Raw genomic sequence first — 52539 nt, 5'->3', positions numbered from 1 at the left:
GGATATCCCCTAAGTTGAAAGCCGGTGAGGCAAAAACAGCCGCCATTGTAGCGGCGAGCGGCCCACTTATCCACATGTAGGTTGCTCACAGGCCGCCAAGAATCAATGCCTTAACCGTAAAAAAGGCGACAAATGGTCTGTGCATAAGCTCTGTGGATAAGCGCCCCTAAGCTCGTTGTACAAGTGGGGTCGAAAGTCTGTGGGTAACTGGCCTGTGGATAAGTACCCATTCCACACACAGCTTATCCGATAGCGCAGCACAGGCAGAGCACCGTTTCTCCCCCGTGTTGTCATTCTCTGTACAGCACGTGGAATATGGCCTCAAGGTAGTTATCCACAGAAGATCGCGTGCCTAGCTTTTATAAGCTTTACAGAAAAGCTTTAAATAACTTCCTTCTTTATTTTTATATCTATGGCATTGCCCGTCAAAGTCGAACCGCCCGGAATCGGTCTCGATGCCCTCAGATATCTAATTGAAGGAATAGCTGGTTGGAAATTGACCTAGAGGCTTGCTTTCTCTAGAATCCCCGGTCTCTTAAAACGGGGGCCATTCCGGCCCGTTGTGGACGAACCAGGTAACACGCCATGAAACGTACTTTCCAACCAAGCACCATCAAACGCGCCCGTACCCACGGTTTCCGTGCTCGCATGGCTACCAAGAACGGCCGTGCTGTCCTGTCGCGTCGCCGCGCCAAAGGTCGTGCGCGTCTGGCAGTTTGATAATCCGGTACTGGTGGTGAGTCAGGACTTCAGTCGGGAAAAGCGTCTGCTAACCCCCCGGCACTTCAAGGCAGTCTTTGACTCCCCCACCGGCAAGGTTCCGGGGAAAAATCTCCTGCTCCTTGCGCGTAACAACGATCTGGATCACCCCCGTCTCGGGTTGGTGATCGGCAAGAAGAGCGTAAAGCTCTCCGTTGAGCGCAATCGCCTCAAGCGTCTGATGCGCGAATCGTTTCGCCTCCACCAGGAGACTCTGGTTGGTTGGGATATTGTTATCGTCGCGCGCAAAGGCTTGGGGGACGTAGAAAACCCCGAATTGATTCAGCATTTCGGCAAGCTCTGGAAACGTTTGGCTCGCACCAGCAAGCCGACCCCAGCAGTCAGCCCCGAAACTGTAGGGGTAGACAGCACTGATGCGTAAACTGGCCCTCGTTCCGATCCAGTTTTACCGTTATGCCATTAGTCCGCTGATGGCCAGCCACTGTCGTTTCTACCCCAGTTGTTCCTGCTACGCGTATGAAGCCATAGAAAATCATGGCCTTCTGCGCGGTGGCTGGCTGACCTTTCGTCGTTTAGGTCGCTGTCATCCGTGGAATCCCGGTGGTTATGACCCGGTTCCGCCTATCCCTACCTCCCGTTCTTCTTCGATGGCCGAGTAATCATGGATATTAAACGCACGATCCTGATCGTCGCCCTGGCAATCGTGTCCTACGTTATGGTTCTGAAATGGAACCAGGACTATGGCCAGGCTGCCCTGCCGACTCAGAATGTTGCTACCAATCAGTCTGCTCCTGCTATTGCAGATGCACCGTTGGGTAACAATGCTTCCGCCAGTGCCGATGTACCCAGCGCGAATGCCGATACCAGCACCCCTGTAGATAACGCGGTCATCACCAATAAAGACCTCATCCACGTCAAGACGGATGTGTTGGACCTGGCGATCGATCCACAGGGCGGCGATATCGCCCAGCTGAAATTGCCACTGTACCCACGTCGCCAAGACCATCCGGATGTTCCATTCCAGTTGTTCGATAACGGTGGCGAGCGTGTTTATCTGGCACAAAGCGGCCTGACTGGCACTGATGGCCCTGATGCTCGTGCTACCGGTCGTCCGGTTTATTCGACCGAACAGAAGACTTATCAACTGGCTGATGGCCAAAACCAGTTGAACGTCGACCTGAAATTCAGTCACGACGGCGTCAATTACATCAAGCGCTTCAGCTTCACGCGCGGTTTGTACGATCTGAAAGTCACCTACCTGATCGATAACACCAGCGAAAAGGCCTGGACTGGCAACCTGTTTGCCCAGCTCAAGCGTGATGGCAGTTCCGATCCATCTTCCAGCACTGCCACCGGCACCGCGACTTACCTGGGCGCCGCCCTGTGGACAAGTAACGAGCCGTACAAAAAAGTGTCGATGAAAGACATCGACAAGGGCGCGCTGAAAGAAACGGTCCAAGGTGGTTGGGTAGCCTGGCTGCAACACTACTTTGTAACCGCGTGGATCCCGAATAAGGGCGAAGCCAACCTGGTCCAGACCCGCAAGGACAACCAGGGTAACTACATCATTGGTTTCACTGGCCCGGCGTTGACCGTTGCACCAGGTGCCAAGGCTGAAACCAGCGCCACCCTGTATGCCGGCCCGAAAAGCCAGGCGGTACTCAAGGAGTTATCCCCAGGTCTGGAACTGACTGTGGATTACGGCATCCTGTGGTTCATTGCCCAGCCAATCTTCTGGTTGCTGCAACATATCCACAGCATCGTCGGTAACTGGGGCTGGTCGATCATCTTCCTGACCATGCTGATCAAAGGGATTTTCTTCCCTCTGTCGGCCGCCAGCTACAAGTCGATGGCCCGTATGCGCGCCGTTGCGCCGAAACTGGCTGCACTCAAAGAGCAACATGGCGACGACCGGCAGAAAATGTCGCAAGCCATGATGGAGCTGTACAAGAAAGAGAAGATCAACCCGCTGGGTGGATGCTTGCCGATTCTGGTACAGATGCCGGTGTTCCTGTCGCTGTACTGGGTACTCCTGGAAAGCGTGGAAATGCGCCAGGCGCCGTTCATGCTGTGGATAACTGACCTGTCGATCAAAGACCCGTTCTTTATCCTGCCGATCATCATGGGCGCAACCATGTTCATCCAGCAGCGTCTGAACCCGACGCCTCCGGATCCGATGCAGGCCAAGGTAATGAAAATGATGCCAATCATCTTCACCTTCTTCTTCCTGTGGTTCCCAGCTGGTCTGGTTCTGTACTGGGTGGTCAACAACGTGTTGTCGATCTCTCAACAGTGGTACATCACACGTAAGATCGAAGCGGCTGCCAAAAAAGCCGAGGCGTAACTTACTCTGTGGATAACCACTCAAGACGCCCCCTCGTGGGGCGTTTTGCATTCTGTCACTTTTGTCTGGGAAACCGCTGATGAGCGCTCCTCGTGAAACCATCGCTGCCGTCGCCACCGCTCAAGGCCGGGGCGGTGTCGGCATCGTTCGTATTTCCGGGCCACTTGCCGGCATTGCCGCCCAAGCGATCAGCGGCCGCGAGCTCAAGCCCCGGTATGCGCATTACGGGCCATTTTTCGGCGAGGATCTTGAGGTACTGGATGAGGGCCTGGCCCTGTATTTCCCGGGCCCAAACTCTTTCACCGGTGAGGATGTGCTGGAACTGCAAGGCCATGGCGGGCCTATCGTCCTCGACATGCTGCTACAGCGCTGCCTGCAGTTGGGCTGCCGTCTGGCGCGGCCTGGTGAGTTCAGCGAGCGCGCGTTTCTCAACGACAAGCTCGACCTGGCCCAGGCCGAGGCGATTGCCGACCTGATCGAGGCCAGTTCTGCACAGGCGGCGCGCAATGCCTTGCGCTCGTTGCAGGGGGCATTTTCCCTGCGTGTGCATAACCTCACCGAGCAATTGATCAGTTTGCGCATCTATGTCGAGGCGGCAATCGATTTTCCGGAAGAAGAAATCGACTTTCTTGCCGATGGCCATGTCCTGGCCATGCTCGATAAGGTGCGAGACGAGTTATCCACAGTTTTGAAGGAAGCCGGGCAGGGCGCATTGCTGCGCGATGGCATGACGGTGGTGATTGCCGGCCGGCCCAACGCCGGCAAGTCCAGCTTGCTCAACGCCCTGGCGGGGCGTGAAGCGGCGATTGTCACCGAAATTGCCGGCACCACCCGGGATATCCTGCGCGAACATATCCACATTGATGGCATGCCGCTGCACGTGGTCGATACCGCCGGTTTGCGTGACACCGATGACCAGGTGGAAAAAATCGGCGTGCAACGGGCGCTCAAGGCCATCGGGGAAGCCGATCGGGTGTTGCTGGTGGTGGATGCCACCGCGCCAGAGGCCGTGGATCCTTTTGCCCTGTGGCCGGAGTTCCTTGAGCAACGGCCGGACCCGGCCAAGGTCACGCTGATTCGCAACAAGGCAGACCTCACGGGTGAGGCGATTGCCCTGGAGGTCAGCGACGATGGCCATGTCACCATCAGCCTCAGCGCCAAGTCTACCGGCGATGGCCTGGAACTGCTGCGCGATCATCTCAAGGCCTGCATGGGCTATGAACAGACTTCGGAAAGCAGCTTCAGTGCGCGTCGCCGCCACCTTGAGGCGTTGCGCCATGCCAGTGCCGCCCTTGAGCATGGCCGGGCGCAGCTGACCCTGGCAGGTGCTGGTGAGCTTCTGGCTGAGGATTTGCGCCAGGCACAGCAGCTTCTGGGGGAGATTACCGGGGCATTCAGTTCCGATGACCTGCTCGGCAGGATCTTTTCCAGTTTCTGCATCGGTAAATAACCCTTCGTAGTTCACAGACAGGCCATTGGTGCCTGTCTGTTTTGTCCGTATCAGGACACTCCTGCGTATTTTCTGACAATAACCTCGCCCCGAGGTGGCCTTGCCGTGGGCGAAATTTGCCGCGGCTGATGCTTTTCTGTGGATTAAGCCCTGTGAATAACCGCCCCTGTGCCCAGTTGATAACAGGGCTTGAAACCTGAGTAAAAACCCCTCTGTGGATAACCACCTGTTTAATCCACAGGCTTAAAGCACTTATCCAAGGGCCTCACTGGCACCTAACCACAGACTTTTGAATCTCTGTACAGTACGTAAATAAAGGGCTATAGAGATCTATCCACAGAAAGTAGGCTCAGTAGAAATAAACATAAAAACAAAGATTTAATAAATTTCTCTCTTTTAATTTCTATTGTCTGTGATTCATCCACAGCTGGTTAAATTTTGTGCAAAGGGTTCTTTAGGAACGGCTAAGTCCCTATACTTGCCGCCATAGCTCTAAAACTCTTTCAACAAACAATTCCTGATTACCTACATAAGCAGGCACGAGGTGCGTGGTGGATTTCCCTTCCCGTTTTGAAGTGATCGTCATCGGCGGCGGTCATGCCGGTACCGAGGCAGCACTGGCGTCAGCCCGCATGGGGGTCAAAACCCTGTTGCTGACGCACAACGTGGAAACCCTCGGTGCCATGAGTTGCAACCCCGCCATTGGTGGGATCGGCAAAAGCCATCTGGTCAAGGAAATCGACGCCCTTGGCGGTGTGATGGCCATGGCTACCGACAAGGGTGGTATTCAATTTCGCGTGCTCAACAGCCGCAAAGGCCCGGCGGTGCGTGCTACTCGGGCACAAGCCGATCGCATCCTGTACAAGGCCGCGGTGCGCGAAACCCTGGAAAACCAGGCCAACCTGTGGATATTTCAACAGGCCGCAGATGACCTGATCGTCGAACAGGACCAGGTGCGCGGTGTTGTTACGCAAATGGGCCTGCGTTTCTTCGCAGAATCCGTGGTGTTGACCACTGGTACCTTCCTCGGTGGACTTATCCACATCGGGATGCAGAACTATTCCGGCGGCCGCGCCGGCGATCCGCCGTCCATCGCCCTGGCTCATCGCCTGCGCGAACTGCCACTGCGTGTCGGCCGCCTGAAAACCGGGACCCCACCACGTATCGACGGGCGTTCTGTGGATTTCTCGGTGATGACCGAACAGGCCGGGGATACGCCGATTCCGGTGATGTCGTTCATGGGTTCCAAGGAGCAGCACCCCAAGCAGGTGAGCTGCTGGATTACCCACACCAACGCGCGCACTCACGAAATCATCGCTGCCAACCTTGATCGTTCGCCGATGTACTCGGGCGTGATCGAAGGCATTGGCCCGCGTTATTGCCCATCGATCGAGGACAAGATCCACCGCTTTGCCGACAAGGAAAGCCACCAGGTCTTCATCGAGCCGGAGGGTTTGACTACCCACGAGCTGTACCCGAACGGAATTTCCACTTCCCTGCCGTTCGACGTGCAGATCCAGATCGTGCAGTCGATTCGCGGCATGGAAAACGCCCACATCGTGCGCCCCGGCTACGCCATCGAGTACGACTACTTCGATCCGCGGGACTTGAAATACAGTCTGGAAACCAAAGTGATCGGCGGTCTGTTCTTCGCTGGGCAAATCAACGGCACCACCGGTTACGAAGAGGCCGGCGCCCAGGGTTTGCTGGCCGGGACCAACGCTGCATTGCGCGCCCAGGGCAAAGACAGCTGGTGCCCGCGTCGCGATGAAGCGTACATCGGGGTGTTGGTCGACGACCTGATTACCCTGGGTACCCAGGAACCGTACCGGATGTTCACTTCCCGGGCCGAATATCGCCTGATCCTGCGCGAAGACAACGCCGACCTGCGCCTGACCGAAAAAGGTCGCGAGCTGGGCCTGGTCGATGACGCGCGTTGGGCAGCGTTCTGCAAAAAACGCGAAAGCATCGAACTGGAAGAGCAGCGCCTGAAAAGTACCTGGGTCCGCCCGGGCACCGAGCAGGGCGATGCCATTGCCGAAAAATTCGGCACGCCGCTGACCCACGAATACAACCTGTTGAACCTGCTGTCCCGCCCGGAAATCGATTACGCTGGTCTAGTCTCGGTAACCGGCGGCGGCGCAGAAGATCCACAGGTGGCCGAGCAGGTCGAAATCAAGACCAAATACGCCGGTTACATTGACCGCCAGCAGGATGAGATCGCCCGGCTGCGCGCCAGTGAAGACACCAAGCTGCCTGTGGATATCGATTACACCGGGATTTCCGGGTTGTCCAAAGAGATTCAAAGCAAGCTGGGGATAACTCGTCCCGAGACGTTGGGCCAGGCTTCCCGTATCCCGGGCGTCACCCCGGCAGCCATTTCGCTGTTGATGATTCATTTGAAAAAACGCGGCGCGGGCCGTCAGTTGGAGCAAAGCGCTTGAGTTCGTTGGTCACCTCGCAACACGCCGAAGAGTTATCCACAGGTGCACGCCAGTTGGGCGTGGACCTGACCGCAGCCCAGCACGAGTTGCTGTTGGGCTACCTGGCCCTGTTGATCAAGTGGAACAAGGCCTACAACCTCACTGCGGTGCGCAATCCGGACGAAATGGTTTCGCGGCATCTGCTCGACAGCTTGAGCGTGATGCCCTTCATCGAAAACGGCCGCTGGCTGGACGTTGGCAGTGGCGGTGGCATGCCTGGCATCCCGCTGGCGATCCTGTTTCCCGAGTCGCAAGTGACTTGCCTGGACAGCAACGGCAAGAAAACCCGCTTCCTGACCCAGGTCAAACTCGAACTCAAGCTGGACAACCTGCAAGTTATCCACAGCCGCGTCGAAGCCTTCACGCCTGAACTGCCTTTCAATGGAATTGTTTCCAGGGCCTTCAGCAGCATGGAGAACTTCAGCAACTGGACCCGCCACCTGGGCGACCTGAACACCCGTTGGCTGGCAATGAAGGGCGTTCATCCAAGCGACGAGCTGTTAGCATTGCCGGCAGACTTCCACCTCGATAGCGAACACGCCTTGGCCGTACCCGGTTGCCAAGGCCAACGCCATCTGCTGATACTGCGCCGCACGGCATGATTGGGAACACAAGCAAGAATGGCTAAGGTATTCGCGATAGCGAACCAGAAAGGTGGCGTGGGCAAAACCACCACCTGCATCAACCTCGCAGCATCCCTGGTCGCTACCAAGCGTCGGGTGCTGTTGATCGATCTCGATCCACAGGGCAACGCCACCATGGGTAGCGGTGTGGATAAACACGGCCTGGAAAACTCGGTCTACGACTTGCTGATAGGCGAGTGCGACCTGGCCCAGGCTATGCACTACTCCGAACACGGCGGTTATCAACTGCTGCCGGCCAACCGCGACCTGACCGCGGCGGAAGTGGTGCTGCTGGAAATGCAGATGAAAGAAAGCCGTCTGCGCAGCGCCCTGGCGCCGATCCGCGAGAATTACGACTACATTTTGATCGACTGCCCGCCGTCGCTGTCGATGCTGACGCTCAACGCGTTGGTCGCCGCCGATGGGGTGATCATCCCCATGCAGTGCGAGTACTTCGCCCTCGAGGGCTTGAGCGACCTTGTGGATAACATCAAGCGTATCGCCGAGTTGCTCAACCCGAACCTGAAGGTCGAAGGCCTGCTGCGGACCATGTATGACCCGCGCCTGAGCCTGATGAACGATGTGTCGGCGCAGCTCAAGGAACACTTCGGCGACCAGCTCTACGACACAGTGATCCCGCGTAACATCCGCCTGGCCGAAGCGCCAAGCTATGGCATGCCCGCGCTGGCGTACGACAAGTCATCGCGTGGTGCCATTGCCTACCTGGCGCTGGCCGGCGAGATGGTTCGTCGCCAACGTCGCAACTCACGCACCGCTGCAGCCCAGCCAACTTAAGGAATCCCCATGGCCGTCAAGAAACGAGGTCTCGGACGTGGACTGGATGCACTGCTGAGTGGTCCGACTGTTACTTCGCTGGAAGAGCAAGCGGTGCAGGCCGACTCCCGTGAACTGCAACACCTGCCCCTGGACCTGATCCAGCGTGGCAAGTACCAGCCGCGCCGGGACATGGACCCGCAGGCGCTGGAGGAGTTGGCGAACTCAATCAAGGCCCAGGGCGTGATGCAGCCGATTGTCGTGCGCCCCATTGGCGGCGGTCGGTTTGAAATCATCGCCGGTGAACGCCGCTGGCGCGCCAGCCAGCAGGCCGGCCAGGAAACCATCCCGGCGATGGTGCGTGATGTGCCGGATGAAACGGCCATTGCCATGGCGCTGATCGAGAATATCCAGCGTGAAGACCTCAATCCCATCGAGGAAGCCATTGCCCTGCAGCGTCTGCAGCAGGAATTCAAGCTGACCCAGCAGGAAGTGGCCGATGCGGTGGGCAAATCCCGTGTCACGGTTTCCAACCTGTTGCGCCTGATTGCGCTTCCGGAAGTGATCAAGACCATGCTGTCCCACGGCGACCTGGAAATGGGTCATGCCCGTGCTTTGCTCGGTTTGCCGGAAAATCAACAGGTTGAAGGGGCGCGACACGTTGTCGCACGAGGTCTCACCGTTCGTCAGACCGAGGCCCTGGTTCGCCAGTGGCTCAGTGGTAAACCTGCACCGGTCGAGACGGTCAAAACTGATCCGGATATTGCGCGCCTTGAGCAGCGCCTGGCCGAGCGGCTGGGCTCTGCGGTGCAAATTCGCCACGGTAAGAAGGGCAAAGGGCAATTGGTTATCGGATATAACTCCCTTGATGAGCTTCAGGGCGTTCTTTCCCACATCCGTTGAAACATTTGCTTATGTAGCGTGCAGTCGGAAATCACTACCCGGCAGTTGAATAGGGGCAGAACCGCCCCTATACTCTGCGCGCATTTTGTCGGCACAAATTATGCCAAGTTATTGATTTCCGGCAGCCGACCATTGAGGAGCAAGAGTGATGGAAACCCGCACGCCAAACACGTTGCCGTTCCATCGCTTGGCCGTTTTTCCGGTTTTATTGGCCCAATTTGTCATTTTGCTGATCGCCGCATTGGCGCTTTGGTATTGGCATGGGGTCGTAGCCGGATACTCAGGACTCTGCGGAGGCCTGATAGCCTTGCTGCCCAATATGTATTTTGCTCACAGGGCCTTTCGGTTTTCCGGCGCCCGGGCAGCCCAGGCTATCGTCCGGTCCTTTTATGCCGGCGAGGCAGGGAAACTGATTTTGACGGCAGTGCTGTTTGCACTGACCTTTGCAGGTGTGAAGCCATTGGCGCCGCTAGCTGTATTCGGCGTCTTCGTGTTGACCCAACTGGTCAGCTGGTTCGCTCCCCTGCTAATGAAAACAAGACTTTCGAAACCTTAGGGCGTTTGAGGCAACCATGGCAGAAACAACCGCTTCGGGCTATATCCAGCACCACTTGCAGAACCTGACCTTCGGTCAGCTTCCCAACGGCGGCTGGGGCTTTGCCCACTCCGCAGCAGAAGCCAAAGAAATGGGCTTCTGGGCTTTCCACCTGGATACTCTGGGCTGGTCGGTCGCATTGGGTCTGATCTTCGTCCTGATTTTCCGCATGGCGGCAAAGAAGGCGACTTCCGGTCAGCCAGGTGCTTTGCAGAATTTCGTTGAAGTATTGGTCGAATTCGTCGATGGCAGCGTGAAAGACAGCTTCCATGGCCGTAGCCCGGTGATTGCACCGCTGGCACTGACCATCTTCGTCTGGGTGTTCCTGATGAACGCCGTCGACCTGATCCCGGTGGACTGGATCCCGCAAGTGGCCATGTGGATCAGCGGCGACCCGCACATCCCATTCCGCGCGGTATCGACCACTGACCCGAACGCTACCTTGGGCATGGCCCTGTCGGTGTTCGCGTTGATCATTTTCTACAGCATCAAGATCAAGGGCATCGGCGGCTTCATCGGCGAACTGACCCTGCACCCGTTCGGCAGCAAGAACATCTTCGTTCAAGCCCTGCTGATCCCGGTGAACTTCCTGCTGGAATTCGTCACCCTGATCGCCAAGCCGATTTCCCTGGCCCTGCGACTGTTCGGCAACATGTATGCCGGCGAGCTGGTGTTCATCCTGATCGCTGTGATGTTCGGCAGCGGCCTGCTCTGGCTTAGCGGCCTGGGCATTGTTCTGCAGTGGGCGTGGGCTGTGTTCCACATCCTGATCATCACCCTGCAGGCGTTTATCTTCATGATGCTGACCATCGTCTACCTGTCGATGGCGCACGAAGAGAACCATTAAGACCAGTCTCGACTAGTCTGATGTCCTTCCCGGTGAAACGGGAAGGTGGCCCCAAAGGGCTATGAAACGATTTGTTTTACCGCTTTAAAATCTAAAAAACCTAAACCATACGACGTAAAAGTCGGGAGGAAAGATGGAAACTGTAGTTGGTCTAACCGCTATCGCTGTTGCACTGTTGATCGGCCTGGGCGCCCTGGGTACTGCCATTGGTTTCGGCCTGTTGGGCGGCAAGTTCCTGGAAGGCGCAGCGCGTCAGCCAGAAATGGTTCCAATGCTGCAAGTTAAAATGTTCATCGTTGCCGGCCTGCTCGACGCCGTGACCATGATCGGTGTTGGTATCGCTCTGTTCTTCACCTTCGCGAACCCCTTCGTTGGTCAACTCGCCGGTTAATCACTCGTTTTTTCGAGTGATTGGTGTGTTGTGCAACGAACGAGCGAGGTATTGGCGTGAACATTAATGCAACCATTATTGGTCAGTCCTTAGCGTTCTTGATTTTTGTTGTTTTCTGCATGAAGTTCGTATGGCCTCCGGTCATCGCGGCTTTGCACGAACGTCAGAAGAAGATCGCGGATGGACTGGACGCTGCCGCACGAGCAGCTCGCGACCTGGAGTTGGCCCAAGATAAAGCGGGTCAGCAACTGCGCGAAGCGAAGGCTCAGGCAGCTGAAATCATTGAGCAAGCCAAGAAACGCGGTAACCAGATTGTTGAAGAGGCTGTTGAAAAAGCCCGTATCGACGCTGACCGTGTGAAGGTTCAGGCTCAGGCCGAGATCGAACAGGAACTGAATGGTGTCAAAGATGCTCTGCGTGCCCAACTGGGTGCTCTGGCCGTCGGCGGTGCTGAGAAGATCCTGGGTGCCACAATCGATCAAAACGCGCACGCGGAGCTGGTAAACAAACTGGCTGCTGAAATTTAAGCGAGGGCGATCATGGCAGAATTGACCACGTTGGCCCGACCTTACGCTAAGGCAGCCTTCGAGCACGCCCAGGCCCACCAGCAGCTGGCCTCTTGGTCAGCCATGCTCGGCCTGGCTGCAGCAGTGTCGCAAGACGACACCATGCAGCGCGTGCTCAAGGCCCCGCGACTGACGAGCGCAGACAAGGCCGCCACGTTTATTGACGTGTGCGGCGACAAGTTTGATGTGAAAGTGCAGAACTTCATCCACGTCGTTGCCGAAAACGACCGTCTCCCGCTTTTGCCGGAGATTGCCGCTCTGTTCGACCTGTACAAGGCCGAGCAAGAGAAGTCGGTAGACGTTGAAGTGACCAGTGCTTTTGCATTGAACCAAGAACAGCAAGACAAACTCGCCAAGGTTCTCAGTGCACGACTCGACCGGGAAGTGCGCCTGCAAGTTGCGGAAGACCCATCCCTTATTGGGGGTGTTGTCATTCGCGCCGGCGACCTGGTTATCGATGGCTCGATTCGCGGCAAACTCGCGAATCTTGCCGAAGCATTGAAATCTTGAGTTTGAAGGGGCAGCAGAGCAATGCAGCAACTCAATCCTTCCGAAATAAGTGAAATTATCAAGGGCCGCATCGACAAGCTCGATGTGACCTCCCAAGCCCGTAACGAAGGCACTGTCGTCAGCGTATCTGACGGCATCGTGCGGATTCACGGTCTGGCCGACGTAATGTACGGCGAGATGATCGAGTTTCCGGGCGGCGTCTACGGTATGGCCCTCAACCTGGAGCAAGACTCCGTAGGTGCCGTTGTATTGGGCGCGTACACCAGTCTGGCTGAAGGCATGAGCGCCAAGTGCACAGGCCGCATCCTGGAAGTTCCGGTTGGTAAGGAACTGCTGGGTCGCGTTGTCGACGCACTGGGTAACCCTGTTGACGGTAAAGGTCCACTGGGCAACACCGAGACCGACGCGGTCGAGAAAGTTGCTCCAGGCGTGATCTGGCGTAAGTCGGTAGACCAGCCTGTACAGACTGGCTACAAGGCTGTCGATGCCATGATCCCAGTCGGCCGTGGCCAGCGTGAGCTGATCATCGGTGACCGTCAGATCGGTAAGACCGCTCTGGCGATCGACGCGATCATCAACCAGAAAGACAGCGGCATTTTCTGCGTCTACGTAGCGATCGGTCAGAAACAATCGACCATCGCCAACGTGGTTCGCAAGCTGGAAGAAAACGGCGCCCTGGCCAACACGATCATCGTGGCTGCCAGTGCTTCGGAATCTCCTGCGCTGCAATTCCTGGCACCGTACTCCGGTTGCACCATGGGTGAATTCTTCCGCGACCGCGGTGAAGACGCGCTGATCGTTTATGACGATCTGTCCAAGCAAGCAGTGGCTTACCGCCAGATTTCCCTGCTGCTGCGCCGTCCACCAGGCCGTGAAGCCTACCCAGGCGACGTGTTCTATCTCCACTCCCGTCTGCTGGAGCGCGCATCCCGCGTTTCCGAAGAGTACGTAGAGAAGTTCACCAACGGCGCAGTGACCGGCAAAACCGGTTCCCTGACCGCACTGCCGATCATCGAAACCCAGGCTGGCGACGTTTCCGCGTTCGTTCCGACCAACGTGATTTCCATCACCGACGGTCAGATCTTCCTGGAATCGGCCATGTTCAACTCCGGGATCCGTCCTGCTGTGAACGCCGGTGTTTCGGTATCCCGTGTGGGTGGTGCCGCTCAGACCAAGATCATCAAGAAGCTCTCCGGTGGTATCCGTACCGCTCTGGCTCAGTACCGTGAACTGGCGGCATTCGCCCAGTTCGCTTCTGACCTGGACGAAGCGACCCGTAAGCAACTTGAGCATGGTCAGCGCGTTACCGAGCTGATGAAGCAGAAGCAATACGCGCCAATGTCGATCGCTGACATGTCGCTGTCGCTGTATGCCGCTGAGCGTGGGTTCCTGACTGACGTCGAAATCGCCAAGGTCGGCAGCTTTGAACAAGCGCTGATTGCTTACTTCAACCGAGATCATGCCGATTTGATGGCCAAGATCAACGTGAAGGGTGACTTCAATGACGAAATCGACGCTGGCCTGAAGGCTGGTATCGAGAAGTTCAAGGCCACCCAAACCTGGTAAGCCGCAGCGGGAGCCGCAAGGCTCCCGCTTGCTAACCTGATAGGTGTTACATGGCAGGCGCAAAAGAGATTCGCAGTAAGATTGCGAGCATCAAAAGCACGCAAAAAATTACCAGCGCCATGGAGAAAGTGGCGGTCAGCAAAATGCGCAAGGCACAAATGCGTATGTCGGCTAGCCGTCCTTATGCGGAGCGTATCCGCCAGGTAATTGGGCATCTGGCCAACGCCAACCCGGAATACCGCCACCCGTTCATGATCGAGCGCGCCGTCAAGCGTGCAGGTTATGTGGTAGTGAGCAGTGACCGTGGTTTGTGCGGTGGTTTGAATACCAACCTGTTCAAGGCCCTGGTCAAGGACATGGCGGTAAACCGCGAAAACGGCGTCGAGATTGATCTGTGTGTTGTTGGTAGCAAGGGTGCGGCCTTTTTCCGCAACTTCGGCGGTAACGTCGTTGCAGCTATCAGCCACCTGGGTGAAGAGCCGTCGATCAATGACTTGATCGGCAGTGTGAAGGTGATGCTGGATGCGTACCTGGAAGGCCGGATTGACCGCCTGTCCGTGGTATCCAACAAGTTCATCAACACCATGACCCAGCAGCCGACCGTGGAGCAATTGATTCCACTGGTGGCGACCCCGGATCAGGAACTCAAGCACCACTGGGACTACCTCTACGAACCAGACGCCAAAGAGCTGCTTGACGGCTTGATGGTGCGCTACGTGGAGTCGCAGGTGTACCAGGCGGTGGTCGAGAACAACGCAGCTGAACAAGCGGCGCGGATGATCGCGATGAAAAACGCTACCGACAACGCCGGTGATCTGATCAGCGATTTGCAGCTGATCTACAACAAGGCGCGTCAGGCTGCGATCACCCAAGAGATCTCGGAAATCGTCGGCGGCGCTGCCGCGGTTTAACGGTTCAAATATTCAGAGGATCCAGCTATGAGTAGCGGACGTATCGTTCAAATCATCGGCGCCGTTATCGACGTGGAATTCCCACGCGACAGCGTACCGAGCATCTACAACGCGCTGAAAGTACAAGGCGCGGAAACTACTCTGGAAGTTCAGCAGCAGCTGGGCGACGGCGTAGTTCGTACCATTGCGATGGGTTCCACCGAAGGCTTGAAGCGCGGTCTGGACGTTGTCGACACTGGCGCTGCCATCTCCGTACCGGTCGGTAAAGCGACCCTGGGCCGGATCATGGACGTACTGGGCAACCCGATTGACGAAGCTGGCCCGATCGATACCGAAGAGCGTTGGGGCATTCACCGTCCAGCACCTTCGTTCGCCGAGCAAGCTGGCGGCAACGACCTGCTGGAAACCGGCATCAAGGTTATCGACCTGGTCTGCCCGTTCGCCAAAGGCGGTAAAGTGGGTCTGTTCGGTGGTGCCGGTGTAGGCAAGACCGTAAACATGATGGAACTGATCCGTAACATCGCCATCGAGCATAGCGGTTATTCCGTGTTCGCCGGTGTGGGTGAGCGTACTCGTGAGGGTAACGACTTCTACCACGAGATGAAGGACTCCAACGTTCTGGACAAAGTGGCACTGGTCTACGGTCAGATGAACGAGCCGCCGGGTAACCGTCTGCGCGTAGCACTGACTGGCCTGACCATGGCCGAGAAGTTCCGTGACGAAGGTAACGACGTTCTGCTGTTCGTCGACAACATCTACCGTTACACCCTGGCCGGTACCGAAGTATCCGCACTGCTGGGCCGTATGCCTTCGGCAGTAGGCTACCAGCCGACCCTGGCTGAAGAGATGGGCGTTCTGCAAGAACGTATCACTTCGACCAAGGAAGGTTCGATCACTTCGATCCAAGCGGTATACGTACCTGCGGATGACTTGACCGACCCGTCGCCTGCGACCACCTTCGCCCACTTGGACGCCACCGTCGTACTGTCCCGTGACATCGCTTCCCTGGGTATCTACCCAGCGGTCGATCCACTGGACTCGACTTCGCGCCAGCTGGACCCGAACGTGATCGGCCAGGAGCACTACGACACCGCTCGCGGCGTTCAGTACGTGCTGCAGCGCTACAAAGAGCTGAAGGACATCATTGCGATCCTGGGTATGGACGAGCTGTCGGAAACCGACAAGCAGTTGGTATCCCGCGCTCGTAAGATCCAGCGCTTCTTGTCGCAGCCGTTCTTCGTGGCTGAAGTCTTCACCGGTGCCTCGGGTAAATACGTTTCCCTGAAAGACACCATTGCTGGCTTCAAAGGCATCCTCAACGGTGACTACGACCACCTGCCAGAACAAGCGTTCTACATGGTCGGCGGCATCGAAGAAGCGATCGAGAAAGCCAAGAAACTGTAATCCAGGCGCCCGGCAACGGGCGCTCATCAGGTTGAGGCAATCAGATGGCTATGACAGTCCATTGCGATATCGTCAGCGCGGAAGGGGAAATCTTCTCCGGTCTGGTAGAGATGGTAATTGCACACGGCGAGTTGGGTGACCTGGGTATTGCCTTGGGCCACGCACCGCTGATCACCAGCTTGAAGCCCGGTCCGATTACTCTGACCAAGCAGGGCGGGGAAAAGGAGGTGTTCTACATCTCTGGCGGTTTCCTCGAAGTTCAGCCGAACATGGTCAAGGTTCTTGCCGACACCGTGCAACGTGCTGGCGACCTGGATGAAGCCTCTGCTCAGGAAGCCGTCAAGGCTGCCGAGAAGGCTCTGCACGAAAAAGGTGCAGACTTCGACTACAGCGCTGCTGCTGTACGTCTGGCCGAGGCTGCAGCCCAGCTGCGCACGCTCCAGCAGATCCGCAAGAAGTAAGCGGCCAAGCCGTCATGCTTCATGCGCGATTGATTAAAAAGGGTAGCCTCGGCTACCCTTTTTCTTTTTTTGCAAAACACTTCTTTGGTCTGAAGCCGGACCGCCCAGGATTGGTAGCCATTCATGTCTCTTGAAATCGTCATTCTCGCCGCTGGCCAGGGCACCCGCATGCGTTCAGCCCTGCCCAAGGTACTGCACCCGGTTGCGGGTAACTCCATGCTTGGCCATGTTATCCACAGCGCCCGGCAACTGGACCCACAACGTATCCACGTAGTGATTGGCCACGGTGCCGATGCGGTACGTGAGCGTCTGGCAGCCGATGACTTGAATTTCGTATTGCAGGACAAGCAACTGGGTACCGGTCATGCCACCGCGCAAGCCGTACCGTTCATCAAGGCCGACACCGTGCTGATCCTCTACGGTGATGTGCCGCTGATCGAAGTGGAAACCCTGCAGCGCCTGCTCAAGCACGTAGTGCCGGGCCAGATGGGCCTGCTGACGGTAGAGCTGGACGACCCGACAGGTTATGGCCGCATCGTGCGCGATGCCGGCGGCAAGGTAGCCGCCATCGTCGAGCATAAAGATGCCAGCGAGGCACAACGGGCGATAAGCGAAGGCAATACCGGGATTCTCGCGGTGCCGGCGGCTCACCTGGCAGACTGGATGAGTCGTTTGTCGAATAACAATGTCCAGGGCGAGTACTACCTCACCGACGTCATCGAGATGGCCGTCAGCGACGGCCTGCTGGTCGCCACCGAGCAGCCCCACGACCCAATGGAAGTGCAGGGTGCCAACGACCGCAAGCAACTGGCGGAACTGGAGCGTCACTACCAACTGCGCGAAGGCCGCCGCCTGATGGCGCAGGGCGTGACACTGCGTGACCCGGCGCGTTTCGATGTACGCGGTGAGGTGACCGTGGGCCGCGACGTGCTGATCGATATCAATGTGATCCTCGAAGGCCGCGTGATCATCGAAGACGATGTGGTGATTGGCCCCAATTGCGTGATCAAGGACAGCACCCTGCGCAAAGGCGTGGTGGTCAAGGCCAACAGCCACATCGACGGTGCCGTGATGGGTGAGGGCAGCGATGCGGGGCCGTTTGCGCGGTTGCGCCCGGGCAGCGTGCTGGGCGCCAGGGCCCATGTGGGTAACTTCGTTGAGCTGAAAAACGCACGGATGGGCGACGATGCGAAGGCGGGGCACCTGGCCTACCTCGGCGATGCAGTGATTGGGGCCCGCAGCAACATTGGCGCCGGCGCCATTACTTGCAATTACGATGGTGCCAACAAGTATCAGACGACGATCGGTGAAGACGTCTTTATTGGCTCCAACAATTCACTGATTGCGCCCGTCACCATTGGCGATGGTTCAAACACAGCGGCAGGCTCAACCATCAACCAGGATGTGGATAAGTCGCAATTGGCGGTGGCCCGCGCCCGCCAACGCAACATCGACGGCTGGAAACGCCCGGTCAAAATCAAAAAGACCTGAGTTATCCACAACCTTCAGCCACCACCCATCAATGTGGGAGCTGGCTTGCCTGCGATGGCGATATTTCAGTCACGTTTTCATCGACTGATACACCTCTATCGCAGGCAGCCAGCTCCTACATTTTTGATCTGGGCTTCAATAAAATTTCATTCTTCTGCTTGACGATCCTTCGTCAATAGGTTTTGATTGCCTTCGTTATCTTTCGAAACGAAACTTATCATCACCATGTCGAAACGAAATACACCACAACGACGCCACAACATCCTCACCTTGCTCAACGAGCAGGGCGAAGTGAGCGTGGATGAATTGGCTAAGCGTTTCGAAACCTCCGAAGTGACCATCCGCAAGGACCTCGCCGCGCTGGAAAGCAACGGCTTGCTGCTGCGGCGCTACGGTGGCGCCATCACCATGCCCCAGGAACTGGTGGGCGATCCTGCCCAACCGATTTCTGTGCATAAGCGCGCCATCGCCCGGGCGGCGGTCAAGCGCCTGCGTGAACATGCGCGGATCATCATCGACAGCGGCAGCACCACCGCCGCGATGATTCCCGAACTGGGCCATCAGCCCGGCCTGGTAGTGATGACCAACTCCCTGCATGTGGCCAGTGCCCTGAGTGAGCTTGAGCATGAACCGGTGCTGCTGATGACCGGCGGTACCTGGGACCCGCACTCGGACTCGTTCCAGGGACAGGTCGCCGAACAGGTGCTGCGTTCCTATGACTTCGACCAACTGTTTATAGGCGCTGATGGCATAGACCTGCAGCGCGGTACCACCACCTTCAATGAATTGTTGGGCTTGAGCCGAGTGATGGCCGAAGTCGCCCGCGAAGTGGTGGTGATGGTCGAATCCGACAAGATCGGCCGCAAGATTCCCAACCTGGAACTGCCCTGGAGCAGCGTCCATACCCTTATTACCGATGATCGCCTGCCGCTTGAGGCCCGCGACCAGATTCAAGCCCGCGGCATTACGCTGATTTGCGCGGCAGTCATCTAGGAGAGAAACCATGTGTGGAATTGTAGGCGCAGTCGCTGAACGAAACGTTACCGCCATTTTACTCGAAGGCCTCAAGCGCCTGGAATACCGCGGCTATGACAGTGCCGGCGTGGCGGTCTTCAGCAACGCGGGCAAGCTCGAGCGCATGCGTCGCCCAGGCAAAGTCAGCGAATTGGAACAGGCCCTGGCCGGTGAGCCCTTGGCGGGCCGCCTGGGCATCGCCCACACCCGCTGGGCGACCCACGGGGCACCGTGCGAGCGCAATGCGCACCCGCACTTCTCCGGTGATATCGCGGTGGTGCACAACGGCATCATCGAAAACCACGAAGTGCTGCGTGAACAACTCAAGGGCCTGGGCTACGTCTTTACCTCGGACACCGACACCGAAGTCATCGCCCACCTGCTCAACCACAAGCTCAAGGACCACAGCGACCTGACCACCGCCCTCAAGGCCACGGTCAAGGAACTGCATGGCGCCTACGGCCTGGCGGTGATCAGCGCCAGCCAACCGGACCGTGTGGTTGCCGCCCGCAGTGGCAGCCCACTGGTGATTGGCCTGGGCCTGGGGGAGAACTTCCTCGCTTCCGATCAGTTGGCCCTGCGTCAGGTCACCGACCGCTTCATGTACCTGGAAGAAGGCGATATCGCCGACATCCGCCGTGAAAGCGTGGCGATCTGGGATGTCGACGGCAACTCCGTCGAGCGCGAAGCGGTGCAGTACCGCGACGGCGCCGAAGCTGCCGACAAGGGCGAGTTCCGCCACTTCATGCTCAAGGAAATCCACGAGCAACCGGCCGTGGTGCAACGCACCCTGGAAGGTCGCCTTGGCGACAAGCAAGTACTGGTAAACGCGTTCGGCCCGCAAGCCGCCGAGCTGTTCGCCAAAGTGCGCAATGTGCAGATCGTCGCCTGTGGCACCAGTTATCACGCCGGCATGGTCGCGCGTTACTGGCTTGAAGAACTGGCCGGCATCCCGTGCCAGGTCGAAGTGGCCAGCGAGTTCCGCTACCGCAAGGTGGTGGTGCAGCCCGACACCCTGTTCGTGACCATCTCCCAGTCCGGCGAGACCGCTGACACCCTGGCCGCCCTGCGCAATGCCAAAGAGCTGGGCTATCTGGCGAGCCTGGCGATCTGCAACGTCAGCATCAGCTCCCTGGTACGTGAGTCGGACCTGACCCTGCTGACCCAGGCCGGTCGCGAAATCGGCGTAGCCTCCACCAAGGCCTTCACCACCCAGTTGGTGGGCTTGCTGCTGCTGACCCTGTCCCTGGGCCAGGTGCGCGGCACATTGGCTGCGGGCGTGGAAGCCACCCTGGTAGAAGAACTGCGCCGCCTGCCGACCCGCCTGGGCGAAGCCCTAGCCATGGACAGCACCGTAGAGAAAGTCGCCGAGCTGTTTGCCGACAAGAACCACACCCTGTTCCTCGGCCGTGGCGCGCAGTACCCAGTGGCGATGGAAGGCTCCCTGAAACTCAAGGAAATCTCCTATATCCACGCCGAAGCCTACCCGGCCGGTGAACTCAAGCACGGCCCATTGGCCTTGGTGGACGATGACATGCCGGTGGTCACCGTGGCGCCGAACAATGAACTGCTGGAGAAGCTCAAGTCCAACTTGCAGGAAGTTCGCGCCCGTGGCGGCCAACTGATCGTGTTCGCCGACGAAAAGGCCGGCATGACCAACGGCGAAGGCACCCACGTCATCAACATGCCGCACATCCACGACACCCTGTCGCCGATTCTCTACACCATCCCGCTGCAATTGCTGTCGTACTACGTGGCGGTGCTCAAGGGCACGGACGTTGACCAGCCGCGTAACTTGGCCAAGTCGGTGACGGTTGAGTAATGTTTAGCGGTAACGAGAAAGGGTGATCGTAAGCATTAGAGTCTGTCTCGCTTGGAGCCTCCGTGGGCTCCAAGCGACGATCTTCTCTCCCGCTCCTTTTGTGCCGAGTGCTCCACGTTGCGGCTCACCTTCCAGATTCAGATTTACAAAAAAATTCGCGGAGATTGGCAAGTCGTAAATTGCGGTTGATCGTGAATATCTTCATGTACAGCCTGGATATTATAGGCGTCATAGCAACTGCGCATGGGAGCTTCGCAGGTTTGCTAGATAGCCTGCGTAGAAAAGGTGGATTGGTCCGAAAAACAGATGATCTAAAACGTTGTTTAGTTTATGAGCCTCTGACTGTTTCGATAATTAAAACGGTAAATAACTTACTCAGTTTATTATGGCGTACGCACGTTCTTCATCTCGCAGTTATATTGAGGGCGGGCTGGTCTATTGCAGATCATGATGCCCACTATAATCAGCGCGCCCCCCATAAATGTGGGAGCGCTGAGCTGCTCATCCAACAAAATAGCACCCAGTAACACCGCGGTCAGCGGATTGAGCGCGATGAACACTCCGGCACGTGTTGCGCCGATCTGCTCGATTCCCTTGTAATACCAGATGTATGCCAGCGCTGAGCCTATGGCACCCAAGTACAGCAAGCTGGAAAAGTCGGCAAGCGTTAGAGCTCGCAGTGATGCCTGATTGAATTGACCAGTGACGATAGCGGTCGCCGTCAGCATCGCGGCCCCCGCGAAGATGGAGTAGGTCACCGTATGTAGGGCGCCGATTTCTTTGACTACCGACTTACCGAATACGCTGAATGCGACCCAACTGAGTACGCAACCAAAGATCAAAAGGTCTCCGCGCCAGTCGCTTTTATCAACGATTAATGTGCCTGACGACTTATTGAGAATCACGACAGCCGCCCCTATCAGGCAAAGAAAAATGCCTGCGGTTTTCATTGCAGACATTTTTTCTCGGAAAAACACATAAGAGAAAAGAGCCATGACGGCGGGATTCAGGGCTACGATCAATGACGCGCGGGAGGCTGCTGTGTAATGTAGGCCATAAAAAAAACAGAGGTTATAAGTATAAATTCCGCAAAATCCCAATCCTACGATCTTGACTAGTTGCGACCGATCAAGCCGGACAAAGCTCTTTTTTAAAAAGAAACCTAGGAACAGTCCGAGTGTGATTCCGGCGAATATAAATCTGACACTGGCGGCTAATAGCGCGGGTGTGTCTGCGGATAGATACCGACCAGCGACAAAGGTACCTCCCCAGATCATTGCTACCAGAGAAAGCTTAAGATAGGTAAGGCTGTCTGAAGTAAGGACCAGTGGATGAGAATGGCTGGTCATGCAGGTGCCCTCTCTTCAACGATCGGTCGGGTCTTGAGTTCTATGTATTCGAGAGTCAGATCAAGGACTTCGCGTTGGGCACGGCTCCCTCCTAACAACGGCCACTGGTCTCGGCTGGTACGCAAGAGCGCCAGGCTTTCGTGATAACGCTTCAAGGTGAACAGTAGAATGCCTTTGAGCACGTCTAAGCCTGCTCGGTGCGCTTCGGGCTCGATGCCGAAGCCGTCGCTTTCGGCGATTTGCTTCTCGATGAGGAGAGTTTGATTGGTCGCAGAAAAGGCAAGCGCAGCATGGATTTTGTGAAAGTAAGAGGTTGATCCAGAGACGCTGCCGGTCCACAAAAGAGCGAGACGTTCCCAGATAGCGGCGAACTTGCTGTCTGTGGCTTTCAAACGCAGGCGCCAGAGAAAACCCACCGCATCCAGATCCTGCTTCGCGAAGGGGCTGTCCTTTAATTCATACAGTTCCTCGAACGCTTGGAGTGCCTGATCGACCTCGTTGCATCGCTCGTGGGCTATAGCCATGTGCCAATAGACGTGCATGCGCATGCCGCTATTTTCGATCCAGTCAGGCTTGCAGTCGATCAGGAAACTCGAAAGTTCCTGCCAGCGGCCCATCTCATGCAATGCGTGCGCAGTAGCATGGATGCCGTAGATGTTATGGGGAATCAGCCTAACCGCCTCAAGGCCCAGTTCAAGGGCTTCTTGGAAGCGCTGGCCTTCACACAAAACAAAAGATTTTATTGCCAGGTAGTAGGAGTACAAGGCATGAGTGTGCGGTATGTGTGGTTCGCAAAACGAAAATTCTGCCGTTAATCTAGGCGTCTTACCAGTACAGAAGTCGAGCATGTGCACAAAAAAAATTGTGATGATGTCGGAGGGGTACGCTTTCAGGTGTTGCGTAAAGAGTGTACGTGCTCGCTCATATTCAAAGTTTACCCAAGCTATAAATGCCTTATGGATCAGTAACAACTCCGGGGGTAAGTTCGATCGTTGATGCATCCGATTGAGAAACAGTTTGAACTTGTAAAGTTCTTTCATCTCGCAACTCGTGATTGCATCGAACCCTAATAGAAGGTCTTTGTATAGTTCCTGAGTCTGGGTGACCGGCATCAGATGCTCGGGTATTCCTCGCAGGGACAGGAATGGGCCGTTGATTTCAGGCCACAGTGCCGAAATCCCATCAGTCTTCCATTGGGCGACCATAAAACAATCCTTGGATATAAGTTGGCGAAAAGGGCTGGCCTATCTCGTTATGCCTGTTTCATCTATGCTTACGCAAAATCATGGTCATATGAAAATGAGCGATTACTCATGGATGAAAAATGACGCTGACCCAATTGGAAATTTTTGTCGCTGTCGCAGAGCGGCGTGGCTTCACGCTCGCAGCCGCCCAACTGAAAATATCCCAATCTGCGGTTTCTCATGCAATAAGGGCTCTGGAGCAGGAGTGGGGTGTTGAACTGCTACTTCGGCATCAAGGCCAGATTGAACTGACAGACATAGGTGCGCGAATCCTTCTACGTGTGCAACCTATGCTTGGTCTGGCGGATGCAATTAGGCAGGATGCCAGCGATGCCCGCGGCATGAAACTTGGCACCCTGCGAATTGGTTCATTTGGCCCAACCTCATCCCAGCTTTTGTTGCCGCGGATTCTTAAAGACTACCGCCGCCTTTACCCCAATATTGAAGTTCATGTGAGTGAGGGGCCTGATCGCCAAGTGACGGAATGGTTGTTAGACAGAGAGGTGGACGTAGGGTTTGTCACCTTACCTGAAGCCCAGTTTGATACCTGGCCTTTACTTGAGGACCAAATGGTTGCCTTGCTACCGATTGCGCACCCTCTCGCTTCAAACGAAAGAGTGACATTGGAGGACTTATGTTCTGATCCGTTTGTACTAACCGAGGCTGGTTCAGCCGAACTGGTCTCGCAGCTCTTTGCTGCTGTCAAATTGAAGCCGCGTATTCGCTACAAGACCTCTCAGTTGATGAGTACCTTGGCCGCGGTGGCTCGCGGAGATGGGGTAACGATTGTGGCTGAGTCTTCGTTGCCCGAGGATAGCGAGAAGCTTTATGTGGTCAGGACACTCGATCCGGCAGTCAGGCGCCAAGTCGGAATCGCGGTGCTGGATTGCAGCGAGACTACTGCTGCAGCTCAAGCATTCATTGAGTTGGCAGAGAAGATTTACCGGAGTCGTAAGAGTGATTTGAAGGGAAATGGCTTGTAAAGAGAGAGCCCCTCCGGTCATTTCAATGCTGTCGAGCGGGTTGATTTGCTGCGCGATGCCGTGCTGTAGCCCAGCCTGCCTAGCTGCGCATTACCTTATTCCAATCAATTTCGTATCCAGCATCCTTGAGCGCCCGGCTGAAGGCTTGCTTCCAACCATCGTCGTTGATCGACGTCCAGACCAAGGGCACGGTCTTCAGGATTAAAAACGGTCCCGTTTGGGGCCCCTCGGGGCTCCAAACGACGTCCTTCTCTCCTTATCCCTCTTAGCAAAAGGCGCAATTACAGGTGGAAATCGCCCGCCGCCTCCGGCTGGTAAAGCACTTTCCTGATCTCAATGCGGCGGGTCCGGTCAGAAATTCGCCAGTCGATGGCGTCCCCCTCCTGATAGCCCAGGATGGCGGCGCCGATGTCGGAATACACGGAATGCTTCCCTGCGGTGCTGTCCGCGTCTTCAGGGTAAACCAGGGCCACTTCGATCTCTTCTTCGTCCAGTTGCAGCAAGGCCCTGGAGTTCATCGTGACGACATTGCACGCCACCTGCTGCGGTTTGACGACAATGGCTCGCTCAAGCTCATGTTCGAGTTCAACAACGGTCGGGCCTTGCTCGAGCGCGATCAGGCTCTCGAGCCTGGCCTTGTCGATTTCAGTAATGTAGATCCTGGTGGAGTCGCCAGCGGCACCTTCGCGCAAGAGCTGGAGATAGCGCCCCGCCGTCATGGAAAATGACTTCAATGCCGGCGTTTCGCTCTCAAGCACAAAGCCGCTGCGCAGAAAGGCTTTCAGCGAGCGCGCGTTGTCCGGGTGGATCTTGGCGATGAGCTTCTTGGCCCGCATGTCGAGGAAGGCCAGTTTCATGCCTTCGCGGATCGTGCGGGCACCAAGGTTTTGCCCCCACTTGTCGCTGTCTCCGATGACCAGGACTATCTCGCAATCTGAGCCGGTCTTGATTAGACGGACAAAGCCCACCGGGGCGTCATGCCGGTCATAGGCCATGAAGAATCGCCCGCCCTGGTTGAATAGATGGGTCAGGATCGGCGATTGAGTCCGATCGATGGCTTGCTCGATGGAGCGGGAGACATGACGCGAATCGCTCAGATAGCAGGTGACGCGCTCATCCTCCAACCAATCCATCAGCGTCAGCGCGTGCGCCCGAGTAATTTCAGGGCACAGCGAAATGAAAGGCTTGTTCATCTTCATCACACTTACTTGTAAAGGATGGAAGCCCGTCATGGCTTTGGCCATGACGGCTCTTTGGGCAACCGACCATGTTAAGACATAACGCAAGCAATGCCGAACAGCCTGGAGAGGTCGAGCAAATCATCTTTTGCCGAACCCTGTCCCTTGGTCCTACCCTGAGGCTCGCCGTAAGCGGCTCCATCAAGTCTTCCAGAAGTCTCGGTGAGTTGATCTTCCCCATACCCTGCGAGTGCCATATCTTTGCGGGATGTTTTATTTGCGCTGGTCATCCCGATAAGTCCTGGTGCTTGATCTGAGATTAACTACTTACAGCTATCCTGACGGAATACCGCCGACCGACTTGAACAATAGAAATGAATAAACTTTTTAATTAATTAACTGTTTTGAAACGATGGTTTAGTGGACGGCTCAAGATGTTCATTATCCCGGTTTCAAGGCTGGCATAACGCCAGTTCGGCGTCGTTGAGGCGCCTTTTTTTGTGTTATGATCCTGCGCAACTTTGGGCTGGCACCAGGTTCGATAGCGATTGTCTATTTTGCCGCGCCCCAGGTTTTCCTGGCTTGGCCGCTGTTTCGGGCGTGCTTTGAGCCAACTGCTTCAAGGAAGAGCGATTTGAACGTTTGGCAATGGCTACCCCTTCCCGGCAGTGATGATCCTGCGGCTCTGAAACTCTCGGTCAGTGGTGTGAGGTATTCCGGCTATCTATGGCGATCTCGGATAAACGACTCATCCAGTCTTTTAATTAATTTTTGCGAGAGTTGGTGATGGCTTATTTTCCCTGTTTTTTATCTGTCGTTTTTGTCGTTCGTAATCAGGGCGATAAAATAGAAAAAATACTGTCCGAAGCTGCCGAAGTCATTGCGAAAACAGTCAGCGACTATGAGCTGATCGTTGTTGATAACGCGTCCGATGATGACAGTGTCATGGTCTTGAAGGGCCTGACAAGTGAGAAGGGCCTGGCCAACTTGCAGGTTTATGCGCTGACCAAGGAAGTGGACACCGACACAGCGTCCTGGGTCGGCCTGGAAAACGCCTTGGGTGACTATGTCGCGGTCATCGATCCCCTGGTGGACGACATCAACTTCGTCCCCCAGATGCTTGATCAAGCCGTCAGCGGTGCCGATGTGGTCTTTGCCCACAACGAACAAAAGAGCACCCAGAGCCTGGCCTATCGTTGGGCCAACGCGGTGTTCCACAGCATGTACAACCGCTTCAACGGGGTTCATCTTGCCAAGGAAGCGCCTCAGTACCGCATTCTCAGCAAGCGCGTGATCAATTTCATCCTGCAACACCCCCAGCCTTCGATGACGTATCGGCATCTGCCGGCCACCGGTGGTTTTGCCCGGGCCTACCTCAAGTACAGCGCCGTGCCCCAGGCCTCCAGCCCCAAGCGGCTGGGCGACAGTATTGATCGTGGCGTGCGCTTGCTGGTTTCCACCACGCGCGCGCCTATGCGCCTGGTGACCTACCTTTCGCTGTTTGGCGCGGTTGCCAACCTGGTGTACTGCGCCTATGTGATTTCGGTGGGTATCTTCAAGGCTGATGTAGCGCCTGGCTGGATCAGTTTCTCGCTCCAGCAGTCGGGCATGTTTTTCCTGATCTCACTGGTGCTGCTGGTGCTGGGTGAATACATCCTCAACATGGCCAGCCTGTCGAATGAAGGGCCGCTTTACCATGTAGGCCAGGAGTTCACCAGCGCGCGCATGACCCGGCGCGAGAAGCTGAACATTGAAGAGGTAGCACCAGGTTCGGTCGCGCCCAAGGCTCAGCCCAGCGAACGAGTTTCCTGATGTCGAGCGCCCAAGCCAGCCAGCCTGAGCAGGATGCCGTCATCATCGGTGGGGGGTTTTACGGTGCAGCCATTGCGGTCTACCTGGCCAAGCAACGGGGCTTGAAACGGATCCTGTTGGTAGAGCGCGAGCCGGCACTGATGATGCGCGCCAGTTACAACAACCAGGCACGTGTGCATAACGGCTATCACTATCCGCGCAGCTTCACCACGGCCTATCGCAGCCGGGTCAACCTGCCCAAGTTTGTGCAGGACTGGCCGCAGGTGGTCAAGCAGGACTTTACCAAGCTGTACGCCATTGCCCGGCGCAACTCCAAGGTCACGGCCAAGCAGTTCGAGCGTTTTTGCCGGGACATCGGTGCGGACCTCAAACCCGCCGATCCAGCGCTGCGCGACTTGTTCGAACCACGTTTGATCGAAGAAGTATTCCTGGTCGAAGAATATGCGTTCGACACCACTCGCCTGGCAGCCTGGGCGGCTCGCGAGCTGGCAGAAAGCGCTGTGCAGATCCGTTACCAGACACGGGTCACTTCAATTTCCAGGGGCGCCGAGGCGCCTTTGCAGGTGGTCACCCAAACCTCCCAGGGCGAGGAAGCGCTGACGACTTGTCGCTACGTCTTCAACTGTACGTACAGTGGCCTCAATCAGTTTGCGGGTGATTTCGCGGGGGTCAGTACCGGCCTCAAGCAAGAGATCACGGAAATGGCCTTGATGCAGATGCCCGAATCCCTCGAGGGTTTGGGCGTCACGGTGATGGACGGCCCGTTCTTTTCACTGATGCCATTCCCGGCCCGTGGGCTGCATACCTTGTCCCATGTACGCTATACGCCGCACTTGCACTGGAACGATGAAAAAGGCCTCGACCCCTACGAAAAGCTACGGCTTTATGAGCGCGATACACGGGTCGATCGCATGGTCAGGGACGTCGGGCGGTATATCCCCGAAGTGCTCAAGGCCCAACACAAGGATTCGCTGTTCGAGGTCAAGACCATCCTGGTGAAGAACGAAGGGGATGATGGACGCCCGATTCTTTTCGAAAAGCACGCCGAGTTGCCAGGTTGCTTTTCCGTGCTGGGTGGCAAGATAGACAACATTTACGATGTGCTTGAAAAACTGGATACCGAGAGTTTTTCCCATCAAGGTCAATAAAACTTCAGGTTTGGAGCGGAAAAAGATGAATTCGCTTATTGGTTTCTCCGGGTTTGTCGGGGGCACGCTTCTTAAGCAGGCTTGCTTCGAGGACTTGTACCGGTCCACCAACATCGGTGAGATAGAAGGCAAATCCTTCGACCTCGTGGTCTGTGCCGGCGCCCCGGCGCAAAAATGGATTGCCAACCGCGAGCCTGAGGCGGACCGCCAGAAGATCGAAGCACTGATCGCCCATCTGAAAACCATCCAGTGCAAGACTTTCGTGCTGATCAGCACAGTGGATGTGTTCAAAAGCCCTATCGGCGTTGATGAAGACACCCCGGTCGATGAGTCCGGCCTGCATGCCTATGGCCTGCACCGTCGGCTGCTGGAAACCTTCGTTGAAAGTCATTTTCCGAATCACTTGATCGTTCGCCTGCCGGGGCTCGTCGGGCCTGGATTGCGTAAAAACGTGATTTTTGACTTCCTCAACGACAACAACCTGCAGGCGATCGATAGCCGGGGCGTGTTCCAGTTCTACCCGATGATCAACTTGTGGTACGACATCCAGACCGCACTCGAGGCGGGGCTCAAGCTGGTCCACCTGACTGCCCAGGCAGTGAGTGTCGCCGACATTTCGCAGAAGGGCTTCGGCAAGCCTTTCACCAATACCCTGGCCAATGCGGCTGCTACCTATGACATGCAGACCAAGCATGCGCAGCTGTTTGGCGGCACTGGGCGCTATCAGTACAGCGCTCGCGAAACCGTGCAGGCCGTACGGGCCTATGCGCAGTCGGAGCCGCTCAAGGCCGCATCGGGAGCACAGGCATGAAGCTGGCGATTTCCAATATCGCGTGGGAGACCACCGAGGACGAAGTCATCGCTGAACTGCTTGCGCGCTTTGCCGTGGATGCGATTGATATTGCACCGGGCAAATACTTCCCCGAGCCTGCCAAGGCCACGGACGCAGAGATTGCGCGGGTCAAGGACTGGTGGGCGCAACGTGGTATTGCATTGACCGGCATGCAGGCACTGTTGTTTGGCACGACGGGCCTGAATGTCTTCGGCTCCGTACAAAGCCAGGCGGCCTTGCTGCAACACCTGGCGGGCGTGTGCCGCATTGGCGCAGGCCTGGGTGCAACACGGATTGTATTTGGCTCGCCAAAGAACCGTGATCGCAGTGGTTTGACCGACCAGCAGGCGCAGGATGGCGCTGTGGCGTTCTTCCGGCAATTGGGCGATATCGCCCAGGCGAGCGGTGTGACGATCTGCCTGGAGCCCAACCCCACCTGCTACGGGGCGAACTTCATGACCAACAGTGCACAAACCGCAGTGGTGGTGCGGGCAATCGACCACCCGGCGATCCGCATGCAACTGGATACCGGGGCGCTTGCGATCAACGGTGAAGACCCATTCACCGTGCTTGAGGATTGTGCCGAGTTGATCGGGCATATCCACGCCAGTGAACCAGACCTGCTCCCGCTGGGTGACGGCGGTACTGACCATGAAAAAATGGCACGTGCCGTAGCCCGCTACTTGCCCGGGCATGTGGTCACCATTGAGATGGTGGCGACCAAGACCGAAGCCCATGCGCAATCGATCGAGCGTGCGCTGCAGGTTGCCCGCCAGCATTACCGCGCCTGCGACGAGGTGACGGCATGAGCATCAAATGGATCATCTTGATCCTCGGTATCTTGTCGAACGCCTCCGCCAGCGTCCTGGTGAAGATGGCGATGATGCCCCCGCGCAAATTCCCTTCCTTGAGCGACCCGATGGCGGCACTCAGCAACTGGCCGTTCTGGGTCGGGCTGGTCCTGTATGGTGCTGCGTTCCTGCTTTATGCCGCAGCATTGGCCCGTTTGCCGCTGAACGTGGCACACCCGGTCCTGACGGCCGGGGCTATCGCGACGGTCGCCCTGTTTTCCCTGCTGTTTTTCCGTGAGTCCTTCCACTGGACCACGGGAGTCGGCATCGCCCTGGTTATTGCTGGCGTAGGGCTGATCACAGCTCGCGTCGTTTGATGGAAATTAAAATGACTTCTTCTGATATTGCTCCCGATGTACGTGCCGGCTGGCAGGTACCGTCCTATGACACGCCACTCTGGCTAGGTCGCCAGCACCCCTGGTGCGTGGTCATTCCGGTCATCAACGAAGGCGACCGGATCAAGAACCTGCTCGCCCGTATGGCGGCGTTCAACATCGCAGACATGGCCGACATCATCATCGTCGATGGTGGCAGTTCTGATGGCTCGCTTGAGTTGCAATCACTGCAACAGGTGGGTGTGCGCGGCCTGCTGGTCAAGACTGCCCCGGGCAAGTTGAGCGCGCAGTTGCGCTGCGCCTACGCCTTCGCCCTGGACCAGGGCTACGAAGGTATCGTGACCATCGATGGCAACGACAAGGATGACCCAGAGGCCATCCCGCGCTTTATCGAAGCGCTGCAGCAGGGTGTGGATTTTGTCCAGGCTTCGCGTTTTGTCCAGGGCGGTGTTGCCGAGAACACCCCCAAGTCCCGCGATTTTGCTATCCGTTTTATCCATGCGCCGATGCTGAGCCTATTTTCCGGCTTCAAGTGGACAGATACCACCCAGGGCTTTCGTGCCTACAGCCGCAAGATGCTGATTGATCCGAAGATGGCGATCTTCCGTGATGTGTTCGATACCTACGAGCTGCTTGCCTACCTGTCGTATCGCGCGCCGAAACTGGGCTATCGCTGCGTAGAACTGGCGACCGTGCGCCGCTACCCCCAAGGTGAAGTGCCTACCAAGATCAGTAGCGTAAAAGGCAATCTTTCGGTGCTGGCGGTATTGTTCCGAGCCTGTTTTGGCAAGTACAACTAAAGATCTGGTAGTGAAATGTTCAAGCATCTGGAAATGAATGAAAGGGTTTCTTCGGTGCTTGCGTGTGTGGTTATCACGGCGTTTGCACTGTTGTTATGTCTGGGTATCTCGACCGCACCCAAGTATGCCGACTTCATCGTGGGCTACATCAGTTGGACCGCAGATACCAAGTTTCAGGACCAGGTGGTTGCTCCAGTATTCATCGCCGTTCTTTTCTGTGCGTTGCTGTTTTTTACCTCCTTGATGGGGCGCCAGAAGAAACAATTCGGTAGCGACAGCGCACTGGTTTTATCCAACCAATGGTTGTGGTGGTCGCTCCCTGCGATTACCGCTATTGCATGCATGGTGCTTGGCACGGATTTCGAGCCGAAAGTCCTCTACTGCTCGGTGTTTGGTGTCTCGTTTATCGCTTTGGCAGCCACGGTTGGCGCGGTCAAAAAAATCAATGTGGACCCTCGGATATTCGGCCTGGGGGCGCTCGGTATCCTGTTGCTGGCGCTGGTACAGCTGGAGGTGGTGTTGGCGCTGGGCCGCGCGCCAGCTGCCTGGAGCGATGGGGTTGAGTTGTCCAGATACGCCAAGCCCACCTATGGGATAGCCATCGTCGGATGGATCCTGGGTATGGCATACATCGTGTGGAGCCCCAAGGGTTTTGCGCGAATTGCCCCATGGCTGTTGATGGCTGGTCAATTGGGTCTGTCGACCTTTTACCTGGCGCTGTATCCCGCTCGCATACAAGAGCCAGATGGCAGTATTTCCAAATACGAGACCACGGTCTGGTTGAAGATACTGGTTATCGGAATGCTGGTTTGGGGCGTGGTGGATGTACTGCGGCGTTTGCGTCGGTATACATCAACCAGCGACATTGCCACGCTGCTTTCGCCTATCGCGTTTTTCGGCTTGCTGGTGGGCTTGAAAATGGGCACGACCATTTTCCCCAACATCAGCGCCGACGATTATCACTTCGGTGAAAGCTTGTTGGGCTGGTGGTCCTATATGCAGGGGGCTATTCCCTATATTGACTACGTTCCTGCCCACGGCATCATCGGCGATGACCTGACCCAGTTCTTATCATTTGTGTTTTATGACGGTTCTGCCGGCAGCATTATTCATGTCGGTAATCTCAGCATCGCGCTGTTGTCTTTTGCCGCCTTCCTGTCGCTCTACTATTTTTCGCGCAGTATCGGGTTGGCGTTTGCCGCCATCTTCTTCCTGACGGCCAATATTATCTGGCTGTTTCTGATCCCGTTTCTCTGCCTGTGGTTGAGCCCGTCGTTGCGCCAGCGTCCCGAGCGCTGGCTGCTGGTCTGGATGATCACGGCGCCGCTGGTAGTCCTCGGAATCCCGCCACAAGGGCTGCTGCTTGCGGCGGCGTCTGGGGTGATGGCTGCTTATTACGCCTGGCACCTCTGGAAAGCTCCACGCCCCCGCAAGCTGAAGGGCATTCTGATTACAGGCGTAGTGCTACTGGTGTTGGCGGTGGTTACGCCCGCAGGGATCATGCTGTTGGGGGCTATCCGTTATGTCCTGGAAAATGGCCCTATCAACCAGGTTGCCTACGGCGTGCCATGGGCGTTGAGCTGGGAGGGCGCGCGCAAAGGCTTTGTGTTTGAAGCCTTGCGCATGTCCTGGATCGCTATTCCTCTGGCGTGCCTGATGTTGGTACATCGCTGGTTCCAGACACCCGAGCGTCGTCTCGACACCTTGCTGCCATTGCTGGTGGTGTTCCTCTTTGCGCTGTTGTTGATCCCTTATTCGATGGGACGCGTCGACCCAGGTGGTATGTCTCGTCCGGGGTTGGCGGCGAGTTTCGGCTGGGCGATCCTGTTGCCTGTCGCGTGTTGGGGCATGCTCAGTGCGCGCAATAAAGTGGTCATGGTTGTCCTGGCTGCGAGCATGAGCGCATCCCTGGGGTTCTCGCCGGTATCGATCAATAACCTGGTCAAATCCACTACGGCTGTTATCAGCACTCAAGGGTTGGGAATCAGTGATGGCGCCGCTGCAGGCCTGCCGAATATCGGCCGCTCCTTTGTACAGCCTTTTCACTGGGACAGGCTGACCCGTTTGTCGCGAGTATTGGCGGACAATGTTCCGGCTGGCGAAACCTATCTGGACCTGACTTCCCGCAACGCCCAGTACTTCTACCTGGGTTATCGGCCCCTGCTGCCGGTCACTGCGGCGTACAACATGGTGTCGCCATCCCAGCAGTTGCGGGCTATCGAGACCCTCAAACAAGACCTGCCGACCATCGCCTTGCTGGAAGGGATGAACATCATCCACGACGGCGGCGGCCTGGCGCTGCGTAATCCGTACCTGTATCGGTTCGTTGTCGATCACTACGACCCGGTCTATGTGGATGGCTTCATTCTCGGGCGTAAAAAGGGCAGCGCCTCGGCGCCAGTCACCAGTATCGAAATACCCCTGATGGACTTCACCGATGCGAACTGGAGCCACGGCATCAATCGCACTGTCGCAGCGCTCTATGTGTCCGATCCGGGTATGTTGGCGGCGTTGAAGGTGGGTGATCAGATTCAGGTCAACCAGAGCGAGATTCGCCGGATTCGCGAGATACGTGCCGCGGGTCAAAGCATATGGCTGGAGGGCCCGGCGTTGCAGGTTTCCGACGCTGACCCGATCAGCCACCCACGCTTGATCGAACCTCGTCCCGAAGCGATAGCCGAGTACCAGGCAGCCTTGCTGCAGCGCGCTTTTGCATCACCGGACCTGAAGAAAATCCCGGTTGCCTGGGGCCGTTCCCAAGTCTCCCTGAACAACAAGATGGCACTGATCAACAGTCTGGATGACGTAAAGCCGAGCCTCAATCAATTGGTGGCACAAGAAAGCAGCTACCGAGTGGATGGCGGTGATCCGTCGATGAGTTTCGATCTTGCGGCGTTGAATCTGTCTGGTCACGACGCTGGCCTGCTCAAGTTCGAGTTCCGCTGCTCCGGCCGCGCCGCCGAGCCGCGTATGCAGGTGTTCTGGTGGGGGGATGGGCAGCAGGGGCCGTTCGAGGCCTCCAGCGTTCGTTTCAATGCAGAGGACGGGACGTTGATCGTGCCACTGGATGCGTCACCGCGCTGGTTGACGTTGCAGCATGTGAAGGGCATCCGGATTGATCTGGACAATGCCGGCGCTTGCAGCAGTTTCAAGGTCGATAACCTGGGGCTCTACCAGCGACAGCACTGATGTAAGGTGCTCGCAACCCACAAGACCCGATGTCCCTGGCGGACATCGGGTCTTGTCGTTTCAGTACTGTGGGGTGCTTCAGGTCCACCAATACCGCACCAAATGAAAGAAAATCGGCGCCGCAAAACACACTGAATCCAACCGATCCAGCATCCCGCCGTGTCCTTCGATCATATGTCCCCAATCCTTCACGCCTCGGTCGCGCTTGATCGCCGACATCACAATCCCGCCGGCAAAGCCCAGCAGGTTGATCAGCAGTGCAATCAGGAAGGACTGCCAGGGGTTGAACGGGGTGGTCCACCAAAGCGCTGCGCCGATCAGGGAGGACAGCAGGATCCCGCCGACAAAGCCTTCGACGGTTTTCGACGGTGACAGGTTGGGCGCGATCTTGTGTTTGCCGAACAGTTTGCCGCACACGTACTGCAATACATCCGAGAGCTGCACCACGATCACCAGGTAGGCGATCAGCAGCAGGTTGCGGCCCTCGTAGCCGACGATATCGAGGGTCAGCAGCGCAGGCACGAAGGACACGCAGAACACCGCGATCATCAGCCCCCACTGCACTTTCGATGCGCGCTCCAGGAAGTGCGTGCTGTCGCCGCCCAGCGACGCCAGGATGGGCAGCAGCAGGAACACGTAGACCGGGATAAAGATCGAGAACAGGCCGTACCAGTCAAAGTAGATCAGCAGGTATTGCAGGGGCAGCGCCAGGTAGAACGCGGCGACCAGTGCCGGGTAGTCGCTGCGGCGGGTGGGCGTGAGGGTGAGGAATTCGCGCAGGGCGTAGAACGATACGGCGTAGAACAGCAGGATCACCGCGCCGGTGCCGAGCCAGAAAGCGATGCCGATCACCACCACCATCACCCACCAGGCATTGATGCGGGCGTTGAGGTTGTCGATCACCGCGTTGGCTGTGCCACGGGTGCGCAGCTTGAGGATCAGGCCGATCAGCGAGGCGAGCACCAGGATCATGCCGATGCCGCCGAACAACATCAGGGTTTGGCTATCCATGTCAGGAATGCTCCGGGGCGAGGGCGAGCAGGGCGTCGCGGCTGCGGGCGAGAAACAGGGCCTTGTCTTCACCGTCCTGCAATTGCAGCGGTGCGCCGAAGCTGGTGGTGCACAGCAGCGGCAGCGGTAGCACCCGGCCCTTGGGCATCACACGGTTGAGGTTGGCGATCCACACCGGGATCAGTTGTGCCTGTGGGTAACTTTTTGCCAGGTGATACAGGCCGCTCTTGAAGGGCAACAGGCCATCTTCGAGGTTGCGTGTGCCTTCAGGGAAAATGATCAGCGAATCGCCCTGTTCCAGGGCCTCGAGCATCGGTTGCAAGGGGTTATCCACAGGGTCTTTGCGCTCGCGGTCGATCAGCACGCCGTTGAACACCCGGTTGATGATGTAGCGGCGCAAGGCGCTCTTGTTCCAGTAGTCGGTGCCGGCCACCGGGCGCGTGGCTTTGCGCAGGTTCTGCGGCAGCGAGGCCCACAGCAGCACGAAGTCGCCGTGGCTGCTGTGGTTGGCAAAATAAATGCGCTGCACCGGTTCCGGGGCGCAGCCCAGCCACAGGCTGCGGGCACCGGTCACTGTGCGGGCCATGGAGGTAATCAGGGTCGCGACCACGGGTTCGAACATGAGGATTCCTTATCCGGCGAAGGGCAGCCACGGGCTGGCCAGGATGACGGCCAATGTCAGTAACACTTGCGCGCCCAGCAGGTAGGCCTGTTTGCGCAGCAATTTGAGGGCACCACGCCGACGTTCGGTCCAGGGGCGGCTGGGGCGATTGGCAGGTTGCAGGCTCAGGGCCTGCAGGGTCTGGTCCAGTTCGGCGGTACGTTCTATGTCCTTGGCCATCAGCGCAAACAGGTCGGCGTCGAAGGCCACCCGCAGCGCCCAGTACTTTTGCAGCAGCCCGAGGATAATCATCCACAGACTGAGCAGCAGGCAGATCGGCGTGATACTGACCATCAACAATTGCGCCAGGCCAAACAGCACCCCGAGCAAGGTCAGGCCTGTGGATAACTGATCCAGCGAACGGCCGCGGCGCAGCAGGCTGGCGACTACCTGAAGGTGCATGTCAGCGGGCATAAGGCAGTGCTCCCAAGGCTTGACGGTGATTGGCGTGCAGGACCACATCCGGTCGTGCTGTACGAATAATAGCCAGTGCCTCGTCTACCGTGCTCGCCCGCCCGCTGTGCAGCAGCCATGCCGCCACGGCGCTGGCACTGCGCGAGTAGCCGAGGGCGCAGCACACCAACAACGGCCCGTGTTCGCGCAAGCGCTCAATGGCTTGGGCCGCCTCCAGGCACTGTGCCGGTGTGGGGGCAGTCAGGTCGAGGACGGGCAGGGCATGGTAAGCGCGGCCTTGTGGATAAACAGGCAACTCGGCACACAGATCGACCACCGCATTGAATGAACTCAGCTGTGCTGGCGTCGGAATTCGCCCCAACCACACGTTATCCACAACCCGGTCAGGCTGTGGATGCTTGCGCGTCCACAGCCGCGAGTTGAGCCACGCCGCCGCGAGGTAAGGCGCATACAGCCAGCGTGCTGCAGGGCTGAGGCGGCCATCGGCGCGTTTCTGGAAGCCTGCGGCGCCCAGCAGCCAGTAGTTGAGCGCCACCAGCAACACCGCAACGGCAGGCCACAGCAGCCATAACCAGGCGCCGCCCCCGGTAAAGGCCGCTATCGCCAGCACCAGGGCGCCCACGGCGTAACGCACACCCAGGCGCCAGCGTTTCGGGTCTTTGGCCAGGCGCGCATGCGACAGCGGGCTTGGATGATCCACCGGCCAGAGCCACACGCACAGCCAGCCGGCCAGGGCGCCTGTGGGTAAGTCGATAAAGTGATGTTGGTACGTGGTCAGCACCGAAACACCAATCAAAGCGAACCAGCCATGCACCAGCCAGCGCCACAGGCCTTGGCTATGCCGCTGGTACATGACCCACAGGATCACCAGCAAAGCGATATGCAGCGACGGCGCCTGGTTGAACGGTTTGTCGAACCCCGCCAGCACTGCGAACAGCCAGCCGAACACGCCGTCCATTTCCGGGCGCTCAAAGGTGAACCGCAACGGCCAGAGCAGGAAGCAGCTCACGGCAATCACTTGGGCACTGAGCAGGCGCAGGGCATGTTGCTTGAGCTCATGGCGACTGTTGGGCAGCAACAGGGAGAAGCCATAGAGCAGGTCGATCGACCAGTAGGGCACGATGGTCCAGGCCCAGAACGGCATATGGGTTTCCCAGCCGAACACCAGGGTGCCGACATCGCTGCGCTGGCTGGTGACCCAGGTGGCAAAGCCGTAGGTGCTGAAAAACAGCGGCGCCAGAAGCAGCAGCCACAGCAACGCTGGTTTGAAGAGGCCCGGTTCGCGCATGGTCAGATCTTCTGCGCCAGCGACACGCTGAAGATGCCCCATTCATCCACACGCTGGGTGATCTTGCGAAAGCCTGCCGCTGCCACCAGTTGATCCATCTCTGCCTGGCTGCGACGGCGCATCACCCAGGCCTGGCCCTGGCGATGGCTGGTCAGGGCACGGGCGATCAGTTCCAGTTGCGGGTGCCACGGTTGGCCGGTGTACACCAGGTAGCCCCCGGGCTCCACGGCTTCGGCCAGGCCGGCGAGGGAACCCCCGACCATGGCGTTATCGGCAAAAAGCTCATACAGCCCGGACACCACCGCCAGCGTCGGCTTGGGCGCCAGCGCTGCGAGGTCGGCCCGGTCGAAGGCATCGCCTTTGACGAATTGCGCAATATCCCCCAGGCCTTTCTCGCGAATCAGCGCGCCACCGTCGCGCACGTTGATATCGCTGTAGTCGCGCAACAGGATCGATTCCGGCAGTGGAGAAACGCCCTGCAAGGCTTCCAGAATGTACCGACCGTGCCCAGCGGCGATGTCGACGATGCGCACTTCGCGCCCGTCGTCGCGCAGCTTGGCCATGGCCAGGCGCAGCAACTCTTCAACGTGCAGTTTGCGCTGGCGGATCCCGCGCCAGCCGATGGAGTTCAGGTAGTTGGTGTCGATCATCCGCCCCAGCGCGCCTTTGCCGGTGGGGGTGTTGCGGTACACGTAGTCCAGGGTACTGCCCGAGTCGAAACCGGTGTCGAAGCCCAGCTTCACCCCCTCGGACAACTTGCGGCCCAGGCCCATGCTGGCGCGGGTCATGCGCCAGTACAGGTCACGCAGGGAGTTGCGCGGCAGCGGCGCGGCGAGGGATTCGGATTCGGCGCACGTCGCGCCGATCTTGTCGGCATCCAGCAGGCTGGCGCGGTCCAGCGGGTGGGCAAAGTTTTGCAGGATAAAACGCCTGGCGCTGGCCAACGCCACGGCGCGATCCCGTTCGCCGAGGGTGTCGTGGAAAAAGCCGGGCAGGATGTGCAGTTCCTTTTTCAGGCTGCCAAGGCGGTCGAAGAACTGTTGCTGGGGTTTGCGATGCACCACGAAGTCCGAGCCGGAGATCAACAGCTGGGTCGGCACCTGGATCGCCTGGGCATCGGCGACCACGCGGTCGGCCGCTTCGTACAGGCCCAGCAGCACATTCACCGAGATCGCCTTGGTGATCAGTGGGTCAGTGTCGTAGGACGCAACGCGCTCTGGGTCATGGCTGAGGAACTTGGCCTTGACGTAGCTGTTGACGAAAAAGTTGCCGCGAAAGCGCCGCATCAACCCCAGGCCCGGGCGGGCGAAGGGCACGTAGAGCTTGACCTTGAACGCCGGGGAGGCGAGCACCAGGGCGCGGATGTTCGGCGCGTAGTCGTGGACCCAGGTGGCGGCAATCACCGCGCCGACGCTCTGGGCGATGACCGCGAGGTTTTCTGCCTCGATGCCATAGGTGGCGCCGATATGGTCGCAGAACGTCTGCACATCCCGCGCGCTGGTGGCAAAGCTCGGGCTGTCGCCACGCTCGCCGGGGGACTGGCCGTGGCCACGGGCGTCCCAGGCGAAGAAATCGAAATGCGGCAGGTCCAGTTCATCCACCAGGTGCGCAATGCGCCCCGAATGCTCGTGGCCTCGATGGAACAGCAGGATCGCCTGGCGTGGCTCAGGCCCGGTGGCACTGGTCGCGGGCCAATGCCGATAAAAAAGCGCTACGCCGTCGTGGGTGCTGAAGGTGTGCTGTTGCTGTTCGCGCATCGCAAGATCCTTATGCCGTCGGAGGGGTGTCGGGTTGTTCTTTGAGGCCCTGGCGTACACGGTTGACCAGGGTGTAGGCGAGCAAGGCCGCCACCAGCCACATCACCCCGTCGACCCAGCCGGCACCGAGCCAGCCCAGGGCCACGCCAGTGGCCAGTACGCCGAGGACGAACGCCCGATCACTCTTGCCCATGGGCCCGTCATAGCGTCGCGATGCGCCGACCATCGGCCCGAGCACACCGGCGTACTCGCTGAACACCGCCAGTAGCGTCACCAGCAACACCGGCGCCAGGCCGACCCCGGGGATCAGCGCAAACGGCAGGATCAGCGCGCTGTCGGCGATCACATCGCACAGTTCATTGAGGTAGGCGCCCAGGCGTGACTGTTGGCCGAATTCCCGGGCGAGCATGCCGTCGATGGCATTGAGGGCCATGCGCAGGATCATCCACAGCGGGATCAATACGAACACCCAGGCGTGCTGGGCGAAACCGGCGATCAGCAGGCCCACCAGCAGCGACACGATGCCCGCCAGCACGGTGATCTGGTTGGCGGTGGTGCCGTTGTCATACAGGCGCTGCACCAGGGGCCGCAGCAGGTTCTGAAAGCGCGGTTTGAGCTGATAGATCGAAATCATGAGAGTGACGCTTCCTTGTCCGTGATCCCGCGAAAAAGCTGCTGCGAGTGTGACGATAAATCGCGGTGCGCACTAGTGATGGCTCCTACAAGGATTCAGGAAACCAGGAAAATTTTCACAGCGCTGTAACGCCCCTCCGGCATCTCACTCTAGTGCTGTGTCGGGACTGAACAAACCGTTTAGCCGACCCCCTAGACCCATGAGGAATACCACAATGAACTTCAAGAACGCTGTTTCCGGTGCTGCCCTGGCCATCGCTGCCGCCACGCTGTTTGCCGGTGTCGCGACCCAGGCACAAGCCGCCGATGAAGCGAATGTGCACTGCTATGGCGTGACCTCCTGCAAAGGCATGAACGATTGCAAGACCGCTGAAAACGCCTGTAAAGGCCAGGCTGTCTGCAAGGGCCATGGTTTCAAGGCCATGACCAAGGCTGCTTGTGATGCAGCTGGCGGCAAAGTCGGCGAATAACCGCGAATACGTGATCCCGCAGCGGTGTGCACGTCGCTGCGGACACTTTCCAGGAGTTCGTCATGTCGGCATCGGTTCCTTGCCTGGGCTACGGCCTGGGACTACGCAGCACTTACTATCAGCAGATTCTCGAGCAGTCGCCGGCGGTGGACTGGTTCGAAATCGTCTCCGAGAATTATCTGGTCCAGGGCGGCAAAGCCCTGTACTACCTGGACGCCATCGCCGAGCGCTATCCGCTGGTGCTGCATGGCGTGTCCCTGTCCATCGGCGGGCCCCATGCCCTCGATAGGGACTACCTCACGCAACTCAAGCAATTGGCCGACCGGGTCAAGCCGGCGTGGGTGTCCGATCACCTGTGTTGGAGCCGGGGCAACGCCCATCAGTTGCATGACTTGTTGCCGCTGCCCTACACCGAAGAAAGCCTCTACCACGTTGCTACCCGGGTGCGGCAGGTGCAGGAGGTGCTGCAGCGGCCGCTGGTGCTGGAAAATGTCTCCAGCTATGTGCGCTCAAAGGCCGATGAGTTTACCGAGTGGGAGTTTCTCAGCGCCTTGAGCCACCTCAGTGGTTGCGAGCTGCTGTTGGACGTGAATAACGTGTATGTCAGCTCGCGCAATCATGGCTTCGATGCCTGGACCTTTATCCGCAACCTGCCGCCGCACAGCATCCGCCAACTGCATTTGGCCGGGCATATGGACTACGGCGACTACGTGGTCGATACCCATGACCACCCGGTATGCGATCCGGTGTGGCAGCTGTTTCAACAGACCCTGGAGCACCTGGGGCCGGTGGCGACGTTGCTGGAGCGCGATGACCATTTCCCGCCGTTTGCCGAGTTGCTCGACGAACTGGGCAAGGCCCGTGAGTTGGGGGCTGGCGCCCTGGCCCGGAGGTCGCTATGCGCTTGATCGATTGGCAACTGGCATTTGAACGGCATCTATTGGCAGACACCGACGCCAGCGGCTTTGCCAGCACCTTGATCGGTGGCCCGACCCTGGATGTCGACACGGGCCTGGCGATCTATCACCACGCCTATCGGGCCCGTTTACTGGAAGTGATGCAGGGGGATTTCCCGGCTGTGTGGCACTGGCTGGGGGATGAGGAGTTTGCCGGGCTGGTAGCGGCCTATGTGCAGCGATATCCATCGGCGCATTTCAGCTTGCGCTGGTTGGGGCAACGGTTTGCAGGCTTTATCGGCGAGCATCTGGTCGCCGAACAAAGCGCGCCGCTGGCAGAGCTGGCGTGCCTGGAATGGGCCTTTACCCTGGCGTTTGATGCGTCCCCCGGCCAACCCCTGAGCCTGCACGACATGGCGCAACTGGCGCCTGAAGATTGGCCGGTGTTGCAGGTCGAGTGGGTGCCGGCGGTACAGCAAGTGTTGTGTCGCTTCAACAGCCTGGAGATCTGGCGCGGGGTCAAGGCACAAGCGACGTTTCCCGGCAGCCAGCCGTTGTCGTTGGCCCAAGTGTGCCTGATCTGGCGGGACCAGCAGGTGTGCCGCTTCCGTAGCCTGGAGCCCGCCGAGGCTTATGCCCTGGCCGGGATGGCCGACGGCGGTTGGAGTTTTTCAGAACTGTGCGCCGAATTGGCAGTCACTTATCAAGAGGGCGCGCCGCTACAAGCTGTCACGTGGTTGAAACAGTGGGTTGAGGACGGTTTGCTGCAACGTCGGGCACCATAGAAGGCGGCTATTGAATCGATAGCCAGCTACTTTTTCGTGGATGGTCTACCCTCATTCCAGACGTCTGAAACAGGGGGGACTACTCATGCTCGCGCAACTTCCACCGGCCTTACAGAATCTTCAGCTACCGCTGCGTCTGCGACTCTGGGATGGCCATGAGTTCAACCTGGGCCCGGAGCCCAGCGTCACGATCGTGGTCAAGGACCCGGTGATGGTGACGCAACTGACCCATCCCACGCTCGATTCCCTGGGCGCTGCCTTCGTCGAAGGCAAACTGGAGCTGGAAGGCTCCATCAGCGATGTGATCCGGGTGTGTGACGAACTGAGCCACGCCCTGGTGGATGAAGATGAGCACGCCGGACCGGTGCGCTCGATCCACGACAAGGCTACGGATGCCGCCGCGATTTCCTACCACTACGACCTGTCGAACGAGTTCTACCAGCTCTGGCTGGACCGTGACATGGCCTACTCCTGCGGTTACTTCGAGACCGGCAGCGAATCCCTCGACCAGGCCCAGCAAGACAAATTCCGCCACCTGTGCCGCAAGTTGCGCCTGCAGCCTGGGGAATATCTGCTGGACGTCGGTTGCGGCTGGGGCGGGCTGGCGCGTTATGCGGCGCGCGAATTCGGGGTCAAGGTGTTCGGCATCACCCTGAGCAAGGAACAACTGGCATTGGCCAGGGAGCGTGTGCTCGCCGAGGGCCTGGAAGACCAAGTGGAACTGGCGTTGCTCGACTACCGCGACCTGCCCCAGGACGGGCGGTTCGATAAAGTGGTCAGCGTCGGCATGTTCGAACATGTTGGCCACGCCAACCTGGCGCAGTACTGCCAGACCCTGTTCGGCGCCGTGCGCGAAGGAGGCCTGGTGCTCAACCATGGCATCACCGCCAAACATACCGATGGCCGCCCGGTGGGACGTGGCGCGGGGGACTTTATCGAGCGCTACGTATTCCCCAATGGCGAGTTGCCGCACTTGGTGATGATCAGCGCCGAGATCAGCGAAGTCGGCCTGGAAGTGGTCGACGTGGAAAGCCTGCGCCTGCATTACGCACGCACCCTGGACCATTGGAGCGAACGCCTGGAAGACAACCTGGAAGCGGCGGCGAAAATGGTCCCGCCCCAGGCACTGCGTATCTGGCGCCTGTACCTGGCGGGATGTGCGTATGCGTTTGCCCGCGGGTGGATCAACCTGCATCAGATCCTGGCGGTCAAGCCCCATGCCGATGGCAGCCATGAGTTGCCATGGACGCGGGAAGATCTCTACCGCTGAGATCTTTGGCTACGCTGCAATACCAAATGTGGGAGCGGGCTTGCTCTAATGCCGATCAGTTAAGCGAACGCAATGCTCAAAGCAGTGAAGATCAAATGTGGGAGCGGGCTTGCCCGCGAAGACGTCGGCCCAGCAAATATTGATGTTGACTGACCCACTGCTTTCGCGAGCAAGCCCGCTCCCACATTGGTTCTGCGTTGGTCTATAGGATCGGGGAAATCAACCGCGCCACCCGCATGCCCAGTTGCTGCAGGCGGCGGGTCTGTTGGCTTTCTTCCTGGCTGGTTTCGTGGGCCTGGGCGAAGTCGTCCAGCAGCATGTGTTCCACTTCGCTGGCGAAGGTTTTATCGACCGTCAGCAACATCACTTCAAAGTTGAGGCGGAACGAACGGTTGTCCAGGTTCGCACTGCCGATGGCGCTGATTTCGCGGTCTACCAACACCACTTTCTGATGCAAAAAACCCGGCTTGTAGCGGAATACCCGAACCCCGGCGCGCACCGCTTCGATCGCGTACAGGCTGGATGCGGCGTAGACAATGCGATGGTCGGGGCGTGACGGCAGCAGCAGGCGTACGTCCACGCCACGCAACACCGCCAGGCGCAACGCGGCGAATACTGCCTCATCGGGGATGAAGTAAGGGCTGGTGATCCACACTCGCTCAGTTGCCGCATGAATGGCTTCGACGAAAAACAGCGAGCAGGTCTCATAGGGGTCCGCCGGACCGCTGGCCAGCAATTGGCAGAGCACGCCATCGTCGGCGTAGGTGTCGGGCAGGATCAGCGGCGGCAGTTCGCGCGCGGCCCAGAACCAGTCTTCGGCAAACGACTCCTGCAGGCAGGCCACCACCGGGCCGCTGACGTGCACATGGGTGTCGCGCCAGGGCGCCAGCGGCGGTTTCTTGCCCATGTATTCGTCGCCGACGTTATGCCCACCGACAAACCCGCTCAGGCCATCGACCACGACGATCTTGCGGTGGTTGCGGAAATTTACCTGGAAACGATTGAGCCAGCCGCTGCGGGTGGCAAACGCCTTGATCTGCACCCCGGCGTCGCGCAGCGATTGCACATAGCGGTGGGGCAGGGAGTGGCTGCCGATGCGGTCATACAGCACGTAGATGGCCACGCCCTCGGCGGCCTTGGCCTTGAGCAGGTTGTGCAACTGGCGGCCGAGTTCGTCGTCATGAATGATGAAAAACTGCACCAGCACAGCCGTCTTGGCGGCGCGGATGGCGTCGAAGATGGCGCTGAAGGTGGCGTCGCCATTGACCAGCAAACGCACCTGGTTATTGGCCAGGCACGGCATGCGCCCCAGCTTGGGCATGGCGCGCAGGGAGGCGTAGGCGTGGGAGTTGCGCGCGGCCAGGGCTTCTTCGACCCAGGGGCGCCAGTTCAACTCGGTGATGGCCTTGTGCATTTCCTGGTTGGCCTGGCGGCGCGCCTGGATATAGGCATCGAAGCTGCTGCGGCCAAAGATCAGGTAGGGGATCAGGGTCAGGTACGGCATGAACATCAGCGACAGCGCCCAGGCAATCGAGCCTTGGGCGGTACGCACGGTCAGCACCGCGTGCAGGGCGGCCAGCGAGCCGAGAAAATGCAGGGTGGCGATGAAGTAACCAAGCAAGTGCGGGCCGAAGAAATCCATGGACAACATTACTCCTGACAATCCAATGCGTAACAGACCATGTCCGGCGGCGATTGTCGCTATTTTATTGAGCATGCAACGCCGACCACTTTACGACGTCTAACGCCGACAATTACCCAGGAGTTACCCGATGAATGCTCGTCTGCTTGGTTTGGCCATGGTTGTTGGTTTGACGCTGCCGGTGGCAGCGCAGGCGCAGATGTTGGCGCCGGGCTTGTGGGAATTGACCACCAGCAACATGAAAGTCGATAACCAGAACCTGCCGGACTTGTCGTTGATCCTCGGTCAGCTGAAACAACAGATGACCCCGGAACAGCGCGCCATGCTGGAAAAACAAGGCATTACCATGGCCGGCAAGGGCGTGCAGGTGTGCCTGACACCGGCCCAGGTGGCCTCCGACTCCATCCCGCTGACCGACCCGCAATCGGGTTGCAAGCAAGAGGTGACAGACAAGACCGGCAACCAGTGGAAATTCCGCTTCAGCTGCCCGAAAGCCCAGGGCACTGGCGTGGCCACGTTCCAGAGCCAGAAGGCATTTACCACCACGGTCAACGGCACCTTCAATGCCACCGGCGTGCAGCAGAACGGCAGCCTCGACACCCAGGCGCAGTGGCTGGGCAACGACTGCGGCACGGTCAAGCCCCGCGCCTGATCACACGCCCTGCAGGAGCCGGCAAGCCGGCCCCTGCGTTTAGCGCAGAAAATGCAGGGGCAGCCCCTGGCAACTGTCCACCACCTGCCCCTGGTGCCAGGCCACATGGCCTGACACCAGGGTAGTGCTGACGCTATGGCGAAAGCTGCGTTCGGCAAACGGCGTCCAGCCGCACCGGGCGAGGATCGGTTGGCTGCTCACGGGCTTGCCTTCGGGCTCGGGTTTGATCAGCACCAGGTCGGCCCAGTAGCCCTCGCGCAGATAACCCCGCTGGGGAATGGCGAACAGGTCGGCGACGCGATGACTGGTTTTTGCCACCAGCGTAGTCAGTGGCAACAAGCCGTCGGCCACCAATTCCAGCAATGCAGGCAACGCGTGTTGCACCAGGGGCAATCCTGCCGGTGCCTCACGGTACGCCTGCTGTTTTTGCGCCCAGGTATGCGGGGCGTGGTCGGTGCCAATCACATCCAACCGGTTGCTCAGCAGTGCCAGGCGCAGGGCATTGCGGTCGGCCCGGGTCTTGATCGCCGGGTTGCATTTGATCTGGTGGCCGAGGCGGGCATAGTCGCGGTCATCGAACAGCAAGTGATGCACGCACACTTCCGCAGTGATGCGTTTTTCTGCCAGCGGTTTGTCTTCGAACAGCGCCAATTCCCGCGCGCTGGTCAGGTGCAGCACATGCAGGCGCGTGCCATGGCGGCGCGCCAGTTCCACCGCCAGGGATGACGAGCGATAGCAGGCTTCGGCGTCGCGAATCAGCGGGTGGGCTACAGCGGGGATCTTCTCGCCGAAGCGATCGCGCAGCCGTTGTTCGTTGGCGTGGATGCTCGGCGTGTGCTCGCAATGGGCGAGGAGAATGGTCGGCACCTCAGCAAATAAACGCTCCAGGACGCGTGGATCATCCACCAGCATATTGCCGGTGGAGGCACCCATAAACACTTTGACCCCGGCGACCTGCCGCGGATCAAGGGCAGCCACGGTGTCGAGGTTGTCGTTGCTGACGCCAAAGTGAAAGCCATAGTTGGCCACCGAGTGCAGCGCCGCGCGGCGTTTCTTGTCGGCCAGTGCTTCCAGGGTCAGGGTCGCCGGTTGGGTGTTGGGCATGTCCATGAAGCTGGTGATGCCACCTGCCACCGCCGCGCGGGACTCGCTGTAGAAGCTGCCTTTGTCCGGCGCGCCGGGTTCGCGAAAGTGCACCTGGTCGTCGATCATGCCTGGCAGCAACCATTGGCCTTGGGCGTCAATCTCGATAGCGGCTGTTTGCCCGTGGATGCTGCTGGCGATTTTCTCGATACGGCCGTTGGCGACCAGCAAGTCGGCGTCGAATTCCTGGCCCTCATTCACCAGGCGGGCGTTGCGGATCAGCAGGCGGCTCATGCTCAGAACTCGTTTTGCAGGGCTTTGTAGCCAAGCACCAGATCGACATTGGTACGCGCCACATCTTCAGAAAACTCCGAGGCGCTGACGCTCACCGGCGGGAACTGCGACAGGTCGGTGTTGGGACCGATGCGCGTGGTGGACGGCACATAGAAGGCGGCGGGCAAGTCGCGGCCATCCACCACCGAGTTGTGCCGCACCACGCAGCCGTCGCCAACCGCGCAGTTGAACAGCACGCTGTTGAAACCGATGAACACCCGGTCGCCGACGGTGCAGGGGCCGTGGACAATCGAGCGATGGGCGATGGAACTGAACTCGCCGATAGTCACCGCCGCACCGGATTTGGAGTGGATCACCACGCCGTCCTGGATATTGGAATTGGCGCCGATGGTGATCGGGTCCATGTCGCCGGTGGCGTCCACTTCATCAGCGCGGATCACCGCATAGGGGCCGACAAAGACGTTCTCGCCGATGATCACCTTGCCGCAGATGATCGCGGTTTTATCGACGTAGGCCGATTCGGCAATGACCGGCAGATCGCCGGAAGGGTTCTTGCGGATCATGCTGCAGGTTCCTTGAGGGGCGCGGTGAGGATATGCACGTGGTCGTCTTCGATAGCGTTGTAAAAACAGTTCGGGCGGCCGGTGTGACAGGCCGGGCCCTGTTGGTCGACGATCAGCAACACAGCATCGCCGTCGCAATCCAGGCGTGCTTCGACCAACTGCTGGCGGTGGCCGGAGCTTTCACCTTTGCGCCACAACTGCTGGCGTGAACGTGACCAGTAGCAGACCTGGCCGCTGGCGAGGGTTTCTTCGAGGGCCTGGCGATTCATCCAGGCCAGCATCAATACCTCGCCGCTGCCGTGTTGCTGGGCGATGGCGGCGATCAGGCCGTCGCGGTTCCACGGCAAGGCATTCAGTACCGGGGCCAGGGCAAAGCGACTGCCCACGCTGGCGGCTTCGAGGTCGAGCATTGTCAGCGTCATGGGGTGCCCGAGACGGTTCTCATCCAATGGCTTTCGGCTACGGCGTCATGGGCGTGCAGGCTTTCGGCGTGGATGACTTTGAGGTGAATGGCTTGCACTGCATCCGAGCGTTTTAGCGCCAGGTTCAGACGGCGCGCGGCGTCTTCGCAGAACATCAGGTTCTGGCCGTTGGCCAGGGCGAACGCCTGTTCATCGGCGCGCTTTACGGCGGTTTGGACGGCGGTGCCGAGGGCGGCTTCGGCCTGGTCGATCAAGTCGGTCAGGGGCAAGGCTTGTACGCCGGGTTGCAGTTGGACCTGCAACAGCGCACTGCTGCGTTGGCTGTGGGGCGTGGCGACGATGCCATTGGCACTGCCGAGCCAGGCCAGTACATCTTCGTGCTGCAACGACTTATTGCCGAAGTCATCGACAAATTGCTGTTGAATCAACTGCCTGGCGAGGGCCGCAGAGCAAGGGCAGGTGGACGAGTAGGTCACGTCAATTTTTAGTTCCACGTGGAACATCTGCTTTTCCAGACGCGCTTCGATGGTCACCGGATAAGTCTTCCAGCCCGATAGCGGGCTGACCAATGCCGGGCGTTTAAGCAGCAAGTCGGTGTGAATCCGCAGGTAGGCGCTGCTCGATAACCCTTCATGGCTATCAAGGAATCTCTGTAAAACCTGGCGCAGCAACACGGGTTGCAGGTCTTGTTGCTCGAGCATCTCCAGCGCCAGGTACAGGCGCGACATGTGAATGCCTCGCGCCTCGCCGTCATCCAGGCTCACGCCGGCATCGGCCTTGGCACTCAAGCGCTGGCCGTCGATCAGGATAGGAAGGGCAATACCGCACATGCCCACCCAGTCGAGAGGCAAGGCTTGGCGAGAAGCCTGCGCGGCGATATCCGGCAGAGTCAGCGCATTCATGAGCAGGTCCATCGTTGGAAATAATCTGACATGTTATAGTATAACAATTAGATCTACGATGATTTTTCTACGACCGCCCTAGCACCCGCTGATACGGCTGCAGGTGAACTTGGCGCTGGAGCCTCCGGAACTGGAGAACCGGTTGATCGTGGTCCAGCCCACACGCCGGGTGTAGCCCACCCACGCCTCGCCGTCGGAAGCCAGGCCGGTAAAGAACGTCAATTGGCCATAGCGGCTGTTGGTCTGCGCCCAATAGCGCTTGCCGATCACCTCGAACCCGCGCAGATACGTGGTGTTGCCTGCGGTCGCGACACTGTAGGCATTGCCTTGGGCATCGACGCAGGCCAGCAGGGTGGCGCTGCGGGTGCAGGTGGCCAGCGTGCCGGGCATTTGGGCGCTGGCCTGGGTCGCCACCAGTAGCAACACGCTGCATATCAGGTATTTCATCGCGCTTCTCGGGGCCTGGAGAGAATCAAGGATTACGCCCTTCGTCGTGTCGAGCAAGAGGGCGTTGGCTTATTTGTATTGTTATAATATAACATCAATGCACAGCCTGACCCGTGAATCGTCCCGATGACTGAACAAGACCTGCTTGCCCAGCCGCCCGCTGATTACATGAATGAGGCCCAGCAAGCCTTTTTCCGCGAGCTGTTGTTGGCCCAGCGCTATGACCTGCAAGCGCGCATCGAAGCCGAATTCATCGTGCTGCGCGAGCAGGAGCCCAACAGCGACCCCGCCGATGTGGGCAGCGCCGAAGAACAGCGCCAGTGGCAACTGCGCCTGCTGGAGCGAGAAAAGAAGCTGCTGGACAAGATCGACGAAGCCTTGGAGCACCTCGCCCGTGGTGAATACGGCTGGTGCCGCGAGACGGGCGAGCCGATTGGCCTCAAGCGCCTGTTGCTGCGGCCCACGGCCACCCTGTGTATTGAAGCCAAAGAACGTGAAGAGCTGCGCGAACGCCATCAACGGGCGATTTGACCGGCCACCCTGATGAGGAACACCCGATGACCGACCGTCTACCCGTTACCGTGCTGTCCGGATTTCTCGGCGCCGGTAAAAGCACGCTGCTCAATTACGTCCTGCGCAACCGCGAAAACCTGCGGGTGGCGGTGATCGTCAACGACATGAGCGAAATCAACATTGATGGCGCCGCAGTCCAGCGCGACGTCAGCCTCAATCGCGCCGAAGAAAAACTGGTGGAGATGAGCAACGGCTGTATCTGCTGCACCCTGCGTGAAGACTTGCTGGTCGAGGTAGGAAAGCTCGCCAGGGAGGGCCGGTTCGATTACCTGCTGATCGAATCCACCGGCATTTCCGAGCCGCTGCCGGTGGCGGAAACGTTCACCTTCCGCGATGAAAACGGCCAGAGCCTGGCCGACATTGCGCGTTTGGACACCATGGTCACCGTGGTCGATGGCATGAACTTCCTGCTCGACTACCAGGCCGCCGAAAGCCTCGCGTCCCGCGGCGAAACCCTGGGCGAGGACGATGAGCGCTCCATCACTGACCTGTTGATCGAACAGATCGAGTTCGCCGACGTCATCCTGGTCAGCAAGATCGACCTGATCAGCCGCCACGAGCGTGAAGAACTGGTGGCCATCCTTGAACGCCTGAATGCCCAGGCGCGCATCATTCCCATGGTCATGGGCGAAGTGCCGCTGGCCGAGATCCTCAACACCGGGCGTTTTGACTTTGAGCGCGCGGCCCAGGCACCGGGCTGGCTGCAGGAACTACGCGGCGAGCATGTGCCGGAGACTGAGGAATATGGCATCGCCTCCACGGCCTACCGGGCGCGCCGGCCATTCCATCCCCAACGCTTTTTCGACTTTATCGACCGCCCATGGGTCAACGGCAAGCTGCTGCGCTCCAAGGGGTTTTTCTGGCTGGCCAGCAAGCACCGCGATGCCGGTAGTTGGTCCCAGGCCGGCGGCCTGATGCGCCATGGTTTTGCCGGCCGCTGGTGGCGCTTTGTGCCCAAGAGCCAATGGCCCGAGAATCAGGAAAGTGTCGCGGCGATCATGGGCAACTGGCAGCCGAGCACCGGGGATTGCCGCCAGGAACTGGTGTTTATCGGGCAGAACATCGACTTCGTGCGCCTGCGCGCCGAGTTGGACGCATGCCTGCTGACCGACGATGAAATGGCCTTGGGCGCTGAAGGTTGGCACCTGCTGGTCGATCCTTTTGGCCCTTGGTACGAGGAGGCAGCCGCCTGATGCTGGCACCTGTGATTCAACTGCGCCCGGTGATTCGCCAGACCCGTGGGGAAACCCCGTTGGCCCTCGCCGACATCCTGGATAACGGCGTCAACCTGGCGCTGTGGCAGCGCCAGTTGCCGCTGCACATCGCCGAGTTTGGCGCGTTGCTGGTCTCGCTGGGCGAGCCGCTGGCGGAGTCGCTGGTGGTGGAGCTGGACAGCGAAGACGCCGAACCCGACTTGCAGGGGCTGGCCGCAGGCTGTCGTGACCTTGAGGGCTACGAAGGCTTTATCGCCGATGTTGCCTGGCTGATCAGCGCTTTTTCCTGCCTGTTGGGCGCCAAGCGCATTGGCGTGCGGCTGAGGCTCCTGGACAAGGCCATGTGCCCGCGCTTTCACGTCGATCACGTGCCTGTGCGTTTGATTACCACCTATGCCGGCATCGGCAGCCAATGGCTGCGCGAAGGGGTGATGGACCGACGTCAATTGAGTCAGGCGGACGCGGAACCCACCGAGCGCATCGAACAGATCCACTGTGGCGAAGTCGCCCTGCTCAAGGGCGAAAAGTGGCGCGGCAACGAGGGCCATGGCCTGATTCACCGCTCGCCGGCCCTGGCCGCCAACGAACGGCGGCTGATTCTGACGCTGGATTGGCTGGCATAACCGGGTAGGATCAGCGTCTCTACACGGCCTGAATAATGTCCACGATGCTGCAGAATATTCCCACGCATGTGATTGCCGGCCCCTTGGGTGCTGGCAAGACCAGCCTGATCAAGCACCTGTTCACCCAGCGCCCGGCCAATGAGCGATGGGCGGTGTTGATCAATGAGTTCGGGCAGATTGGCCTGGATGCTGCGCTGCTGACCCTGGATGACGACGGCATTGCCATCGGCGAAGTGGCCGGTGGCTGTTTGTGCTGTGTGAATGGTGCGCCGTTCCAGGTAGGGCTAGGCCGCCTACTGCGTAAGGCCAAGCCGCACCGGCTGTTTATCGAGCCCTCGGGGTT

General features: G+C 58.6%; 53 protein-coding genes (1 of these 53 cut by a window edge). 38 read left to right on the top strand and 15 right to left on the bottom strand.

The features are described from left to right. Window positions 1–585 precede the first annotated feature (585 nt). The 21 genes from rpmH (at window position 586) to glmS (ending at window position 20875) form a co-directional block, all read left to right on the top strand. The gene (gene rpmH, locus ACSSVH_RS26460; RefSeq protein WP_003213577.1) at window positions 586–720 is read left to right on the top strand and encodes a 50S ribosomal protein L34; all 135 of its coding nucleotides are present in this window, start codon (window positions 586–588) and stop codon (window positions 718–720) included. Window positions 721–736: 16 nt separating this feature from the next. Beyond that, entirely contained in the window at window positions 737–1141 is a 405-nt protein-coding gene (rnpA, locus tag ACSSVH_RS26455; protein ID WP_308936377.1) for a ribonuclease P protein component, read from the top strand. Then, the gene (gene yidD / locus ACSSVH_RS26450) at window positions 1134–1379 is read left to right on the top strand and encodes a membrane protein insertion efficiency factor YidD (RefSeq protein ID WP_010465488.1); all 246 of its coding nucleotides are present in this window, start codon (window positions 1134–1136) and stop codon (window positions 1377–1379) included. Before rnpA ends, yidD begins: the two co-directional genes overlap by 8 nt. Window positions 1380–1381: 2 nt before the next feature. After that, a complete protein-coding gene (yidC, locus tag ACSSVH_RS26445; protein ID WP_032857171.1) occupies window positions 1382–3064 on the top strand; it encodes a membrane protein insertase YidC in 1683 nt (560 codons plus the stop codon). Between the two features lie 79 nt (window positions 3065–3143). After that, entirely contained in the window at window positions 3144–4514 is a 1371-nt protein-coding gene (mnmE, locus tag ACSSVH_RS26440; RefSeq protein WP_492633911.1) for a tRNA uridine-5-carboxymethylaminomethyl(34) synthesis GTPase MnmE, read from the top strand. Between the two features lie 551 nt (window positions 4515–5065). Next, the gene (gene mnmG / locus ACSSVH_RS26435) at window positions 5066–6958 is read left to right on the top strand and encodes a tRNA uridine-5-carboxymethylaminomethyl(34) synthesis enzyme MnmG (protein WP_170042010.1); all 1893 of its coding nucleotides are present in this window, start codon (window positions 5066–5068) and stop codon (window positions 6956–6958) included. Continuing rightward, window positions 6955–7599: a 16S rRNA (guanine(527)-N(7))-methyltransferase RsmG gene (rsmG, locus tag ACSSVH_RS26430; protein ID WP_492633910.1), complete on the top strand. Its 645-nt coding sequence runs from the start codon at window positions 6955–6957 to the stop codon at window positions 7597–7599. Before mnmG ends, rsmG begins: the two co-directional genes overlap by 4 nt. An 18-nt stretch (window positions 7600–7617) precedes the next feature. Beyond that, window positions 7618–8415, top strand: coding sequence for a ParA family protein (locus ACSSVH_RS26425; RefSeq protein ID WP_005792605.1), 798 nt, complete (start codon window positions 7618–7620; stop codon window positions 8413–8415). 9 nt (window positions 8416–8424) lie between these two features. Beyond that, window positions 8425–9297, top strand: a complete 873-nt coding sequence (locus tag ACSSVH_RS26420) for a ParB/RepB/Spo0J family partition protein (protein WP_032857179.1) — start codon at window positions 8425–8427, stop codon at window positions 9295–9297. 148 nt (window positions 9298–9445) lie between these two features. Continuing rightward, window positions 9446–9853 carry a F0F1 ATP synthase subunit I gene (locus ACSSVH_RS26415; protein ID WP_010565865.1) on the top strand — a complete coding sequence of 136 codons (408 nt, stop codon included), beginning with the start codon at window positions 9446–9448 and terminating at the stop codon, window positions 9851–9853. A gap of 16 nt (window positions 9854–9869) precedes the next feature. Then, window positions 9870–10739 carry a F0F1 ATP synthase subunit A gene (atpB, locus tag ACSSVH_RS26410; RefSeq protein ID WP_029290172.1) on the top strand — a complete coding sequence of 290 codons (870 nt, stop codon included), beginning with the start codon at window positions 9870–9872 and terminating at the stop codon, window positions 10737–10739. A gap of 133 nt (window positions 10740–10872) precedes the next feature. Next, window positions 10873–11130 (top strand): F0F1 ATP synthase subunit C, encoded by a 258-nt coding sequence (gene atpE / locus ACSSVH_RS26405; protein WP_002555987.1) that lies wholly within the window; start codon window positions 10873–10875, stop codon window positions 11128–11130. 56 nt (window positions 11131–11186) lie between these two features. Then, a complete protein-coding gene (locus tag ACSSVH_RS26400; RefSeq protein ID WP_008439543.1) occupies window positions 11187–11657 on the top strand; it encodes a F0F1 ATP synthase subunit B in 471 nt (156 codons plus the stop codon). Window positions 11658–11669: 12 nt separating this feature from the next. After that, window positions 11670–12206 (top strand): F0F1 ATP synthase subunit delta, encoded by a 537-nt coding sequence (locus tag ACSSVH_RS26395; protein WP_057439298.1) that lies wholly within the window; start codon window positions 11670–11672, stop codon window positions 12204–12206. Between the two features lie 21 nt (window positions 12207–12227). After that, window positions 12228–13772, top strand: a complete 1545-nt coding sequence (atpA, locus tag ACSSVH_RS26390) for a F0F1 ATP synthase subunit alpha (RefSeq protein ID WP_029290137.1) — start codon at window positions 12228–12230, stop codon at window positions 13770–13772. A 50-nt stretch (window positions 13773–13822) separates the two neighbouring features. Beyond that, entirely contained in the window at window positions 13823–14683 is an 861-nt protein-coding gene (gene atpG / locus ACSSVH_RS26385) for a F0F1 ATP synthase subunit gamma (RefSeq protein ID WP_057439299.1), read from the top strand. A gap of 27 nt (window positions 14684–14710) precedes the next feature. Further along, window positions 14711–16087 carry a F0F1 ATP synthase subunit beta gene (atpD, locus tag ACSSVH_RS26380; RefSeq protein ID WP_015886645.1) on the top strand — a complete coding sequence of 459 codons (1377 nt, stop codon included), beginning with the start codon at window positions 14711–14713 and terminating at the stop codon, window positions 16085–16087. Window positions 16088–16131: 44 nt separating this feature from the next. Next, window positions 16132–16548, top strand: coding sequence for a F0F1 ATP synthase subunit epsilon (locus ACSSVH_RS26375; RefSeq protein ID WP_057439300.1), 417 nt, complete (start codon window positions 16132–16134; stop codon window positions 16546–16548). A 123-nt stretch (window positions 16549–16671) separates the two neighbouring features. Next, window positions 16672–18039 (top strand): bifunctional UDP-N-acetylglucosamine diphosphorylase/glucosamine-1-phosphate N-acetyltransferase GlmU, encoded by a 1368-nt coding sequence (glmU, locus tag ACSSVH_RS26370; protein ID WP_432754811.1) that lies wholly within the window; start codon window positions 16672–16674, stop codon window positions 18037–18039. Between the two features lie 225 nt (window positions 18040–18264). Beyond that, complete coding sequence (locus ACSSVH_RS26365) at window positions 18265–19032, top strand: DeoR/GlpR family DNA-binding transcription regulator (protein WP_029290123.1); 768 nt, start codon at window positions 18265–18267, stop codon at window positions 19030–19032. Between the two features lie 10 nt (window positions 19033–19042). Then, window positions 19043–20875, top strand: a complete 1833-nt coding sequence (glmS, locus tag ACSSVH_RS26360) for a glutamine--fructose-6-phosphate transaminase (isomerizing) (protein WP_057439302.1) — start codon at window positions 19043–19045, stop codon at window positions 20873–20875. 383 nt (window positions 20876–21258) lie between these two features. Here the strand turns inward: glmS and ACSSVH_RS26355 are convergent, their stop codons facing one another. Beyond that, entirely contained in the window at window positions 21259–22224 is a 966-nt protein-coding gene (locus ACSSVH_RS26355) for a DMT family transporter (RefSeq protein ID WP_262376956.1), read from the bottom strand. Next, window positions 22221–23429: a tetratricopeptide repeat protein gene (locus tag ACSSVH_RS26350; protein ID WP_492633909.1), complete on the bottom strand. Its 1209-nt coding sequence runs from the start codon at window positions 23427–23429 to the stop codon at window positions 22221–22223. The genes ACSSVH_RS26355 and ACSSVH_RS26350 overlap by 4 nt, the downstream gene beginning before the upstream one ends. A 119-nt stretch (window positions 23430–23548) precedes the next feature. Here ACSSVH_RS26350 and ACSSVH_RS26345 point away from each other — a divergent pair, with 119 nt between their 5' ends. Further along, on the top strand, window positions 23549–24451 hold the full coding sequence (locus tag ACSSVH_RS26345) for a LysR family transcriptional regulator (RefSeq protein ID WP_170042013.1): 903 nt from the start codon (window positions 23549–23551) through the stop codon (window positions 24449–24451). Window positions 24452–24732: 281 nt separating this feature from the next. Here ACSSVH_RS26345 and ACSSVH_RS26340 read toward each other — a convergent pair whose 3' ends face one another. Next, entirely contained in the window at window positions 24733–25695 is a 963-nt protein-coding gene (locus tag ACSSVH_RS26340) for a bifunctional GNAT family N-acetyltransferase/nucleoside diphosphate kinase regulator (protein WP_170057492.1), read from the bottom strand. 720 nt (window positions 25696–26415) lie between these two features. Between ACSSVH_RS26340 and ACSSVH_RS26335 the strand changes: the two genes are divergently transcribed. Genes ACSSVH_RS26335 through ACSSVH_RS26305 form a run of 7 tightly spaced genes read left to right on the top strand, consistent with a single transcriptional unit; the run spans window position 26416 to window position 34596 of the window. Then, window positions 26416–27441, top strand: coding sequence for a glycosyltransferase (locus tag ACSSVH_RS26335; protein ID WP_432754807.1), 1026 nt, complete (start codon window positions 26416–26418; stop codon window positions 27439–27441). After that, window positions 27441–28589, top strand: coding sequence for an NAD(P)/FAD-dependent oxidoreductase (locus ACSSVH_RS26330; protein ID WP_169954056.1), 1149 nt, complete (start codon window positions 27441–27443; stop codon window positions 28587–28589). Before ACSSVH_RS26335 ends, ACSSVH_RS26330 begins: the two co-directional genes overlap by 1 nt. Continuing rightward, a complete protein-coding gene (locus ACSSVH_RS26325) occupies window positions 28546–29400 on the top strand; it encodes an NAD-dependent epimerase/dehydratase family protein (RefSeq protein WP_346343162.1) in 855 nt (284 codons plus the stop codon). Before ACSSVH_RS26330 ends, ACSSVH_RS26325 begins: the two co-directional genes overlap by 44 nt. Beyond that, window positions 29397–30230 (top strand): sugar phosphate isomerase/epimerase family protein, encoded by an 834-nt coding sequence (locus ACSSVH_RS26320; protein ID WP_492633908.1) that lies wholly within the window; start codon window positions 29397–29399, stop codon window positions 30228–30230. The genes ACSSVH_RS26325 and ACSSVH_RS26320 overlap by 4 nt, the downstream gene beginning before the upstream one ends. A 2-nt stretch (window positions 30231–30232) precedes the next feature. Next, on the top strand, window positions 30233–30589 hold the full coding sequence (locus tag ACSSVH_RS26315) for an SMR family transporter (RefSeq protein ID WP_057440644.1): 357 nt from the start codon (window positions 30233–30235) through the stop codon (window positions 30587–30589). An 11-nt stretch (window positions 30590–30600) separates the two neighbouring features. Beyond that, complete coding sequence (locus ACSSVH_RS26310; protein ID WP_169954053.1) at window positions 30601–31407, top strand: glycosyltransferase family 2 protein; 807 nt, start codon at window positions 30601–30603, stop codon at window positions 31405–31407. A 15-nt stretch (window positions 31408–31422) separates the two neighbouring features. After that, window positions 31423–34596: a hypothetical protein gene (locus ACSSVH_RS26305; RefSeq protein WP_492633907.1), complete on the top strand. Its 3174-nt coding sequence runs from the start codon at window positions 31423–31425 to the stop codon at window positions 34594–34596. Between the two features lie 78 nt (window positions 34597–34674). Here the strand turns inward: ACSSVH_RS26305 and ACSSVH_RS26300 are convergent, their stop codons facing one another. Genes ACSSVH_RS26300 through ACSSVH_RS26275 form a run of 6 tightly spaced genes read right to left on the bottom strand, consistent with a single transcriptional unit; the run spans window position 34675 to window position 40361 of the window. After that, window positions 34675–35607, bottom strand: a complete 933-nt coding sequence (locus tag ACSSVH_RS26300) for a phosphatidate cytidylyltransferase (protein ID WP_170042018.1) — start codon at window positions 35605–35607, stop codon at window positions 34675–34677. Window position 35608: 1 nt separating this feature from the next. Beyond that, entirely contained in the window at window positions 35609–36229 is a 621-nt protein-coding gene (locus ACSSVH_RS26295) for a lysophospholipid acyltransferase family protein (protein ID WP_169954050.1), read from the bottom strand. Between the two features lie 9 nt (window positions 36230–36238). Further along, the gene (locus ACSSVH_RS26290) at window positions 36239–36682 is read right to left on the bottom strand and encodes a hypothetical protein (RefSeq protein WP_169954049.1); all 444 of its coding nucleotides are present in this window, start codon (window positions 36680–36682) and stop codon (window positions 36239–36241) included. Continuing rightward, window positions 36672–37970, bottom strand: coding sequence for a phosphatase PAP2/dual specificity phosphatase family protein (locus ACSSVH_RS26285; RefSeq protein ID WP_492633906.1), 1299 nt, complete (start codon window positions 37968–37970; stop codon window positions 36672–36674). The genes ACSSVH_RS26290 and ACSSVH_RS26285 overlap by 11 nt, the downstream gene beginning before the upstream one ends. A gap of 2 nt (window positions 37971–37972) precedes the next feature. Further along, window positions 37973–39727 (bottom strand): bifunctional alpha/beta hydrolase/class I SAM-dependent methyltransferase, encoded by a 1755-nt coding sequence (locus tag ACSSVH_RS26280; RefSeq protein WP_492633905.1) that lies wholly within the window; start codon window positions 39725–39727, stop codon window positions 37973–37975. A gap of 10 nt (window positions 39728–39737) precedes the next feature. Continuing rightward, on the bottom strand, window positions 39738–40361 hold the full coding sequence (locus tag ACSSVH_RS26275) for a CDP-alcohol phosphatidyltransferase family protein (RefSeq protein ID WP_169954046.1): 624 nt from the start codon (window positions 40359–40361) through the stop codon (window positions 39738–39740). A gap of 214 nt (window positions 40362–40575) precedes the next feature. Between ACSSVH_RS26275 and bufA2 the strand changes: the two genes are divergently transcribed. The 4 genes from bufA2 to cfaB all read left to right on the top strand — a co-directional run bounded on the left by bufA2 (window position 40576) and on the right by cfaB (window position 43781). After that, window positions 40576–40830: a BufA2 family periplasmic bufferin-type metallophore gene (gene bufA2, locus ACSSVH_RS26270; protein ID WP_169954045.1), complete on the top strand. Its 255-nt coding sequence runs from the start codon at window positions 40576–40578 to the stop codon at window positions 40828–40830. A gap of 62 nt (window positions 40831–40892) precedes the next feature. After that, complete coding sequence (gene bufB / locus ACSSVH_RS26265) at window positions 40893–41738, top strand: MNIO family bufferin maturase (protein ID WP_169954044.1); 846 nt, start codon at window positions 40893–40895, stop codon at window positions 41736–41738. Then, entirely contained in the window at window positions 41729–42511 is a 783-nt protein-coding gene (locus ACSSVH_RS26260) for an HvfC/BufC N-terminal domain-containing protein (RefSeq protein WP_169954043.1), read from the top strand. The genes bufB and ACSSVH_RS26260 overlap by 10 nt, the downstream gene beginning before the upstream one ends. A gap of 85 nt (window positions 42512–42596) precedes the next feature. Further along, window positions 42597–43781 (top strand): C17 cyclopropane fatty acid synthase CfaB, encoded by a 1185-nt coding sequence (gene cfaB / locus ACSSVH_RS26255; RefSeq protein ID WP_169954042.1) that lies wholly within the window; start codon window positions 42597–42599, stop codon window positions 43779–43781. Window positions 43782–43983: 202 nt separating this feature from the next. On the opposite strand, the gene cls is transcribed toward cfaB, so the two are convergent. Then, the gene (cls, locus tag ACSSVH_RS26250; RefSeq protein WP_492633904.1) at window positions 43984–45423 is read right to left on the bottom strand and encodes a cardiolipin synthase; all 1440 of its coding nucleotides are present in this window, start codon (window positions 45421–45423) and stop codon (window positions 43984–43986) included. Between the two features lie 130 nt (window positions 45424–45553). Here cls and ACSSVH_RS26245 point away from each other — a divergent pair, with 130 nt between their 5' ends. After that, the gene (locus tag ACSSVH_RS26245) at window positions 45554–46075 is read left to right on the top strand and encodes a DUF3617 domain-containing protein (RefSeq protein WP_169954040.1); all 522 of its coding nucleotides are present in this window, start codon (window positions 45554–45556) and stop codon (window positions 46073–46075) included. 39 nt (window positions 46076–46114) lie between these two features. On the opposite strand, the gene ACSSVH_RS26240 is transcribed toward ACSSVH_RS26245, so the two are convergent. The 5 genes from ACSSVH_RS26240 to ACSSVH_RS26220 form a co-directional block, all read right to left on the bottom strand. Further along, the gene (locus ACSSVH_RS26240; protein ID WP_492633903.1) at window positions 46115–47452 is read right to left on the bottom strand and encodes a dihydroorotase; all 1338 of its coding nucleotides are present in this window, start codon (window positions 47450–47452) and stop codon (window positions 46115–46117) included. A 2-nt stretch (window positions 47453–47454) separates the two neighbouring features. After that, window positions 47455–48015, bottom strand: coding sequence for a gamma carbonic anhydrase family protein (locus ACSSVH_RS26235; RefSeq protein ID WP_169954038.1), 561 nt, complete (start codon window positions 48013–48015; stop codon window positions 47455–47457). After that, window positions 48012–48437: a phosphoribosyl-AMP cyclohydrolase gene (gene hisI / locus ACSSVH_RS26230; protein ID WP_169954037.1), complete on the bottom strand. Its 426-nt coding sequence runs from the start codon at window positions 48435–48437 to the stop codon at window positions 48012–48014. The genes ACSSVH_RS26235 and hisI overlap by 4 nt, the downstream gene beginning before the upstream one ends. Next, a complete protein-coding gene (folE2, locus tag ACSSVH_RS26225) occupies window positions 48434–49339 on the bottom strand; it encodes a GTP cyclohydrolase FolE2 (protein WP_169954036.1) in 906 nt (301 codons plus the stop codon). Before folE2 ends, hisI begins: the two co-directional genes overlap by 4 nt. A 78-nt stretch (window positions 49340–49417) precedes the next feature. Then, on the bottom strand, window positions 49418–49786 hold the full coding sequence (locus ACSSVH_RS26220) for a glutamine synthetase (protein WP_169954035.1): 369 nt from the start codon (window positions 49784–49786) through the stop codon (window positions 49418–49420). Window positions 49787–49912: 126 nt separating this feature from the next. Here ACSSVH_RS26220 and dksA point away from each other — a divergent pair, with 126 nt between their 5' ends. The 4 genes in view from dksA to ACSSVH_RS26200 are tightly spaced (at most 44 nt apart) and all read left to right on the top strand, a layout consistent with a single transcriptional unit that may run on beyond the window. Further along, window positions 49913–50317, top strand: coding sequence for an RNA polymerase-binding protein DksA (gene dksA, locus ACSSVH_RS26215; RefSeq protein ID WP_169954034.1), 405 nt, complete (start codon window positions 49913–49915; stop codon window positions 50315–50317). 26 nt (window positions 50318–50343) lie between these two features. After that, entirely contained in the window at window positions 50344–51552 is a 1209-nt protein-coding gene (gene zigA, locus ACSSVH_RS26210; RefSeq protein ID WP_492633902.1) for a zinc metallochaperone GTPase ZigA, read from the top strand. Continuing rightward, a complete protein-coding gene (locus tag ACSSVH_RS26205; protein WP_492633901.1) occupies window positions 51552–52196 on the top strand; it encodes a DUF1826 domain-containing protein in 645 nt (214 codons plus the stop codon). Before zigA ends, ACSSVH_RS26205 begins: the two co-directional genes overlap by 1 nt. Window positions 52197–52240: 44 nt before the next feature. Further along, window positions 52241–52539, top strand: partial view of a CobW family GTP-binding protein gene (locus ACSSVH_RS26200; protein ID WP_492634737.1) — the beginning only. It continues 664 nt past the right edge of the window; only the first 299 of its 963 coding nucleotides appear in the window; the start codon lies at window positions 52241–52243; its stop codon lies beyond the right edge, outside the window.

Source organism: Pseudomonas sp. HC1(2025), from assembly GCF_058742075.1.
Note: the sequence above shows the minus strand (reverse complement) of the source record. Positions and strands in the feature narration are given on the sequence as shown.

Bases quoted from the DNA above. Each gene is read 5' to 3' on its own strand.
- rpmH (WP_003213577.1), top strand. From the start codon at position 586: ATGAAACGTACTTTCCAACCAAGCACCATCAAACGCGCCCGTACCCAC.
- yidD (WP_010465488.1), top strand. From the start codon at position 1,134: ATGCGTAAACTGGCCCTCGTTCCGATCCAGTTTTACCGTTATGCCATT.
- yidC (WP_032857171.1), top strand. From the start codon at position 1,382: ATGGATATTAAACGCACGATCCTGATCGTCGCCCTGGCAATCGTGTCC.
- mnmE (WP_492633911.1), top strand. From the start codon at position 3,144: ATGAGCGCTCCTCGTGAAACCATCGCTGCCGTCGCCACCGCTCAAGGC.
- ACSSVH_RS26425 (WP_005792605.1), top strand. From the start codon at position 7,618: ATGGCTAAGGTATTCGCGATAGCGAACCAGAAAGGTGGCGTGGGCAAA.
- ACSSVH_RS26420 (WP_032857179.1), top strand. From the start codon at position 8,425: ATGGCCGTCAAGAAACGAGGTCTCGGACGTGGACTGGATGCACTGCTG.
- ACSSVH_RS26415 (WP_010565865.1), top strand. From the start codon at position 9,446: ATGGAAACCCGCACGCCAAACACGTTGCCGTTCCATCGCTTGGCCGTT.
- atpB (WP_029290172.1), top strand. From the start codon at position 9,870: ATGGCAGAAACAACCGCTTCGGGCTATATCCAGCACCACTTGCAGAAC.
- atpE (WP_002555987.1), top strand. From the start codon at position 10,873: ATGGAAACTGTAGTTGGTCTAACCGCTATCGCTGTTGCACTGTTGATC.
- ACSSVH_RS26395 (WP_057439298.1), top strand. From the start codon at position 11,670: ATGGCAGAATTGACCACGTTGGCCCGACCTTACGCTAAGGCAGCCTTC.
- atpA (WP_029290137.1), top strand. From the start codon at position 12,228: ATGCAGCAACTCAATCCTTCCGAAATAAGTGAAATTATCAAGGGCCGC.
- atpG (WP_057439299.1), top strand. From the start codon at position 13,823: ATGGCAGGCGCAAAAGAGATTCGCAGTAAGATTGCGAGCATCAAAAGC.
- atpD (WP_015886645.1), top strand. From the start codon at position 14,711: ATGAGTAGCGGACGTATCGTTCAAATCATCGGCGCCGTTATCGACGTG.
- ACSSVH_RS26375 (WP_057439300.1), top strand. From the start codon at position 16,132: ATGGCTATGACAGTCCATTGCGATATCGTCAGCGCGGAAGGGGAAATC.
- glmU (WP_432754811.1), top strand. From the start codon at position 16,672: ATGTCTCTTGAAATCGTCATTCTCGCCGCTGGCCAGGGCACCCGCATG.
- ACSSVH_RS26365 (WP_029290123.1), top strand. From the start codon at position 18,265: ATGTCGAAACGAAATACACCACAACGACGCCACAACATCCTCACCTTG.
- glmS (WP_057439302.1), top strand. From the start codon at position 19,043: ATGTGTGGAATTGTAGGCGCAGTCGCTGAACGAAACGTTACCGCCATT.
- ACSSVH_RS26355 (WP_262376956.1), bottom strand. From the start codon at position 22,224: ATGACCAGCCATTCTCATCCACTGGTCCTTACTTCAGACAGCCTTACC.
- ACSSVH_RS26350 (WP_492633909.1), bottom strand. From the start codon at position 23,429: ATGGTCGCCCAATGGAAGACTGATGGGATTTCGGCACTGTGGCCTGAA.
- ACSSVH_RS26345 (WP_170042013.1), top strand. From the start codon at position 23,549: ATGACGCTGACCCAATTGGAAATTTTTGTCGCTGTCGCAGAGCGGCGT.
- ACSSVH_RS26340 (WP_170057492.1), bottom strand. From the start codon at position 25,695: ATGGCCAAAGCCATGACGGGCTTCCATCCTTTACAAGTAAGTGTGATG.
- ACSSVH_RS26335 (WP_432754807.1), top strand. From the start codon at position 26,416: ATGGCTTATTTTCCCTGTTTTTTATCTGTCGTTTTTGTCGTTCGTAAT.
- ACSSVH_RS26330 (WP_169954056.1), top strand. From the start codon at position 27,441: ATGTCGAGCGCCCAAGCCAGCCAGCCTGAGCAGGATGCCGTCATCATC.
- ACSSVH_RS26320 (WP_492633908.1), top strand. From the start codon at position 29,397: ATGAAGCTGGCGATTTCCAATATCGCGTGGGAGACCACCGAGGACGAA.
- ACSSVH_RS26310 (WP_169954053.1), top strand. From the start codon at position 30,601: ATGACTTCTTCTGATATTGCTCCCGATGTACGTGCCGGCTGGCAGGTA.
- ACSSVH_RS26305 (WP_492633907.1), top strand. From the start codon at position 31,423: ATGTTCAAGCATCTGGAAATGAATGAAAGGGTTTCTTCGGTGCTTGCG.
- ACSSVH_RS26300 (WP_170042018.1), bottom strand. From the start codon at position 35,607: ATGGATAGCCAAACCCTGATGTTGTTCGGCGGCATCGGCATGATCCTG.
- ACSSVH_RS26295 (WP_169954050.1), bottom strand. From the start codon at position 36,229: ATGTTCGAACCCGTGGTCGCGACCCTGATTACCTCCATGGCCCGCACA.
- ACSSVH_RS26290 (WP_169954049.1), bottom strand. From the start codon at position 36,682: ATGCCCGCTGACATGCACCTTCAGGTAGTCGCCAGCCTGCTGCGCCGC.
- ACSSVH_RS26285 (WP_492633906.1), bottom strand. From the start codon at position 37,970: ATGCGCGAACCGGGCCTCTTCAAACCAGCGTTGCTGTGGCTGCTGCTT.
- ACSSVH_RS26280 (WP_492633905.1), bottom strand. From the start codon at position 39,727: ATGCGCGAACAGCAACAGCACACCTTCAGCACCCACGACGGCGTAGCG.
- ACSSVH_RS26275 (WP_169954046.1), bottom strand. From the start codon at position 40,361: ATGATTTCGATCTATCAGCTCAAACCGCGCTTTCAGAACCTGCTGCGG.
- bufA2 (WP_169954045.1), top strand. From the start codon at position 40,576: ATGAACTTCAAGAACGCTGTTTCCGGTGCTGCCCTGGCCATCGCTGCC.
- bufB (WP_169954044.1), top strand. From the start codon at position 40,893: ATGTCGGCATCGGTTCCTTGCCTGGGCTACGGCCTGGGACTACGCAGC.
- ACSSVH_RS26260 (WP_169954043.1), top strand. From the start codon at position 41,729: ATGCGCTTGATCGATTGGCAACTGGCATTTGAACGGCATCTATTGGCA.
- cfaB (WP_169954042.1), top strand. From the start codon at position 42,597: ATGCTCGCGCAACTTCCACCGGCCTTACAGAATCTTCAGCTACCGCTG.
- cls (WP_492633904.1), bottom strand. From the start codon at position 45,423: ATGGATTTCTTCGGCCCGCACTTGCTTGGTTACTTCATCGCCACCCTG.
- ACSSVH_RS26245 (WP_169954040.1), top strand. From the start codon at position 45,554: ATGAATGCTCGTCTGCTTGGTTTGGCCATGGTTGTTGGTTTGACGCTG.
- ACSSVH_RS26240 (WP_492633903.1), bottom strand. From the start codon at position 47,452: ATGAGCCGCCTGCTGATCCGCAACGCCCGCCTGGTGAATGAGGGCCAG.
- ACSSVH_RS26235 (WP_169954038.1), bottom strand. From the start codon at position 48,015: ATGATCCGCAAGAACCCTTCCGGCGATCTGCCGGTCATTGCCGAATCG.
- hisI (WP_169954037.1), bottom strand. From the start codon at position 48,437: ATGACGCTGACAATGCTCGACCTCGAAGCCGCCAGCGTGGGCAGTCGC.
- folE2 (WP_169954036.1), bottom strand. From the start codon at position 49,339: ATGAATGCGCTGACTCTGCCGGATATCGCCGCGCAGGCTTCTCGCCAA.
- ACSSVH_RS26220 (WP_169954035.1), bottom strand. From the start codon at position 49,786: ATGAAATACCTGATATGCAGCGTGTTGCTACTGGTGGCGACCCAGGCC.
- dksA (WP_169954034.1), top strand. From the start codon at position 49,913: ATGACTGAACAAGACCTGCTTGCCCAGCCGCCCGCTGATTACATGAAT.
- zigA (WP_492633902.1), top strand. From the start codon at position 50,344: ATGACCGACCGTCTACCCGTTACCGTGCTGTCCGGATTTCTCGGCGCC.
- ACSSVH_RS26205 (WP_492633901.1), top strand. From the start codon at position 51,552: ATGCTGGCACCTGTGATTCAACTGCGCCCGGTGATTCGCCAGACCCGT.